Source organism: Geodermatophilus sabuli (assembly GCF_900215145.1).
GTDB classification, from domain to species: Bacteria; Actinomycetota; Actinomycetes; order Mycobacteriales; family Geodermatophilaceae; genus Geodermatophilus; species Geodermatophilus sabuli.
The window spans coordinates 1-57,268 of the sequence record NZ_OBDO01000017.1; the positions used below are offsets into that span (position 1 = coordinate 1).

The window sequence follows — 57,268 nt, forward strand, 5'->3', positions numbered from 1 at the left end:
GTCGACGACGCCGGCGCCGCGATCCACGCCGCCCAGCAGGCCCTCGGTCATGCCCGGCGGCTGGTGCGCACCGCCCGCACCGCCGACGCCGCCGATGAGGCCGCCTGGGCGGCCAGCCCGGCCGGGCGGGTGGCCGCCGCTCCCGACGCGCTGGCCGCGCTGGCGGCCGCCGCCGACGCCCAGCGCGCCGAACTCGCCCGGCTGCTGGCCACGACCGGCGGTGGTGGGCTGGCCGACCGGCCCCGCCTCGCGCTCACAGACGCGCTCACCGGCGCCCTCGTGGCGCTCACCGACCTGCCCGGGCTGCGGCGCGCTGCGCACTGCGGCGCTCCCGCCTGCCGCCGCCGGCCCCAGACCTGCCCCCACGACCTGACCGGCCGCCCCGGCCTGAGCGCACCCGGGCCCACCGACGGCCACCGCCCCGGCGCCGCCCTGGACCGCTTCGTCCGCGCCCGCGACCGCCGCTGCCGCTTCCCCGGCTGCCGCCGCCGCATCCCCCGCGGCGGCGAACTGGACCACTCCCGGCCCTGGCCCGCCGGACCCACCAGCGCCACCAACCTCACCGGCTACTGCACCCCCGACCACCGCGGCAGACACCAGGCACCGGCCTGGCGACACACCCTCGCCCCCGACGGCACCCTCACCGTCACCACCCCCACCGGCCTGACCGCGACCACCACACCACCGCCGTACTGAGATCACGGCCGGACAGTCAGGCGTCGGCCAGTGCGCAGGGTCGGACCGCACCCGATGGTGCCGACGACGTCCTCGCCATCAGCGCCAGCAGTAGGAGTCGGAGGACGCGTCGCCGCTCTGCAGGCGCTCCTGGTGCGGCCGGGCCGCCGGCCAGGGGCGCGCCCGGGGCGCGGGGTGCGCGGTCCGCCGGATGATGTCGCCGAGGTGGACGGAGCCGACCTGTCGGTGACCAGCGGGGTCACCGCGGAGAAGGGCTCGAGCGGCGGCACGTCGTCGGGGTCGGCCCCGGCGCGGCGATCGCCTCGGCCGCGCTGCGGTAGAAGGTGGGGTCAGGGTCCGTCGGGGAGGCGCTCATCATCGGCCTCCGAGGTCGCGATGGGAGACCCGACGATCGCGCCGCCGCTCGCCCCGGGGGAGGGTATCCGGACCTCCCGACCCGGATGCGCCTGTCCCCGCCGCGCCAACGTCGGTAGCGTGCGCTCCCTGGTCCGGACGGCGCAGGGAGACGCACGTGCCCCAGACGACGATCCCCGGCGCGCAGAGCGCCCCCGAGCTGCGCGCGCACCTGGGGGTCCCGCCGGTGGGAGAGGGGCCGTGGCCCGGCGTCGTGGTCGTCCACGAGGCGTTCGGCCTGACCGACGACGTCCGCGCGCACGCCGACCGGCTCGCCGCCGCGGGATACCTCGCCGTCGCCCCGGACCTGTTCACCGCCGGCGGGCTGCGCTGCCTCAAGCGCACCTTCGGTGACCTCCTCCGGCAGGACGGCCCTGCGCTCGGCGACCTGGAGGCCACCCGCCGGTGGCTGGCGGAGCGTCCGGACTGCACCGGCCGCATCGGGGTCGTCGGCTTCTGCATGGGCGGTGGCTTCGCGCTGCTGGCCGCGACCCGCGGCTTCGACGTCGCCGCCCCGAACTACGGACTGCTGCCCAGGGGCGCCGAGCAGGTGCTGGCCGGCGCCTGCCCCGTGGTGGCCAGCTACGGGCGCCGCGACCGGGGGCTGCGCGGGGCCGCCGAGCGGCTGGAGGGGGTCCTCACCCGGCACGGCGTGCCGCACGACGTGCACGAGTACCCCGACGCCGGTCACTCGTTCATGAACCGGCACAACATCGGGCCGTTCGCCGTCCTCGAGCGGGTGGCCGGTCTGAGCTACCACCACCCGTCCGCGGAGGACGCCTGGGCGCGCATCCTGCGCTTCCTGCACCAGCACCTGCGCAGTTGACCTGCACGGCTGCGCCGCCCGGTCCGGCGACTCAGCCGCCCGCGGGGAGGAGGGCGGCCTGCCGCAGCCGGCGGTGGGCGGCCATCCGGACGGGCGCGTCGGTGGAGCCGTAGCCGTCGTAGCCGTCCAGTCGCTGCACCACCTCGAAGAACACCCGGTCGCCGAGCACCTCGGTGACCAGGTGCAGGTAGCTCCCGGACGCGTCCTCCTCGTACAGCAGCCCGTGCTCCCGGATCGCGGCGAGCAGCTCCGGGCCGAGGTCGAGGCGGGCGTCGAGGTCGTCGGCGTAGTTGGCCGGCACGGGCAGCAGGGGAGCGCCGGCCGCCCGCAGCGCCCGCGCCGTGGTGACGATGTCGTCGGTGGCGAAGGCGACGTACTGCGGCTCGGGGACGCCGGGGGCCCAGCCACCGCGTCGCAGGGTCGAGGCGCTCAGGGCCAGCCGCACCGCGCGATCCGCCCCGGTCACCGCCCGGGTGCGCACCAGGCCGAAGGGCGCGGCCAGCTCGGTGACCTCCTGCGGCTCCAGGCCCAGCACCGCCCGGTAGAACAGGCCGGCCTCGTCGAAGGCGTCGAAGGGCTGGGCCAGCCCCACGTGGTCCACCCGCGTGATCCCCCTGCCCGTGTCGGCGGTCGTGCCGGTCGGCAGGAAGTCGGCCGGCCAGCCGTCGGGGACGGTCCGGGTGAAGAAGACCTGCGTGCCGTCCGGGGCGGCCACCGCCGACAGCTCGGCTTCGGCCGCGCCTCGGGTCCGGGGGAGCACCGGGGCGCTCATGGCCTCGGCCCGTGCCGCCGAGCGGCCCGGGTCGGCGCTCTCCAGGCCCAGGGCCGCGACGGCGGCGACGCCCGTGGCGCCGGGCCGCACGACCGAGGCGTTGACCAGGACCCGCGCCCGGCCCTGCTCCCACAGCTGCACGGGCTTGGAGCGGTGCTGGCCGGTGTGGGTGAATCCCAGCGCGCCGAGCACCCCGGCGACCCGCGGACCGGAGACGCCGTCGACCTCCAGCTCGGTGAACGACCAGCCGGACAGCGCCGGCGCGGACGGGGCCGTGGGCAGGGGGGCGGGGAGACCGATCGCGGGACGGCGCAGCGCCAGCGCCTCCTCCAGCCACTGCAGCGAGCGCATCGCGTCGACCGCCGTCCGGGAGGGGTCGGACTGCCGGTAGACGTCGTTGAAGACCTCGAGGGACAGCGGGCCGGTGTAGCCGGCGGCCAGCACCGCGTCCAGGAAGCCCGGCAGGTCGAAGGCGCCCTGGCCGGGGAAGAGCCGGTGGTGGCGACTCCACTGCAGGACGTCCATGCGCAGGGCGGGCGCGTCGGCCAGCTGCAGGAAGAACAGCTTGTCGCCGGGCACCTGCGCGAAACCGGCCGGGTCCCCGCCGCGGGAGAGGACGTGGAAGCTGTCCAGGCACAGCCCGAGCGCGGGGGAGTCCGCGCGGCGGACGGCGTCCCAGGACCGCTCCCATGTGGAGACGTGGGTGCCCCAGGCCAGCGCCTCGTACGCGATGCGCAGACCGCGCTCGCCGGCGCGGGCGGCCGCGGTGGCCAGCTGCTCGGCGAGCCGGTCGGTGTCGTCGACCGCGTCGGGGGCCACCGACGAGCAGACCAGCACGGTGTCGACGCCGAGGGCGGCCATGACGTCGAACTTGCGCTCGGCGCGGCGCAGGTTGCGGGCGAAGCGCGCCGGGTCGGTGGAGTCCAGGTCGCGGAAGGGCTGGTACAGGTCGATCGACAGGCCGAGGTCGGCGCAGCGGGTGGCGAGCTCGGCCGGCGACCAGGGGGCGGCGACCAGGTCGGGCTCGAAGACCTCGACGCCGTCGAAGCCGGCGGCCGCCGCCGCGGTGAGCTTGTCCTCGAGGGTGCCTGACAGGCAGACCGTGGCGATCGCCCGCCGGCCCCGCTCCGAGCGGCGCGGAGGGCGGGGCCCGCCGTCAGCTGATGCGGACATCGGGACCCGGTCCGGCGACCAGCTCGGTGAAGTGGGCCAGCATGCGCTCGGCGTCCGGCTCCACCCCGGTGAACAGCCGGAAGGCGTCGACGGCCTGGAAGACCGCCATGCCGCCGCCGTCGAGCACGCGGCAGCCGAGGCGGCGGGCGGTGCGGACCAGCTCGGTCTCCAGGGGGCGGTAGACGATGTCGGCGACCCACAGGTCCGGGCGCAGCAGCGCGGCGTCGACCGGCAGGCCGGGGTGCGCGGCCATCCCGGTGGGGGTGGCGTGGACGAGTCCGTCGGCCTCGCGGAGCGTCGCGTCGAGGGTCGCCGGGGCGGCGCCGGTGGCGCGGTCGGCGCCGAAGCGGTCGCCCAGGGCGCCGGCGAGCTCGCCGGCCCGCGCGGCGTCGACGTCGACGATGGTGAGCCGGCGGGTGCCCAGGGTCAGCAGCGCGTGCGCCACCGCTGCGCCGGCGCCGCCCGCCCCGAGCAGCACGACCCGGTCGAGCGCGGCGTCGGGCAGGCCACGGTCGAAGGCCCGGGCGAAGCCCGACCAGTCGGTGTTGTGCCCGACCGCCCGGCCGTCCCGGAAGACGACGGTGTTGACCGCGCCCAGCGCCTCGGCGTCGGGGGAGAGCTCGTCCAGGTGTGGCAGGACCAGCTGCTTGCACGGGTGGGTGACGTTGAGACCGTCGTAGCCGACCAGCCGGGCCGCGGCGAGGACGTCCCCGACGGCGGTGGCCGGCTGCCCCATGACGTCGAGGTCCAGGCGCCGGTAGAGGTACCGGAGACCGAGCTCGTCGGCCTCCCGCTCGTGCATCGGCGGGGTCAGCGAGGGGCCGATGCCGGTGCCGACCAGTCCGACGAGGACGCCGGGACGGTCGGCGGGGACGGGGAGCGCGTTCTCGGTCAGGGGGTGCCTCCCGGCGTTCGAGCTCGGAGGGACAGCGCTGGACGGGTGTGACCCGGTGCACCATCCCCGTGCCAGTCTGAAACACTCTGCAACCGGTGTCAACGGACGTGCTCCACCGAAGTCCTGCGTGGGCGCGAGCGCGTTGACAGTCGGATGACACCGGTTGCATAGTCGGCTTCCCGTCCGCCGGCCGTACCCGCGCCGGTGCCCCACCCCAGGGCCCCGCAACAGCCTCCAGGAGTCCCCGTGCCCGAGCCCGCCGACCTGCTCGACGTCGCCCGACCCGAGCCGGGTCCGCTCTCCGACGGCACGGCCGCCTTCCCGTTCGCGCCGCCCGTGCGCGGCGGCGACGGCGAGCTGCGCTGGGAGGCCCTCGTCTACGCCGTCGAGCCGGGCTACCGGCCGCTGATGCTGGACCTGTGGGTCCCCGAGGAGCGGCCGGCCGAGGGCGCCCCGGTGGTCGTGTGGGTGCACGGCGGCGGCTGGGTGCACGGCTCGCGCCGGCGCCGGGCGCCTCACCTGCACCAGAACCGCGTGGTCGAGCGGATCGTGGCCGCGGGCTTCGCCGTCGCACTGGTGGACTACCGGCTGGCCGCCGAGGCGCCGTTCCCGGCCGGGGTGCTCGACGTGCAGGCCGCCGTCCGGTGGCTGCGCGCCCAGGCCGACGTGTTCGGCCTCGACGGCTCCCGCGTCGCGCTCTGGGGCGAGTCGGCCGGCGCGCACCTGTCCCTCCTGGCCGGGTTGTGCCGCCGCCTGGAGGCCGAGCCGCCGGTCGGTGAGGCGACCGACGTCTCCGCCGAGGTGCAGGCCGTCGTCGACTGGTACGGCCCGTCCGACTTCGCCGCGATGTCCTCGCCGGTGGACGCCGAGTCGGAGGAGCTGGGGGAGGGGGATCCGTTCGCGATCCTGCTGCGCGACACCACCTGGTCCCGCGACGAGCTCTCGCCCGTCCGGTACGTCCGTCCCGACGGCCCGGCGGTGTTCGTCGCGCACGGCGAGGACGACCAGCTGGTCCCGGTCGAGCAGAGCCGCCTGCTGGCCGAGGCGCTGGTCGAGGCCCGTGTCGACACCGAGTACCTGGAGACCGCCGGGGACCACGTGTTCGTCGGCGCGACGGTCGTCCCCGAGGTCACCGACCGCTCGATCGCCTTCCTGTGCCGGGTGCTCGCCGGGCGCCGGCTCGGCGACCCGCGGCCGCTGGACCCGCACACCGCCGACCTGGAGGAGCGGATGGCCGCCACCGGCATGTGGCCGCTGCTGGACGCCCCGGCCCCGGTCGCCCGCGAGCGCGGGGTGGTCATGCGGCGCGACTTCTACCCGCCGCGGCCCTTCCCCGTGGCGTCGGTGACCGACGGCGTCCTCCCGGGGCCGGCCGGCGACGTCCGCATCCGCGTACAGCGGCCGGAGCAGCCGACCGACGTCACGGTGCTCTACGTCCACGGCGGCGGGTGGGTGATCGGCGACCTCGCCTCCCACCAGGGCAGCGCGGCGCGCCTGGCGGCGACCGCCGGGGCCGTCGTCGTCCAGGTGGACTACCGGCTCGCGCCCGAGGACCCGTACCCGGCCGGCCTGGACGACTGCCGCGCCGCCGCCGCGTGGGTGCTCGAGCACATCGACGAGTTCGGCGGGGACCCCGCTCGCCTCGTGATCGCCGGCGACAGCGCCGGCGGCAACCTGGCCGCGGTGCTCACCCAGGAGCTCGTCGACCGGGGCACCCCGGTGGCTGCGCTGTTCCTCATATACCCGGGCACAGACCTGCGTGGGGAGGCCAGCGCCGACGTCCGCCTGCAGTACCTGGGACCGGATGCCGACGGGTTGGCCGGTGATCCGCGGGTCTCGCCCGTCCTCGCCCCGACCCTGGCCGCCCTGCCGCCGACCGTCATCGGCATCGGCGCCCACGACTTCCTGTACGCCGACACAGTCGAGTACGCCGCTGCACTGCGCGCCGCCGGTGTCGCGGTCGTCCTGCGGGAGTTCCCGACGTTGAACCACGGGTTCTTCAGCTACGGCTCGGTCTCCCCGGCCGCGGAGGCCGCCGCGGACCTCATGTGCCGCGACCTGCACCGGTTGCTGCACCGCGCCACGGCATGATCGGTGTCGCGGCGCCGCCCGGCGCCGGCGGCGGACGGGAGCAGGCGTGACGAACATCCGGACGGTCGCGGCCCGTGCGGGGGTCTCGCCCTCGACGGTGTCGCGGGCCTTCGCCCGCCCCGAGGTGGTCGCGGAGGAGGCCCGCCGGCGGGTGTTCGCCGCCGCGGCCGAACTCGGCTACCAGCCCAACCCCGTCGCCCGCAGCCTGGCCATGGGTCGCACCGGCAACCTCGGCGTGATCGTCCCCGACATCGCCAACCCGTTCTTCACCCCGCTCATCAAGGAGGTGCAGCGGGAGGCGCGGCGGCGGGAGCGGTCGCTGTTCGTCGCCGACTCCGACGAGCACGTGCGCCAGGAGCTCGAGGTCGCCCTCGCCATGGCCCGCCAGGTGGACGGGCTGGTGCTCGCCTCCTCCCGGCTGCCCGAGGAGGACATCCGGGCCGTCGCCGCGCTGACCCCGGTGGTCACGGTCAGCCGCGTGCTGGACGGCGTCCCCGCGGTCGCGACCCCCAGCGACCGGGGCATCGGCCAGGCCGTCGAGCACCTGCTCGCGCTGGGGCACCGGCGGCTGGCCTACCTCGGCGGGCCGGAGGAGTCCTACGTGACCCCCGAACGGCACGGTGCGCTGCACGACGCCGCAGCCCGCGGTGGCCTGGAGGTCGTCGACCTCGGCCACTTCCAGCCCCGGTACGAGCCGGGCGTCCGGGCGGCGGACCTGGTGCTGGCCGAGGACGTCACCGCGGTGCTGGCCTACAACGACCAGATCGCCCTCGGGGTGGTCAACCGGCTCACCGAGCGCGGCGTGCGCGTCCCCGAGGAGATCAGCGTGGTCGGCGTGGACGACACCTGGATCGCCGGGCTCACCCGGCCGGCGCTGACCTCGGTGCGCGTTCCGGTCGGCCGGGCCGGGGCGGTCGCCGTCCGTATGCTCGCCGACCCGGCGCCCGGCGATGGGCACGCGGCCCGGGAGAGCCTGGCCACGGAGCTCATCGTCCGCGCGTCCACCGGACCCGCCCCGCGCTGACCCGGGAGTCGACGGTCCGCCGCCCCGGAGGGGGTGGCGGAGCGTTCGCGTGTGCGGCCGTGGACGACGGAGCGGGCGCCCCCGGGTGCACCGGGGACGCCCGCTCCGCGGGGTGGGGATCAGGCGGTGGTGGCGACTCCCGGGGTCTCCCGGGCCGAGGTCCTGCCCAGTTCGTGCATCGGCACCCGGTGGGTCTCCCGCATGGTCAGCACGGAGATCGTGGCGACGACCGCCGCGGCGCAGCCGAAGACCGCGACGGGGACCCAGTTCTCCAGGTCCGGGCCGGCCAGCGCGGCGGCGATCGTCGGGGCGAACCCCCCGAGAGCGAAGCCGAACTGGGTGCCGACGGCGACACCGGACATGCGCACCTTGGTGTCGAACTGCTCGCTCCACAGCGCGTACCCGACGCCGCCGTAGGCGCTGTAGGCGATGCCGCCGAGGGTGATGCCGAAGAGGAACACCAGCGGCAGGTTGGCCTGGCTGACCGACCAGATGAACGGCCAGATCAGCACCGCCGGGCCGAGCGCCCCGATGGCGAAGACCGGCTTGCGACCGATCCGGTCACCGATCATGCCCCACAGCGGGATCGCGCCGAGCGCGACGATGTTGGACAGGATCAGCATCCACAGCAGGCTGGTCCGGGGCAGGCCGATCGTGTTCACGCCGTAGGTCAGGCTGTAGATCGACAGGATCGTGCTGATGGTCGAGACCAGGGCGGCGATCATGACCTTGAGGACGTCGGGCGTGTAGTGCTTGAACAGCACCTTGAGCGGCGTCTTCGGAACGGCCTGCTTCTCCTGCTCCTCCTCGAACGCCGGGGTCTCGTGCAGCGTCCGCCGGATCCACCAGGCGACCAGCATGACCACGGCGCTGAGCAGGAACGGGATCCGCCAGCCCCACGAGAGCAGCGCGTCGGTGGGCAGCGCCGCGATCGGGATGAAGACGGCGGTGGCCAGGATGAGGCCGAACTGGGTGCCGGCCAGGGTGAAGCTGGTGAAGAACGCCCGCCGGTGGGGCGGGGCGTGCTCCAGCGACATGGAACTGGCGCTGGACTGCTCACCGGCGACGGCCAGGCCCTGGCAGACGCGCAGGACCAGCAGCAGGATCGGCGCGGCATAGCCGATCTGGCCGTAGGTGGGCAGCACGCCGATTAGGAACGTCGCGATGCCCATGCCGAAGAGGGTGATCAGCAGGACGTTCTTGCGGCCGAGCGTGTCGCCAACGTGGCCGAGGATGAACGAGCCGACGGGGCGGGCCACGTAGGCGACGCCGAAGGTGGCCAGCGAGGCGATCGTGGCGGCGGCCGGGTCGCCCTCGGGGAAGAAGATCTGTGGGAAGACCAGCGCCGCGGCCGTCCCGTAGATGAAGAAGTCGTAGTACTCCAGCGCGCTGCCGATCCACGCGCTGATCGCGGCCTTCTTCGGGGTCCTGCGGCCGTGCGGTTCGTGGGCGCCGGGCTCAACCGAGACGTCGTGCACGGGTCCTCCTCGAGGCTGGGACGTCGGTGACGGGTGCGCCGGCGGGCCTGCGGGGGGAGCGGCAGGGGACCGGGATCCGGCTGGAGTGTTGCTGCAACCGGTTGCAGAACCGGTCCGCTAGATGGTGCTGGCCGTCACAGTGGCTTGTCAAGAGCCCGGCGGGAGTTCGGCGGGCCCGACCGACGTGCGACACCGCTGCGCCACTCGGCACCCCGGGTGGAGAGCGAGTGACGCGCGGCGATCAGTGCAGGTGGGCCCGCCAGTCGGCGGGCACGCGGCCGCGAGGGCCCGGTGCGGGCTGGTCGGCCGGGTGGGCCAGCGGCGGGGCGAGGTCCGGGCCGGGGACCGCCCGCTCGCGGGAGAAGTCCCAGAACCAGGCCTCGCCGGGCTCGAAGCTGCGGACGACGGGGTGCCCGGACGTGGCGGCGTGCTCGCGCGCGTGCCGGGACGGTGAGGAGTCGCAGCAGCCGACGTGGCCGCACTGGGCGCACCGGCGGAGGTGGAACCACCAGCCCCCGGTGGCGTCGCACTCCACGCACCCGGTCCCGCTGGGCGGCACCGACGGGTCGATGGCTGTGGGAGCGCTCATGGCGGACCCCTCCGGTCGTGGGTGGGCGGGCGGCCCACGGTAGGGACGGCGGGCCCTCCCCGGAAGCCGTCCCGCGCCCGCGGGACGTCCCCGCTCCCGGTCACCGCGGCCGGATGGTCACGCGCGGGGCGGTCAGCATGGCCTTCAGCGCGCCGAGCAGGCCCAGCACCGGGACGGCGACGGCGCACCACGTGCCGACGGCCAGCCGGGCCGGGTCCCAGCCGGCGTCGGCCAGCAGCACGAGGACACCGGTGGCCGGGGCGACCGACACGAGCAGCGCCAGCACCCCGACGACCCGGTGCGTGCGGGCGCGACGGAACAGCAGCAGCCCGAGGAAGAACAGCACCGCGCCGCCCAGCACCACCGCGAGCGGCTGCCACAGTCCGCTGCGGCTCAGCTCCCCGGAACCGGACGCCAGGGCGTCGACCCCTCGCCAGGCCAGCGCGAGGCCGGTGGTGTCCAGGCCCTGCCCCCAGGGCAGCCAGAGGCACGCGTTCGCGGCCAGGCCGGCGAGCAGCAGGGCGACGGCGCCGACCGGCTCGGGACGCCGCAGGACCACCAGCCGCCCGGGGGAGGCGGGTTCCTCCGGAAGCCGCTCCGCCAGCGCCACGGACTGCTGTTCCCCGCCGGCCGCGGCCCCGCCCTCGCCGGTGTCGGGGGGAGCGTCGGCGACGGGTCTCTCCGGCAGCCGGCCGGTCCCCTCGTCCTCCGGGGACTCGAGGGGGAACCCGAGGATCGTCGGCTCGACGTCCCCGGTGCCGTCCGGCCGGGCCGGGACGGCCGGCTCGCGCCGGTCGTCGACGGCCGGGGGGAGCGGGGCCTCCGCGCGCGGTGCCCGCGCGCGGGGACGGTCGGGGTGCGGCTGCGACTCGGTCACCGGTTCCTCCGACGGCACGGGCGGCGAGGAGTCGCCCGACGCCGCGAGGGTAGGACGACCCGGGCCGCCGCAGCAGGTGGAACGGGACGGCCGCCCTCGGGGTCTCCGCGTGTCGCGGCGACGCGCCGGGCGGCAGGCTCGCGCCGCGTGCCCCTCCACGGGCCGGCGAGGGTGTTGCCGCGGCGGTCCCGGACGCTAGCGTGGTCGCGCTCGCGCCGCCGGGGTCCCGCACGTCGGCGACGCCGCCGCACCCCCATCCCCGCATCCGGCAGGGCCGGTCAGGAGGCCGTCGTGGGCAAACCGGTCCTGCTCAGCGTGGACGACGACCCCGGGGTCTCCCGCGCCGTCGCCCGCGACCTGCGCCGGCGCTACGGGGAGGAGTTCCGGGTCCTGCGCGCCGCCTCGGCCGACGAGGGCCTGTCGGCGCTGCGCGAGCTCAAGCTGCGCGGGGACCCGGTCGCGGTCCTGCTCGCCGACTACCGGATGCCGGAGATGAACGGCATCGAGTTCCTCGAGCAGGCGATGGACCTCTTCCCGCACGCGCGCCGGGCCCTGCTCACCGCCTACGCCGACACCGACGCCGCCATCGCCGCGATCAACGTCGTCGACGTCGACTCCTACCTGCTCAAGCCGTGGGACCCGCCCGAGGAGAAGCTCTACCCGGTCGTCGACGCCATGATCGAGGCCTGGCGGGCGAGCGCGGACGGCGGGTTCGAGGGCGTCAAGCTGGTCGGTCACCGCTGGTCGGCGCCGTCCTTCCAGGCCCGGGACTTCCTCGCCCGCAACGCCGTCCCCTACCGCTGGTACAGCGTCGACGAGCCGGAGGGGCAGCGGATCCTCGCCGCCGCGGGCGCCGGCCCGGACGACGTCCCGGTGGTGGTGACGTCGGACGCGCAGGTGCTGCGCCACCCGAGCGAGGCCGAGCTCGCCGCCGTGGCCGGGTTGGGCGTGGAGCCGCAGGCGGACTTCTACGACCTCGTGGTCGTCGGCGGCGGACCGGCGGGGCTGGGTGCGGCGGTGTACGGCGCCTCGGAGGGGTTGCGCACCGTGCTCGTCGAGCGGCAGGCCACCGGGGGCCAGGCCGGGCAGAGCAGCCGGATCGAGAACTACCTCGGCTTCCCCGACGGCGTCTCCGGAGGGCAGCTCGCCGACCGCGCCCGCCGGCAGGCGGTGAGGTTCGGCGCGGAGCTGCTGCTCGCCCGCGACGTGGTGGGCCTGGAGGAGCACGGGCCCAAACGGGTGCTGCACCTCGACGACGGCCGCCGCATCGGCGCGCACGCGGTGGTCCTGGCCACCGGGGTCTCCTACCGCAGCCTCGGCGTGGCCGGGGTCGACGACCTGACCGGGCGCGGGGTGTTCTACGGGTCGGCCATGACCGAGGCCGCCGAGTGCGCCGACCGGGACGTCTTCATCGTCGGCGGCGCCAACTCCGCCGGCCAGGCGGCGGTCTTCTTCTCCCGGTACGCGCGTTCGGTGTGCCTGCTGGTGCGCGGCGCGTCGCTGGAGGCGTCGATGTCGTCGTACCTCATCGAGCAGGTCGCCGGCATCCCGTCGATCAGCGTGCGCACCTGCACCACCGTGGCCGCCGCGCACGGCGACGGGCACCTGGAGGCGATCACCGTCGAGGACGCCCGCAGCGGGGAGCGGTCGACCCTGCCGGCCAGCCACCTGTTCGTCTTCATCGGGGGCGCGCCGCGGACGGCCTGGCTCGACGGCGCCGTCCTGCGGGACGAGCGCGGGTTCATCCCCACCGGGCCGGCGCTGCTGCGCGACGGCTGCCGGCCGCCGGGGTGGACGCTGGACCGCGACCCGTACTTCCTGGAGGCCAGCCTGCCCGGCGTCTTCGTGGCCGGCGACGTCCGGTCGGAGTCGGTGAAACGGGTCGCCTCCGCGGTCGGAGAGGGTGCCATGGCCGTCACGCTCGTGCACCGGTACCTGGAGAGCCGATGACCACGGCCGCGAGCCGGGTGACGCCGGCCGAGCTCCGCGGGCTGTTCCTCTTCGCCGACCTCGACGGCGCGCAGCTGCAGTGGGTGGCCGACAACGCCGACGTCGTCGTCTCCCCGGCCGGGACCACCGTCTCGACGGAGGGCGAGCCGGCCGAGTGCTTCTTCGTCCTGCTCGACGGGACGATGAGCATGGTGCGGCTCGTCGGGGGCAGCGAGGTCGAGACCGTGCGGACGTCGCAGCGCGGCGTCTACTCCGGCGCCGTGCAGTTTTACATCGGCGACCGCATCCCCCAGGTCTACCCGGGCACGGTGCGGGCGGTGACCGACTGCCGCTTCCTGGCGCTGCCGGCCGCGGAGTTCGAGGCGGTCTTCCGGCGCTGGTACCCGATGGCGGTGCACCTGCTGGAGGGGCTGTTCTTCGGGCAGCGCGACATCGCCGAGCTGGTCAGCCAGCGGGAGCGGCTGCTGGCCCTGGGCAAGCTCACCGCGGGCCTCACCCACGAGCTCAACAACCCCGCCGCCGCGGCGTCCCGGGCGGCCGCCGCGCTGCGGGAGCGGTTCGCGGGCATGCGGCACAAGCTGGCCCTGCTCGCCGCCGGGAAGATCGACGGGTCGGTCCTGCGCTCCCTCACCGGGCTGCAGGAGGACCTCGTCGCCCGGATCGGCGTCGCGGGGGAGCTCACCGCGCTGGAGCGCTCCGACCGGGAGGACGAGCTGGGCGACTGGTTCGACGAGCACGGCATCGGCGGCGCCTGGGAGCTCGCCGCCGTGTTCGTCCCGGCGGGTCTGGGGCCCGAGGACCTCGAGTGCGTCGTCGACGCCGTCGAGCCCGGCGCCCTGGAGGCGGCCCTGCGCTGGCTGGCCTACACGGTGGAGACCGAGACGCTGCTGTCCGAGATCGGCGAGAGCACCGCCCGCATCTCCGGTCTGGTGGACGCCGCGCGGCAGTACTCCCAGCTGGACCGGGCCCCGCACCAGCCCACCGACCTGCACGACGGGCTGGACGCCACCCTCGTCGTCCTCGGCGCCAAGATCCGGCCGGGGATCACCGTGGTGAAGGACTACGACCGCTCCCTGCCCAAGGTGCCGGCCTACGCCGGGGAGCTCAACCAGGTGTGGACCAACCTCATCCACAACGCGCTGGACGCCATGGCGGGGGAGGGCACGCTCACCCTGCGCACCGCCCGGGACGGCGACTGCGCACTGGTGGAGGTGGCCGACACCGGGCCGGGCATCCCGGCCGAGCTGCGCCGGCGGGTGTTCGAGCCCTTCTTCACCACCAAGCCGGTCGGTCAGGGCACCGGCCTAGGCCTCGACGTCTCCTGGCGGATCGTGGTCAACCGGCACGGCGGGGACCTGCGCGTGCAGTCCCGCCCGGGCGACACCCGGTTCCAGGTGCTGCTGCCCCTGTCCGAGGGCCCGCGGGGCTGAGGCCCCCGTCCGCGCGGTCGCCACCCGCGGCGGAGAATGGTCCGCGGGCGGGCACCCGGCCGCCTCCCTGAGCTCCCCGGAGGCGCCCGCGTGTCCCAGCCCGCCGTCCGCACGACGTCCGCCGACCCGGACAGCCCGGCGCCCTCGGGCGAGAGCGGCTACGAACCGGACCCGCGGCGGTGGCGGGCCCTGTGGGTGACCCTCGTCGCCGGCTTCATGAGCCTGCTCGACGTCAGCATCGTGTCGGTGGCCCTGCCGTCGCTGCAGCGGGATCTCGGCGCGTCACCGGCCACGGTGCAGTGGGTGGTCTCCGGTTACGCGCTGACCTTCGCGCTGATGCTGGTGCCCGCGGGACGGCTGGGGGACGCGCTGGGCCGGCGCCGGATGTTCCTGATCGGGCTGGCCCTGTTCGTGGCCTGCAGCGCCGCGGCCGGCGCGGCGCCCTCGGTGGAGCTGCTGATCGCGGCCCGGCTGGCGCAGGGGCTGGCCGCCGGCTGCCTGGCCCCGCAGAACTCCGGGCTGATCCAGCAGCTGTTCCGCGGCGGTGAGCGGGGGCGGGCCTTCGGGTTGTTCGGGGCCACGGTCGGCGTCTCCACCGCGGTGGGGCCGATCGTCGGCGGGCTGATCCTGGCGCTGGCCGACGGCTCCGGCGGGTGGCGGTGGATCTTCTACGTCAACGTCCCGATCGGCGTGGTCGCGATCGCCCTCGCCTGGCGGCTGCTGCCCCGGGGCGGCACCGGGCAGCGGGGCAGCATCGACGTCGGCGGGGTGCTGCTGCTCGGGATCGGCGCGCTGGCCGTCCTGCTGCCGCTGGTGCAGGCGGAGTCCGGCGGGCTGGCCCGGCTGTGGTGGCTGTTCCCCGTCGGCGTGCTGGTGCTGACGGCGTTCGTCGCCTGGGAGCGGCGCGTGGTCGGCCGCGGCGGTCAGCCGGTGTTCGACCCCCGGCTGGTGACGCAGACGCGCGGCTACGGGATCGGCGCCGCGCTGGCGACCCTGTACTTCGTCGGGTTCAGCGGCATCTGGATCGTCCTCGCCCTGCTGTTCCAGAACGGCCTGGGCTACACCCCGCTGCAGTCGGGGCTGGCGGTGACCCCGTTCGCGGTCGGGGCGGCGGTCTCCGCGGTGGTGGCCGGGCGGCTGGTCGAGCGCTTCGGCCGGGCGATCACCGTCGTGGGGCTGGTCCTGGTGCTGGCCGGCCTGGGCACCGTGGCGGTCCTGCTGCTCGTCGTCCCGGCGTCGGCGGTCGGCTGGGCGGTCGGGCCGGCCCTGCTCGTGGGCGGGATCGGCGGCGGCTGCGTCATCTCGCCCAACGTCACGATGACCCTGCGCGACGTGCCGGTACGGATGGCCGGCGCGGCCGGTGGCGGGCTGCAGACCGCGCAGCGTTTCGGCGCCGCGATCGGCAGCGCGGCCCTGCCGGGGCTGTTCTACGTCGTGCTCGCCGCCACGGGGGAGGACTTCCCGACGGCGGCGGCCGCGGGGCTCGGGGTCGCGGTGGCCGGGGTGCTCGGCGCGCTGGCCCTGGCCGTCGTCGACCTGCGCCGCAGCCGGGCACGGGACGCCGCCGAGGCCGCCGCGGAGGCCGAGCGCGACGACGCGGAGCGCCACGGCCACGCCCACCCGTGAGTCAGCGGAGGGCGGCGGCCACCCTCGCGGCGGCGGCGGTCACGGCCCGGCCGATGCGCTCGACGTCGGCGGTGTCGTCGACGTAGACCACGGCAATCGCGGCGCGGGCGCCCCCGTCGGGGCCGGGGACCGGCGCGGCGACGGACCGCATGCCGGGGATGACCTCGCCGTGGGACGTCGCCCAGCCGGTCTCCCGCGCCGCTCGCAGCTCCGGCCGGTCGCCGGGGGACGGCGGCTCGGGGACGAGCAGCGCCAGGCCGGGCGCTCCGCGGCCGACGGGGTGACGGGTGCCGGGGCGGTAGACGACGTGCGCGGTCGTGTCGTGCGGCTCGACGCTGGTCACGGTCACCGCGTCGTCGCCGGCCCGGACGACCAGGAACGCCGTCATCCCCAGCTCGGCGACCAGGTCGTCGAGACGGGGGAGGGCCGCGGCCTGCAGGCCTGCGCGGACGCCGCGGGAGAGCGCGACCAGACCCAGGCCGAGCGAGAAGTGACCGGCCCGGTCGCGCTCGACGAGCTGGTGGTCCTCCAGCGTGCGCAGGAGCCGGTAGGTGATCGACCGGTGCAGGCCGACGCCCTGGGCGATCTCCATGACCGGCTGCGGCGTCCCCACCGCGGCGAGGTGCTCGAGGATGCGCAGGCCGCGGTCGAGGGTCTGCGACTGCGGCGCCGGGCCCGCGCTCACCGGCGGTCTCTCACCGGGCCGGTCCCCGGCCCGACCAGGACCAGGCGTACTGCCCGTCGTCGGCGGCGACGCCGGCCTCGCCGAGGTCCAGCGGACGGAAGGTGTCGACCATGACGGCGGTCTCGTCGAAGTACTCCACCCCGAGGGACCGTTCGACGGCGCCGGGCTGCGGGCCGTGGGAGTGCCCGCCGGGGTGCACGGAGATCGAGCCCTTGCCGATGCCCGAGCCCTTGCGCGCCTCGTAGTCGCCGTCGACGTAGAACATGATCTCGTCGGAGTCGACGTTGGAGTGGTAGTAGGGCACCGGCACCGCCAGCGGGTGGTAGTCGACCTTGCGCGGCACGAAGTTGCAGATCACGAAGTTGGTGCCCTCGAAGACTTGGTGCACCGGCGGGGGCTGGTGCACCCGGCCGGTGATCGGCTCGAAGTCGCGGATGTTGAACGCGTACGGGTACAGGTGCCCGTCCCAGCCGACCACGTCGAAGGGGTGCTCGGGCACGACGTGGACGGTGCCGGCCAGCCCGCCGGGCCCGCTGCCGCGGTGCTTGACGTACACCTCTGTGTCGCTGTCGCTGTCGGTGCCTTCCACCACCAGCGGCTCGGTGGGGCCGCGCAGGTCCCGCTCGCAGTAGGGCGCGTGCTCGAGGAACTGCCCGTACCTGCTCAGGTAGCGCTTGGGCGGGGCGATGTGGGAGTTGGCCTCGATGGCGTAGGTGCGCAGCGGCTCGCTCCCGGTGGGGATCCACCGGTGCGTGGTGGTCCGCGGGATGACGACGTAGTCGCCCTGCGCCACCTCCAGGACGCCGAACACCGTCTCGACGGTGGCCGCGCCGCGCTCGACGTAGACGCACTCGTCCCCGGTCGCGTTGCGGTAGTAGGGGCTGGGCAGGCTGGACACCGCGTAGGAGATGCGGACGTCGGCGTTGCCGAGCACCAGCCGCCGCCCGGTGACCGGGTCGACGGCCTTGTGCTCCTCGCCGGGGAACAGGTCGTGCAGCTTCAGGTGACGGGGCACCAGCGGCGCGTTCGGGGTGAGCGACTGGTCGGGCAGCTGCCACGGGCGGGCGTCGACGATCGCCGACGGCACGCCGCGGTGGTACAGCAGCGAGGAGTCCGACGAGAAGCCCTCCTCACCGACCAGCTCCTCGTAGTAGAGACCGCCGTCGGGGCGGCGGTGCTGGGTGTGCCGCTTCGGCGGGACGCTGCCCACCTGCCGGTAGAACGCCATGGGAATGCCTCCTGCGGGGAGGGGCAGAAATGGCCATTTCTGCCCCTGGGTCGGTCAGGCGGGGACGGGGCTGGGGATCGCGCGGGTGAGCAGCCGGGCCACCGCCGGGGCGACGTCGGCGGCGCGGGTCAGGACGGCGGCGACGTGCGCGTCAGGGCGCAGCACCCAGAGCTCGTCCGTGCGGGTGCCGAGCGCCTCCCGCAGCACCGGCCCGGGGTCGAGGTCGCGGATGCGGTGCACCGCCACGGGCAGGTCGCCGAGAGCCGGGAGCACGGGGAGCTCCGCATCGTCCCCGACCAGCACGGTGACCCCCTCCCGAGCCAGCTGGCGCAGCCGGACGACGTCCGGACGGCCGGGCACGCTGACCGGGCAGTCGGGCACCAGGACGCCGGGCGCGGGGACGGGGACGTCGCCGCGGGCGGGCCGGCCCGGGAACGGACGGCGCTCGTCGCGGGTGGTCAGCGGCGAGTCGACGTACCAGAACGGTTCGGCCAGCCGGCCGGAGTCGACCTGCGCCCGCGCGGCCGGATCGGTCACCGCCCGCTCGAGGACGTCGCGACGGTGCCGGGCCTCGGCCTCGGTGCCCGGCACCAGGAACCGCATGGTGGCCCCGGTGACCTCGATGTTCTCCAGGGCAGCGGCGTGCCGCTCGTCGTGGTAGCTGTCCAGCAGCGACTCCGGCGCCCACCCGCGCCGGACGAAGGCGATCTTCCAGGCCGCGTTCTCGGCGTCGAGCACCCCGGAGTTCAGCCCGCGGGCGCCGAAGGGGGACACCAGGTGCGCGGCGTCACCGGCGACGAGCACCTTCCCGACCCGCATGCGGTCGACGACCCGGGAGTGGAAGCGGTAGACCGACTTCCACACGACCTCGTAGGGCCGGTCGCCGATGACCTGGCGGATCCGGCGGTCCAGCCCGCCCGAGGCCTCCTCGGCGGCGAGGTCGAACTCCGGCGGTACCTGCCAGTCGATGCGGAAGGTGGAGTCCGGGCAGGGGTGGATGAGCACCTGTCGGCCCGGGTTCCACTCGGGGTCGAAGTAGAACCGGCGCTCGGTCTCCCACCCGGGCAGGTCGGTGCGGATGTCGCAGATGAGGAAGTGGTCGTCGAAGGTCTCGCCCTCGAAGCGCAGCCCCAGGGCCGACCGCAGGTCGTCGCAGCGCGGCCCGGAACAGGCCACCGCATAGCACCCCTGCACCTCGACGTCGCCGTCCCCGGTCGCGCAGGTCACGGTGACGCCTGCCTCGTCCTGGGCCAGGCCGGTGACCCGGGAGCCCCAGCGGACCTCGATCAGCGGCTGAGCGGCGATCGCGGCGTCCAGCAGCCGCTCGGTCTCGCACTGCGAGATGTTCACGAACGGCGGGAACGGCGAGCGGCCCCGGTCGGCGAACCGGAAGCTGAACAGCTCGCGGTCGCGGTGGAAGGTGCGCGCCGTCGTCCAGGTGACGCCGCGGCGGGCGACCTCGGCGCCGACGCCGACGGCGTCCCAGACGTCGAGGACGTCGCGCTGCTGGCAGATCGCCTTGCTGCCGACCGCGTCCCGTTCGGGGCGGCCGTCGAGGATGACCACGGGCAGGCCCCAGCGGGCCAGCAGCAGCGCGGTGGTCTGGCCGACCGGGCCGGCGCCCAGAACCAGCACGGGTGTGGTCCCGGAGACGCTCATCCCTGCAGCTCGTCCCAGACCTGGCGGTCACGCTCGGCGGTCCAGATGACAGGGCGCTCGATGCCGGAGAGCTCGTCCCAGAGCCGCTGGACGTCGAAGGGCAGGCAGTGCTCGAAGATCGGCCACGAACCGTACTCCGGAGCCAGCGCGGCGTGCGTGGCCTCGAAAGCCTGCTTGAGGGTGCCGCCGGAGCGGTGCACGTCGCCGACGGTGCGCTGCATGGTGAGCAGGAAGTCGCGGGTCTGCTCGATCGCGGCGTCCACCTCGTCGCGGCCGCGGGCGATCCTGCCGCGGCCGCCGACCAGCTGGCTGGCGCGCAGGGCCTTGATCCGGTCGAGCGTGCCGGCGGCCCAGTCGAAGTGGAACGCGTCGCCGGTGTAGAGGGCCGCCTGCGACTCGACGAGGTCGCCGGCGAAGACGATCTCCTGTTTGGGCAGCCAGGCGACGATGTCGCCCTCGGTGTGGCCGCGGCCGAGGAACTCCAGGACCAGCTCGCCGCGGTCCCCGCCCAGCTCGATGGTCAGCTTGTCGCGGAAGGTCATCGTCGGCCAGGTGAGCCCGGGGATGGACTCCGGCTCCTCGAACAGCCGCGGCATCCGCCCGTACTCGCTCTCCCAGTCCTGCTGGCCGCGCTCCTCGATGAGGTGCCTGGTCTGCTCGGAGCTGACGATCACCTCGGCGTCGAAGGCGCTGGCGCCCAGCACGCGGACGGCGTGGTAGTGGCTGAGCACCAGGTACCGGACCGGCTTGTCGGTGTGCTCGCGCAGCTTGGCCAGCCAGCGGCGGGCGGCGACCGGGGTGGCCAGCGCCTCGAAGCAGACGAGGAAGTCCTCGCCCTCGATGGCGCCCAGGTTCGGGTCGCCCTCCGCGGTCAGCGCGTACACGCCGTCGGCGAGCACCTCGAGGGTCTGCTCCTTGACGCCGAGGTCGGCGGAGGAGGCGAAGGGCTTGGCTGCCATGAGGGTCTCCCGGGCTGCGATGGTGTCCGATAAGAGAACTCGACGTTCGCTCAGCGACATCGACGGTACGGGGAGTGTGGTGGCGGACACAACCCTCGGGCGATGTCCCGCGGCGGGGGCGGCGGCCCGTCATGGACGGGGGGCCGAGGCGTCTGCACTGGTGTGACCACGACACCGATCCCGGACCCGAGGCCGGCCGGACCCGCGGGCGAGGCACCGATGATCCGGATCCTGCTCGCCGACGACCATCCCGTGCTGCGCCACGTGCTGGTGCCCCTCATCGCCGAGGCCGGTGACATGGCGGTCGTCGCCGAGTGCGAGTCCGGCGACGAGCTGCTCCACGAGGGGCTCCGGGTCCGCCCGGACGTGGTGCTGGTCGATCCGGAGTTGCCGGGGATGGACCCGCTGCAGGCGTCGTGCGAGCTGCACGAGCAGCTCCCGCGGGTGCGCGTCCTCGTGCACGCACGCTGCTTCAGCCTGGTCACGTTCTCCCGTGCGCAGCGCCTCGGTGCCGTGGGCTACCTGCTCAAGAGCGACGGCCTCGACGACCTGCCCCGGCGCATCCGGGCGGTGGTGGGCGGGGCCACCGCGTGGACCCCTGGCGCCCCGGCGCGCTGACCGGCCGGCGGCCTCACCCCATCAGCACGACGACCAGCGTGCGGGGGCCGTGCACACCCTCGACCCGGGACAGCTCGATGTCGCTGGTCGCCGACGGGCCGCTCACCATGGTCAGGGGCGCGGTGGCGTCCAGCCGGGCCAGTGCCTCCGGCACGCCGCCCACCACCTGACCGGTCTCCACCACGCAGACCAGGCAGTCGGGCAGCAGCGACAGCGCCCGCCGCCCCGACCGCGCCCCGCCGTCGAGGACCAGCGTCCCGGTCTCGGCGACCGCGACGGCCACCCCCGTCACCGTGGCGGCGAACGCGGTGAGGCCGACCGCCGGGCGGCCGTCGTCCTCGCTGACGCCGTCGGGACGCCAGGCGGCGGGCAGCCCGGGCGCGACGACCACGCCGGCCGGCGCCCAGCCGACGCCGAGCCCGGCGTCCAGGGCCGCGGCGACCGTCGCGCCGACCGCCTCGGGGGAGCAGCGCAGGACGGTGGCCGCGTAGTCCTCGAGCCGGTCGGTGAGGACGTCGAGCAGCTCGGCGACCGGCCGCCCGTCGGACCTCCGGTAGTGCCGGTGCACCTCCGGCGCCGGACGGCGGTCCGGCCCGAGCGCCGTCCGGATCCGGCCGAGCACCTCGTCGCGGGCGCCGGTCATCGTCCGTGCTCCCGCGCCCAGGCCTGCGTGAACGTCTCGCGGGGCGGCGTGGGCAGGTCGCGGCTGCGGGTCCACGCCGACGCCGGGGGCGGGAGCGCCACCGGCAGCGTGGGGCCTCCCCGGGAGAGGAACCGGCCGAGGCCCGCGGCCCGCTGGGCCAGCCGCCACAGCCACGGGGAGGACATCGCCCGGGACAGTGCGCGGAACGCCGCCGCCTCGGGCGTCGTCCGCTGCTGCGCCTCGACGTGCTCGGCGCGCAGGTGCACCAGGATCGACGGGATGTCGATGGCGACCGGGCAGGCGTCGTAGCAGGCGCCGCACAGCGACGAGGCGTACGGCAGCGATGCGTTGTCCTCCACCCCGGTCAGTTGTGGGGAGAGGACCGCGCCGATCGGTCCGGGGTACACCGACCCGTAGGCGTGCCCGCCGGCGCGCTCGTAGACCGGGCAGACGTTGAGGCACGCCGAGCAGCGGATGCAGTGCAGCGCCTCGCGGCCCACCTCGTCGGCGAGCACCGCCGTCCGCCCGTTGTCCAGCAGCACGAGGTGGAACTCCTGCGGGCCGTCGCCGGGCGTGACCCCCGTCCACAGCGAGGTGTAGGGGTTCATCCGCTCGCCCGTGGAGGAGCGGGGGAGCAGCTGCAGGAACACCTCGAGGTCCTGCCAGGTCGGCACCAGCTTCTCGATGCCCATCACCGTGATCAGCGTCTGCGGGAGGGTGAGGCACATCCGCCCGTTCCCCTCGGACTCCACCACGGCGAGCGTCCCGGTCTCCGCGACGGCGAAGTTCGCCCCGCTGACCGCCACCCGCGCCCGCAGGAACCGCTCCCGCAGGTGCGCGCGGGCCGCCATGGCCAGCCGCCGCGGCTCGTCGGTGAGCTCGGCGGCGGCGCCGGGCTCGGCGAACTGCGGCATGGTGCGCAGGAAGATCTCCCGGATCTCGGCCCGGTTCTTGTGGATCGCCGGCACCAGGATGTGACTCGGCTCGTCCTCCCCGAGCTGGACGATGAGCTCCGCCAGGTCGGTCTCGTGCGCGGCGATGCCGGCCGCCTCCAGCGCCTCGTTGAGGCCGATCTCCTGGGTGGCCATCGACTTGACCTTGACGACCTCGTCGGCGCCGGTCGCCCGGACCAGCCGGGTGACGATCTCGTTGGCCTCGGTGGCGTCCCGGGCCCAGTGCACGGTGCCGCCGCGCGCGGTGACCTGCTCCTCCAGCTGGACCAGCAGCTCGTCGAGGCGCGCCATCGTCGCCTGCTTGAGCGCCTTGCCGGCCTGCCGCAGCTCCTCCCAGTCGGGCACCTCGCCGACGACGGCGGCCCGCTTGGCGCGGATGGTCGACGTCGCGTGCCCGAGGTTGGCCCGCAGCTGACCGTCGCGCAGCGCGTCACGGGCGGCGTCGGGGAACGACCGGTCGCCGCGCAGGTGGCCCACTCCCCGGGGAGCCGTGGGGAGGCTGGGTCGTTGCGCCGTCGGGAGGCCGAGGAACGTCGGTGGGCGGGACGTGGCGGTCATGCCGGCACCGCCGGGCGGGTGGCCTGGTGCGGGGTCACGGCCTGCTCCGTCGAGGCGAGGATCTCGGCCAGGTGCACGGTGCGGGTGCCCGAGCGCAGCCGGGAGAGGCCGCCGCCGATGTGCATCAGGCAGGACGCGTCCCCGGCGGTGCACACCTCGGCGTGCGTGGACAGCACGTTGGCCATCTTGTCGGTGAGCATCGCGGTCGAGGTGTCGGCGTTCTTGACCGCGAACGTGCCGCCGAAGCCGCAGCACTGGTCGGCACCGGGCAGCTCCACGAGCTCCAGCCCGCGGACGGCGCGCAGCAGCCGCAGTGGGCGGTCACCGACCCGCAGCAGGCGCAGCGAGTGGCAGGTCGGGTGGTAGGTGACCCGGTGCGGGTAGTAGGCGCCGACGTCGGTGACGCCGAGGACGTCGACCAGGAACTGCGACAGCTCGTACGTGCGCCCGGCCAGGGCCTCGGCGTCGGAGGCCAGCCCGTGCTCCCCGGCCCGCCGCAGCACCATGGCCTGCTGGTGGTGGATCGACGCCACGCAGGAGCCGGACGGCGCCACGACCGCCTCCGCACCGGCGAAGGCCCGCACGTGGTTGGCCACGACCGGCACCGCCTCGCGCCGGTAGCCGGTGTTGACGTGCATCTGCCCGCAGCAGGCCTGCCCCGGCGGGACGACGACCTCGTGGCCCAGCCGCTGCAGCAGCGTCGCCGTCGCGTGCGCGACCTGCGGCACCATCGTGTCGACCAGGCACGTCGCGAAGAGCGCGACCCTCATCTGTCCTCCCCGTCCCCGCCACCCGGGCGGCTGGTCCTGCTCGACTCGCGGACGACCAGGACCGGCTCGAACAGCGGCTGCTGGTGGTGGTGGCCCGCCCGGCTCTCGTCGAGCAGCAGCTCCGCGGCCCGCCGGCCGATCTCCTGACGCGGCTTGCGCACCGACGTCAGCGGGACGGCGGCGGCCGCGGCGAAGTCGATGTCGTCGTAGCCCACGATGGCGAACTCGCCGGGCACCCGGACGCCGCAGCGCACCATCTCCTGAAGCACGCCGAGCGCGATCAGGTCGTTCGCGCAGATCGCGGCCGTGGGACGCCGCGCCGCCGGGACCCCGAGGACCTGCGCGGCCGCCTCGCGCCCGCCGGCGACGGTGAGCTCCGCCGGGGACAGCACCGTCAGCTCGGCGTCCGGGGCCGCCCGGACCACCGCCTCGACGCCGGCGCGCCGCTCCTGGATCTGCGGCAGCCCCGACACGCCACCGACGAAGGCCAGCCGGCGGTGCCCCTCGGCCAGCAGGTGCTCGGCGGCCACGCGGCCACCCAGGACGTCGTCGGTCGCGACCGCGCACTGGTCGGCGTCCGGGGCCCGCCGGTCGACCAGCACCACCGGCACACCACGGGCGCGCAGCGCGTCCAGGCCGGGGCCGAGCTCGGCGGTGGGCGTGATGAGGACGCCCTGCACCCGCTGCTCGGCGAGCACGGCGAGATACGCGGATTCCTTCTCCGGGCGGTCGTCGGAGTTGCACAGGATGAGTGCCAGCCCGGCGGCGTTGACGACGTCCTCCACCCCGCGGGCGACGTCGGTGAAGAACGGGTTGGCGATGTCGAGGACCACCAGCCCGACCGTGCGGCTGGAGCCGGCACGCAGCTGGCGGGCCGACTCGTTGCGCACGAAGCCGAGCTCGGCGATCGCGTCGAGCACCCGCGTGCGGGTGGCGGAGCTGACCAGCTCCGGCCGGTTGAGGACGTTGCTGACCGTGCCCACCGACACACCCGCCCGCCCGGCGACGTCCCGGATGCTGGCGGTCAGCGGTCCTCCTCGGGCGCGGCGGACGGGCGCTGGTCGACGCGCGGTACGCGTCCGTCCCGCCGGCTGCGGAGCAGCCAGGACCCGTCCTTGACGCATTCCTACCCCACGCCCTATGGTGAGCGCCACACCCGGATGAAACGTTTCATCCACTCCGGGAGGTCTCGTGCCACCTGCCTGTCCCACCTTCCGGCTCCGCCCCGATCGGCTGGCCGAGTACTCCGAGCGGCATCCCGCCGTCCGGCCGGACGTGCTGACCGACGACCTCGCCGCGGCGCAGGCGGCCGGCGAGGCCACCGGCATGAGCGCGCGCTGGGAGGCGGAGGCGGCGCCGTTCTCCGCGACCGGCGCCGGCCCGGGCGAGACCACGCTCGACTGCGTGTCCGACGTAGACACCCAGCTCGCCGCGGCCGGCGAGTCCACCTGCGTACAGATCGGAGACCGACCGTGACCGACCTCCGTGCCGGGGCCCTCGAGGCCCTGGCCCAGCAGACCATCGAGCTGCCCTCGTGGGCGTTCGGCAACTCGGGCACGCGGTTCAAGGTGTTCGGGCAGCCGGGGGTGGCGCGCGACCCCTTCGAGAAGCTCGAGGACGCCGCCCAGGTGCACGCGCACACCGGCGTCGCGCCCCGGGTGTCGCTGCACATCCCGTGGGACCGGGTCGAGGACTACGGCACGCTCGCCAAGCACGCCGCCGACCTGGGGCTGCGGCTCGGCGCGATCAACTCCAACCTGTTCCAGGACGACGACTACCGGCTGGGCTCCCTGACCCACCCGGACGCCGCCGTCCGCCGCAAGGCGATCGCGCACCACGCCGAGTGCGTCGACGTCATGCGGGCCACCGGGTCCACCGACCTCAAGCTGTGGTTGCCCGACGGCACCAACTACGCCGGCCAGGACGACCTGCGCGCCCGGCAGGACCGGCTGGCCGAGTCGCTGCAGGAGATCTACGCGCTGCTCGACCCGGGCATGCGGCTGCTGGTGGAGTACAAGTTCTTCGAGCCGTACTTCTACGCGACCGACATCCCCGACTGGGGCACCTCGCTGCTGCACTGCCTGGCCCTCGGCGAGCAGGCGCAGGTCGTGCTCGACACCGGCCACCACGCGCCGGGCACCAACATCGAGTTCATCGTCATGCAGCTGCTGCGCGCCGGGCGGCTGGGCGCGTTCGACTTCAACTCGCGCAACTACGCCGACGACGACCTCATCGTCGGCTCGGCCGACCCGTTCCAGCTGTTCCGGATCATGAACGAGATCGTGCAGAACGGCGCCCTGCTCGACGCCGGCGTGAACTTCATGCTCGACCAGTGCCACAACATCGAGCCGAAGATCCCCGGCCAGATCCGCTCGGTCATGAACGTGCAGGAGGCCACCGCCAAGGCGCTGCTGGTCGACCGCGACGCGCTGCGGGAGGCTCAGACCGCCGGGGACGTGCTGGGCGCCAACGCCGTCCTGATGGACGCCTACGGCACCGACGTCCGCCCGCTGCTGGCCGAGCTGCGCGAGGGCCGGGGTCTGGACGCCGACCCGTACGCGGCCTACGCGCGGTCGGGGTACCAGGAGCGCATCGCCCGCGAACGCGTCGGCGGCCGGCAGGCCGGCTGGGGCGCCTGAAGACTTCCCCAGGAGGGCCAAAATGGCCATTTTGGCCCTTCCGACCCTCCCGGAAGGAACCAAGCCATGACGAACCCCGTGGTCAATGACCTGATCGCGCGCAGCAACCGGCTGGGCGCCGACCCGCGCAACACCAACTACGCCGGCGGCAACACCTCGGCCAAGGGCAGCGAGACCGACCCGGTCACCGGGCAGCCGGTCGAGCTGCTGTGGGTCAAGGGCTCCGGCGGCGACCTCGGCACGCTGCGGGAGGCCGGCCTCGCCGTCCTCCGGCTGGACCGGCTGCGCTCGCTGGTCGACGTCTACCCCGGCGTCGAGCGCGAGGACGAGATGGTCGCCGCCTTCGACTACTGCCTGCACGGCCGGGGGGGTGCCGCGCCCTCGATCGACACCGCGATGCACGGGCTGGTCCGCAGCGCCCACGTCGACCACCTGCACCCCGACTCCGGCATCGCCCTGGCCACCGCGGCCGACGGGGAGGCCCTGACCCGCGAGTGCTTCGGCGACCGAGTCGTCTGGGTGCCGTGGCGCCGTCCCGGCTTCCAGCTCGGCCTGGACATCGCCGCCATCGCGGAGGCCGACCCGCAGGCGATCGGCTGCATCCTCGGCGGGCACGGGATCACCGCCTGGGGCGAGACCGGCGAGCAGTGCGAGGCCAACAGCCTGGAGATCATCCGGACGGCGGAGCGGTTCCTCGCCGAGCGCGGCAAGCCCGAGCCCTTCGGCCCCGCCCTGCCCGGATACGAGGCGCTGCCGGAGACCGAGCGCCGGCACCGTGCCGCCGCCCTCGCGCCGGTCATCCGGGGCCTGGCGTCGACGGACAAGCCGCAGGTCGGTCACTTCACCGACGCCGACGTCGTGCTGGAGTTCCTCGCCGGGACCGAGCACCCGCGGCTGGCCGCGCTGGGCACCTCCTGCCCGGACCACTTCCTGCGCACCAAGGTGCGCCCGCTGGTGGTCGACCTGCCGGGGACCGCGCCGGTGCAGGACGTCGTCGCGCGGCTGCGGGAGCTGCACGAGGAGTACCGCGCCGAGTACGCCGCCTACTACTCCCGGCACGCCACCCCGGACTCCCCGCCGATGCGCGGCGCCGACCCGGCGATCGTGCTGGTACCGGGGGTGGGCATGTTCAGCTTCGGCAAGGACAAGCAGACCGCCCGGGTCGCCGGTGAGTTCTACGTCAACGCGATCAACGTGATGCGCGGTGCCGAGGCGGTCTCCACCTACGCGCCGATCGACGAGGCCGAGAAGTTCCGCATCGAGTACTGGGCGCTGGAGGAGGCGAAGCTCCGGCGGATGCCGGAGCCCCAGCCACTGGCCACCCGCGTCGCGCTGGTGACCGGTGCGGCGTCGGGCATCGGCAAGGCGATCGCCCACCGGCTGGCCCGCGAGGGCGCCTGCGTCGTCGTCGCCGACCTCGACCTGCAGAAGGCCACCGACGCCGCCGCGGAGCTCGGCTCCACCGACGTGGCCGTCGGCGTGGCCGCCGACGTGTCCGACGGCGAGGCGGTGGCCGAGGCGTTCCGCACGGCGGTGCTCGCCTTCGGCGGGGTCGACCTGGTCGTGAACAACGCCGGCCTGTCGATCTCCAAACCGCTGCTGGAGACCACCGAGCAGGACTGGGACCTCCAGCACGACGTCATGGCCAAGGGCAGCTTCCTCGTCTCGCGCGAGGCGGCCCGCATCATGGTCGAGCAGGGGATGGGCGGCGACGTCGTCTACATCTCGTCCAAGAACTCGCTGTTCGCCGGGCCGAACAACATCGCCTACGGCGCCACCAAGGCCGACCAGGCGCACCAGGTCCGGCTGCTGGCCGCCGAGCTCGGCCCGCACCAGATCCGGGTCAACGGCATCAACCCCGACGGCGTCGTCCGCGGGTCGGGCATCTTCGCCGGCGGCTGGGGCGCGTCGCGGGCCGCCGTCTACGGCGTGAAGGAGGAGGACCTCGGCGAGTTCTACGCCCAGCGGACCCTGCTCAAGCGCGAGGTGCTGCCCGACCACGTCGCCGACGCCGTCTTCGCGCTCACCGGCGGCGACCTGACCCGCACGACGGGCCTGCACGTGCCGGTCGACTCCGGCGTGGCCGCCGCCTTCCTGCGATGACGACGGGCGAGCGAGCATCGCGGCGAGCGCCAGTGAGCGAGGAGCGGAACGAGCCCGGAGTCGAGCCATGGGCACTGCGGTGAGCTCGACCTTCGCGGCCGTGGACCTGGGGGCATCGAGCGGCCGGGTGATCGCCGCGCGGGTCGGCCCCGGTCGGCTCGAGCTGACCGAGGCGTACCGGTTCCCCAACCGGCCGGTGCGCACCGGAGGCACGCTGCACTGGGACGTGCTGGGCCTGTACGCCGGCGTGCTCGACGGGCTGCGCGCCGCCGGCCGGGCGGCCGGGCGGCTGGCCGGCGTCGGCATCGACAGCTGGGCGGTGGACGTCGGCCTGCTGGACGCCGACGGTGCGCTGCTGGGCAACCCCCTGCACTACCGGGACGCCCGGCACGCCACCGCGGTCCCGGCCGTGCACGCCGTCGTCCCGCCCGAGCAGCTGTACCGGACCACCGGGCTGCAGCACCTGCCGTTCAACACCGTCTTCCAGCTCGCGGCGGCGCGGGGCACCGCGCAGCTGGCGGCGGCCCGGACGGCGCTGCTCGTGCCCGACCTGCTCGCGTACTGGCTCACCGGCAGCGTCGGGGCGGAGGTCACCAACGCCTCCACCACCGGCCTGCTCGACGCCACGAGCCGCGAGTGGGCCGGCGAGCTGATCGACCGGCTCGGCTTCGACCGGGGCCTGTTCCCGCCGCTGCGGTGGCCGGGGGACCGGGTGGGCGAGCTGACCGCCGACGTGCTGGCCGAGACCGGGCTGACCGGGCCGGTGCCGGTCACGGCGGTCGGGTCGCACGACACCGCCTCCGCCGTCGTCGGGGTGCCGGCGACCTCCGACCGGTTCGCCTACGTCTCCTGCGGCACCTGGTCCCTGGTCGGCGTCGAGCTGGACCGGCCGGTGCTCAGCGACGCCAGCCGCGCCGCGGGGTTCACCAACGAGCTCGGCGTCGACGGGACGGTCCGCTACCTGCGTAACGTCATGGGGCTGTGGCTGCTGCAGGAGTCGCTGCGGACGTGGGCCGCGCACGGTCTCCCGGCCGAGCTGCCGGAGGTGCTGGCCGCCGCCGCGCGGGTGCCGGCGTTCACCGCGCTCGTCGACCCCGACGACCCCCGGTTCCTCCCGCCCGGTGACATGCCGGCCCGCATCGCGGCGGTCTGCGCGGAGACCGGCCAGACGCCGCCGAAGGACCAGGCGGAGACCGTGCGCTGCATCCTCGACAGCCTGGCGCTGGCCTACCGCCGCAGCGTCCGGCGGGCCGTGCAGCTCGCCGGCCGCGACGTCGAGGTCGTCCACCTCGTCGGCGGGGGAGCGCGCAACGCCCTGCTGTGCCAGCTGACCGCGGATGCCTGCGGGCTGCCGGTCGTCGCCGGCCCGGTCGAGGCGGCTGCGCTGGGCAACGCGCTGGTCCAGGCCCGCGCGGCCGGGGTGCTGGACGGGGGGTTGCCCGGGCTGCGGGCGCTGCTGCGGGAGACGTCGGAGCTGCACACCTACACGCCGTCCGGCTCGGGGCGGGCGTGGGACGCCGCCGAGGCCCGGCTCGACCGCCGGCACTGAGCCGGGCGCTACCGCGGGGGAGCCTGGTCCAGTTCGCGGGCAGCGGCGGCCAGCACGGCGGCGCGGACGCGGTCCAGGGTGGGGGAGCGCAGCCGCCACTGCTGCCAGTACAGGACGACGTCCACCGCGCCGGCCGGGTCGAGCTCGACCAGGTCCGCTGTCACGCCCCGCGCCTGCTGGTCCGGGACCATGCCCCAGCCCAGGCCGAGCGTGACGGCGGCGACGAAGTCCGCCGAGGCCGGCACGTGGTGCACCGGGGGGTGGACGTCGGCGCCGGCCCGGGCGGACAGGTAGCGGTGCTGCAGGTCGTCGTCGCGGTCGAAGACGACGACCGGGGCCCGGGCGAGGGCCTCGGCGGTGGCGCCGGCGGGGAACCAGCGGTGAGCGAATCCGGGTGCGGCCATCGGCCGGTAGTGCATGCCGCCCAGGCGGGTGGAGGTGCAGCCGGGCACCGGCTCGGCGTCCGCGGTCACGGCCGCCATGACCGTGCCGGTGCGCAGCAGCGCGCTGGTGTGGTGCTGGTCCGCCCGGTGCAGGTCGAAGCAGGCGTCGCCGGACAGCGGCGTCAGCGCGGGCAGCACCCAGGTCGCCATCGAGTCGGCGTTGACCGCGATCGCCAGCGTCGGCACCGCCTCGGGCGCCTCGTCGTCGAGCTCCCGGGTGACGTCGGCGGTGAGCAGCTGCACCTGCCGGGCCAGGCGCAGCACCGCCTGCCCGGACTCGGTGACCTGCACCGGCTTGGTGCGCACCAGCAGGATCCGGCCGGTCGCCGTCTCCAGCGCGCGCAATCGCTGGCTGATCGCCGACGGCGTGACGTGCAGCGCCCGGGCGGCGGCCTCCAGCGTGCCTGCGCGGACGGTCGCGTCCAGTGCCCGCAGCTGGGCCAGGTCGAGGTCCATGAACAGCGATGCTAATGATGCTGAAGAATCCTGAGCTGGACCGGCCGTCGGTCCGCTCCTTACCGTCGTCGGCGTGCTGACTCCTCCTGCGCTGCTCGCCGTCGCCTCCGGGCTCGCGCTGGGGCTGGGGCTGATCGTCGCCATCGGCGCCCAGAACGCCTTCGTCCTGCGGCAGGGGCTGCGCCTGGAGCACGTGGCCGCGGTCGTGGCGGTGTGCGCCCTCTCCGACCTCGCGCTGATCGGCGCCGGGGTGCTGGGGGCCGGCGCGGCGCTGTCGCGGGTGCCGTGGCTGATCCCGGTGGTGTGCCTCGCCGGGGCGGCGTTCCTGCTCGGCTACGGCGTGCTGGCCGCGCGACGCGCGCTGCGTCCCGCCGCGCTGCTGCCGGACGCCGCCGGAGCCCGCGCCGGTCTGGCGGTCACCGTCGGCACCTGCCTGGCCCTGACCTGGCTGAACCCGCACGTGTACCTGGACACGGTGGTGCTGCTCGGCTCGATGGCCTCGACGTACGGCGAGCACCGGTGGCAGTTCGCCGCCGGTGCCGGTCTCGGCAGCCTGCTCTGGTTCGTCGGCCTCGGCTACGGCGCCCGGCTGCTCCGCCCGGTGTTCGCCCGCCCCGCGGCGTGGCGGGTCCTCGACGGAGGCATCGCCGTCGTCATGACCGCCCTCGCCGTCTCCCTGGCCGTCCGCGGCGCCGGCGGCGCGTGAGGCCGGACCTGCAGCCGGCAGGGCGGCGGAGGACGTCGGGTGGATCCGCTCCGGTCAGGCGCGCCCGCCCGCCGCGGCCAGGCCCTCCTTGACGAAGGCGAGCGCGTCGCGGGCCAGCGCGTCGTTGTCGGTCCAGAGATTCCGCCAGATCGCCAGGTCGTTGCTGAGCGTGCGGTGCACGACCTCGGAGGAGAACGACTCGAAGGTCACGATGCCCTCGTAGCCGACCTCGGTGAGGGCGCCGAAGAACTCCGTCCACGGGATCGACCCGGTGCCCAGCGCCCCGCGGTGGGACTCGCCGACGTGCACGTAGCCCAGCCGCCCGGCGGCGGCTGCCGCCCGCACCGCCTCGCGGAACGAGTGCTCCTCGATGTTCATGTGGTACGTGTCGAGGTGCGCCATGACGTTGGGCCGGTCGACGGCGGCGATGAAGTCCAGTGTCTCCTGCGTCGTGTTGATGACGTTGGTCTCGTAGCGGTTGCAGAACTCCAGGGCCAGCGTGATGCCCGAGGCCGCCGCCTCGTCGGCGAGCCAGGCGATCGCCTCCTGCGAGTTGGCCCGGCCGCGCTCGGTCGCCGGGCCCGAGTACTTGCCGAGCTTGGAGTAGAGGACGCCGCACAGCGTCGTCCCCCCGCTGTCCCGGAGCACGCGCAGCGCCTGGCCGAGCCGCTCCCGGCCGCGGGCCACCACCTCCGGGTCCTCGCTCGAGACGTCGGTGTCGGCGCTGAGCCCGAGCGAGGCGCTGACCTGCAGGCCGTGCTCCTGCAGCAGGCGGGCGGTCATGCCGGCGTCGAAGCCGGTGGGGTCGATCGGCGCGATCTCGATCAGGTCGTAGCCGGCCTCGGCGGTGGCCGAGACGGCCCGGCGGGCCTCGTCGGGGCTCCAGCCCCCGGTCCAGACCAGCGCGTGGACGCCGTGGGTGATCGGCATGGGGCTCTCCTGTCGTGGGTGGGACGGGTCAGGTCTCGTCGTCGAGCCAGCCGCGCCGGCGCAACTCGCCGGCCAGCCGCCGGTAGCCCTCCTCGAGGGGGCCGACCTGGGCGGGGTCGGGGTCGACCACCGCGGCGCGACGCACCATCGCGTCCGCGGCGTCCACCGGCGGGGTGCCGGTCACCGCGGCGGCGGCCAGGACAGCGGCGCCGAACGCGCTCGACGGCTCCGCGGGGCGGCTCACCGGACGGTTCAGGGCGCTGGCCCGGATCGTCGTCCACACCGCCGATCGGGTGCCGCCGCCCACGACCCGGTGGTCGGCGGAGGCGATCCCGAGGGCGGCCAGCCGCTCCAGGCCGAGCCGCTCGACGAGGGCGACGCCGTCCAGCCGGGCGCGGTGCAGCTCCGCCGGGGACGGCGAGCCCCCGCCCACCAGGAAGCCGGTCGCGTCCGGCCGGGCGAACGGGAAGCGCTCGCCGGTGCCGGGCAGCGGGTAGACGGTCCACGGCGAGGGGCCGAGCCGGGCGGCGTCGGCGTCCGCGGCGGCGAGGTCCGGCGGCCCGCCGTCCCCGGTGAGGACGCCGGCGCCGGCGTTCGAGGCGCCGCCGGGCCACCACCGGCCGTCGGGGGCGAGGTGGGAGTAGACGGCTCCGCCGAACCCGGTGACCTCGGCGTCGGCCACCCCTTTGAGCACCAGCGTCGTGCCCAGCACCCCGGCGGTCCGTCCCGGCGCGACCGCCCCTGCGGCCAGCTGCGCCGTGCAGCCGTCCGTCATGCCGGCCACCACCCGCACGCCCGGGGGCAGGCCGAGGTCCGCGGCGACCGCCGGGCGCACCTCGCCGACCACCGTGCCGGGGTGCACCAGCTCCGGCAGCGCGGCGACCGGCACGCCCGCGGCGGCCAGCTGGGCCGCCGGCCAGCGAGCGGCGACCGGGTCGATCCCGGCCTTCAGCGCGTGCGAGGTGTCGGTGACCAGCCGCCCGGTCAGGTCCGCGACCACCACGTCGGGGACGTGCAGGTACCGCCGCCCCCCGGCGCCCCCGCCGCCCGCGTCCTGCGCGGCCAGCCAGGCCAGCCGCAGCAGGGTGGACGCCGCGCCGACCGGGCGGCCCGTCGCCGCCGCGACCCGCTCGGCGGCCGCCGCGCCCCGCCGGTCGGCGTACAGCAGCGCGGCGCCCACGGGCGTCCCGTCGGGGCCGGTGGGGACGACGCTGCCCGAGGTGGCCGTCACCGCCAGCGCGCCGACCGCGGCCGCGCGCGGGCCGAGGTCGGCGGTCACCGCTCGGACGGCCGCGCGCACGACGTCGGCGTGGACCGGCGGCTGCTCCTGCTCCCCGGGGCGCGGCGACGCGGGCGCCGGCAGCGGGGCCTGTGCGGTCGCGACGACGTCCCCGGTGCCGACGGCGACGGCCAGCACCCGCACGGCGGCGGTCGCGACGTCGACGCCGAGCACCAGGCCGTCCCCGGTCACGGGCGCCCGGCTCGCGGCGCGGTGCGCGGCAGCAGCGCCCCGGCCAGCCCGGTGAGGTCCGGCACGGCGAGGTCCGGCTCGGCGAGCTGCTCCGGCGTCGGCTCGTCCGGGGCCTCCCCGCGCAGCACCCACACCGTCCCCAGGCCCAGCGCGGCGGCCGGCCGGACGTCGGTGTCGAGCCGGTTGCCCACGTGCACCGCCTGCGCGGGACCGCACCCGGCCCGCTGCAGGCACCAGGTGAACAGCTCCGGGCTCGGCTTCTCGTGCCCGACCAGCGCCGAGACGCCCCAGACGTCGACGAACGGGGCGACGCCGTCGCGGGTCAGCGCGTCGACGACGGTCGCCTCCTGGTTGGCCAGCACGCCGATGCGGACCCGACCGGACAACGCCCGCAGCAGCGGCAGCACGTCGGGGTACAGGGTCCCGGGCGGGTGCGTCCAGTGCCGCCGGGTGCGCTCGTGCAGCCGCCCGCGCAGCCCGGCGTCGCCGAGCAGCTCGGTGGCCAGCGCGGTGCGCAGCGAGCCGCCCTGGCGGGCCCGGACGCCGTCGTAGACCCGCTGCACCGCCGCGCGGTCGACCGGACCGCGGCCCTGCTCGGCGCGCAGCTCGTCGAGCGCGGTGACCACGGCGGCGAGGAAGTTCGCGTCGTCGTAGACCGGTCCGCCGACGTCGAGGAAGACCGCGCGGAGCTCCACCGGCAGCGTCATGCCCCGGTGCCGCCCAGCCGGGCGCGGCGCTCGATGACGTCCTCCCGGGCGAAGAACTCCTCGACCTTGGCGGTGTCCAGGGGCGCCACGCCGCCGGCGGCGTAGGCGGCCACCCGCACCCGCGCGCCCTTGACCGCCATCTCCGACGCGGCCTCGATGCCGGCGGGGCTCGGCGCGTTGACGACGATGCCGTGGTTGCCGAGCAGGACGAGTGTGGGCAGCTCGCCGTGGATGTCCACGTGCCGGCGCAGTGCCTCCAGGTAGACCCGGCCCAGGTCGATGCCCGGGGTCGCGTACGGCACGAACAGCGGGCGGCCGATCACCACCGCCTCGTCGGAGTAGACGTGCCGCTCCCAGGCGGTGGCGGCGTGCACGCTGGCCAGCAGCCCCACGACGTCGGTCGGGTGGGTGTGGCCGACGTACGCGGTCGGCGCGAAGGCCCGCGCGGCCACGTGCACGAGCGTCTCGATGGAGGCCCGCCGGCGCCGGCCGCCGTGCTCGCCGGCGTCGAGCGCCGCGGTGAGGTCGGCCTGCGTCGCGGTGGGCCCGGCCATCAGCTCCACGAGCGGGTCGACGTCGACGACGACGAAGTCCTCCGCGGTGGCCGTGCGCATGTTCGACCCCGAGGCCTTGACCACCACCCGCCCGTCGGGCAGCAGCTGGGAGGTGTTGCCCTCCGCGAGGACGACGAGGTCCCGGGAACGCTCGCCCAGGGAGCGGGTGAGCGCGACGAGCTCCGCGCTCACCAGCCCCGGGTCCCAGACGGCGGTCACCCGGTTCTCCCGTACCTGCGGCTGGCGTAGCCGTTGAGCAGCGCGGCGAAGACCAGCACGATCCCCAGGGCGGCCAGCTGCCACTGGGAGCCGGCGTTGCCCGGCACGGCCAGCAGGATGCCGGCGTTGAGCCAGACGATCAGCAGCGTCGCGAGGACGACGCCGGCCACCCGGCCGATGCCGCCGGTGATCGCCACGCCGCCGAGGACGGCGATGGTGATGGCCGGCAGCGCCATGCCGCTGCCCGCGACCCCGGCGTCGGGCCGCGCGGAGGCGAACTGTGCCACGGTCACGACCGCGACCAGCCCGGAGATCACCCCGGCGGTGAAGTAGGCGGTGAACCGGGTGCGCCGCACGTCGATGCCGGTCCACTCCGCGGCCACGTCGTTGGTGCCGATGGCGTAGAGCCGCCGTCCGTACGTGGTGCGGTTGAGCAGCAGCCAGATGACCACGGCGGTCGGCAGCAGGAAGGTGAGGATGCCCAGCGGCACCTGCAGCGGGTCCTCGCCCCCGCCGATCGGAACCGAGCGGGCGGCGGAGAAGAAGGCCTGGATCGGGTCGGTGCTGATCGGCTGCTGGTCGTTGATGACGATCGCGATCGAGGAGAACGCGTAGTAGGTCGCCAGCGTGGTGATCAGCGCCGGGTAGCCGATGTAGGCGATCAGGAACCCGTTGAGCGCGCCGCACAGGCCGCCGAACGCCGCGGCCAGCACGATCGACCCCCACAGCGGCCAGCCCCACTCCCCGTAGGCGAAGCCGAACACCATGCTGGTCAGGGACACGATGGCGCCGACCGACAGGTCGATCCCGCCGCGGCCGGAGGTGATCACCAGCAGCTCGGCCAGCCCGAGCATGACCAGCGGGACGGCGCTGATCAGCGTCGCCGACAGGTAGGACGCGTCGTACGGCGCGGTCAGGTAGTTGCGTGCCGACAGGGTCAGGAACGTGACGACGACGGCGACGAGCAGGACCAGCAGCAGCACGATCCGCTGGGTGAGCAGCGCCCGGAGCAGCAGCTCGGGCAGCTGCCGGGCGCGGGACTGCCGGGCGCCGTTCTCGTCGTCCGGGCGCGGGGCCGGCGCCGGGGCCTCGGGGGAGACCGTGGTGCTCACGTCGTCCTCCTCGCCCGCTGCCGGAGCAGGTCGGCCCCGACGGCGATCAGGATGAAGATGCCGATGAACAGGCTGGACAGCTGCGAGCGCCAGCCCAGCTGCGTCACCCCGGAGGTGACCGTCTGCACGAGCAGGGCCCCGAGGACGGTGCCCAGCACCGAGCCGCGGCCGCCCATGATCGAGGTGCCGCCGATGACCACCGCGGCGATCGCGGCCAGCTCCATGCCGGCGCCCACGTTCGGCGCCAGCGTGGAGGTGCCGCGGGCGATGACGAAGCAGGCGGCCAGCCCGGTGAGCAGCCCGGTGAGGACGTAGGCCGACATCACCCGCCGCTGCACCTTCACCCCGGCCAGCCGGGCGGCGTCGGCGTCCCCGCCGATCGCGTACAGGTGCCGCCCGCCGGGGGTGTGCCGCAGGTAGTACCAGGCCGCCGCCGCGATGAGCAGCATGACCAGGAAGCTGTGCGGGACGCCGAGGGTGCGGCCGGCCTCGCCCCGGCCGAAGAAGGCCAGCGTGCCGGGGATGTTGTCGACCGTGGTGCCGCCGAACAGCTGCAGTCCGAGGAACTTGAACAGGTTCGCGGTGCCGAAGGTGATGATGATCGCGTGCACCCGCCCGTAGGCGATGAGCACGCCGTTGACCAGCCCCAGCAGGCCGCCGATCACGACCGAGAGCGCGACGGCGACCGGCAGGGAGGCCCCCGAGTCGACCATCGCCTTGGCCACGACGACCGCGCAGACCATGACGATGCCGGCCACCGAGACGTCGATGCCGCCGGTGATGATGATGACCGTCATCCCGATGCCGATGAGCGCGACCGGCGCCATGGCCACGAACAGCGGCACGATCGAGCCCTCGGTCAGGAAGGCCGGGGTGGCCAGGGCCAGCGCCACCCAGAGGGCGACGATGACCACGATCAGCACGATCTCCTGACCGGTGATCGGGAACGGTAGGACCCGGCCCCGCTCCTTCGCGGTGTGGGCCTGCTGCCCGGCCGGGGCGCCGCCGGGGGGCGTGAGGGTGGACGAGCTCATGCCGCCTCCTCCTGGTCGACCGCGCCGGCGGCGGCGGCCAGGACGTCGGCCTGGCTCGCCCCGGGGCCGAACTCGACCGTCGTGGTCCCGGCCCGGACGACCTGCAGCCGGTCGGAGATGCGGATGGCCTCGGGCAGGTCCGAGGTGACGATGAGGACGGCGGTGCCCTCCTCGGCGAGGGAGCGGACGATCCGGTGGATCTCCTCCTTGGCGCCGACGTCGACGCCCTGGGTGGGCTCGGCGAGCACCAGCACCTTCGGCCGCTCCACCAGCTGGCGGGCGAGGACGACCTTCTGCGCGTTGCCGCCGGACATGGCCGACACCGGCTGCCGCTCGTGCGGCGTCTTGACCGACAGCCGCGCGATGAAGTCCCGCGCCACCTGCCGCTCGCGCCGCCGGTCCATCCAGGTGCCGAGCTTGGACAGCATCGGCAGGTGCCCGGCGGAGATGTTGAAGGCGATGGACTGGAAGCTGAACAGGCCCTGCAGCTTCCGGTTGGCCGGCAGCAGGGCGATCCCGAGCCTCTTGGCCGCGCGGGGGGAGTGCGGGGCGATCGGCTTGCCGTCGAGCAGGATCCGGCCGGAGGTGGCCCGGCGCATGCCGTACACGGTCTCGGCGATCTCCGCGGCCCCCGAGCCGATCAGGCCGTAGAGGGTGACGATCTCGCCCGGGCGGACGGCGACGTCGACGTCGGAGTACTCGCCCTCGCAGGACAGGCCCTCCAGGACCAGGCGCGGCGGGGCGTCGGGGACGGTGTGCTCGGGCGGGGTGTCCTCGAGGATCCCGCCGACCATCAGCTCGACGACCCGCCGGACCGAGAGCTCCTCGATGGGCCAGGTGCCCAGGGTCTGGCCGTCGCGCATGACGGTGACCTCGTCGGCGATGACGAACAGCTCGTCGAGCCGGTGGGAGATGTAGATGATCGCGACGCCGGTGGAGGCCAGCCGACGGACGACGCCGAAGAGCACCTCGATCTCGGCGTCGGTCAGGATCGCCGAGGGCTCGTCGAGGATCAGCACCTTCGCGTTGCCGACCAGCGCCTTGGCGATGGACACCTGCTGCTGCTCGGCGATGGACAGCTCGCTGACCGGGACGGTGGCGTAGCGGGCGGGCAGCCCGATCAGCTCCAGCAGCTCCACCACGCGGGCGTTCTGCGCCGCCCAGTCCACCCGGCCGCGGCGGGTGATCTCCCGGCCGGTGAAGACGTTCTCGGCGACGGTGAGGTCGGGGAACAGCTGCGGTTCCTGGTAGACGGTCGCGATGCCCAGGGCGATGGCGTCCGCGGTGCTGGAGATGTTCACCGGTCGTCCCTCGAAGGTGATCCGGCCGGTGTCGGCGGTCGCCGCCCCCGAGAGGATCTTGATCAGGGTGGACTTGCCGGCGCCGTTCTCGCCGACCAGGGCGTGCACGCTGCCCGCCCGCACGGTCATGTCCGCGTTGCGGATCGCCCGCACGGCCCCGTACCGCTTGGACACGCCTGTCACGGACAGCCGCTCGGCGCCGGGGTCGGGCGGTGGGGAGGGCGCCGGCTCGGTCGTTCGGGTCTCGCTCATCGTCTCCTCGCTGCGGCCGGGAGGCCGGGGAGGGCCGGCGGGCGCCGGCCCTCCCCGGGCGGATCAGTAGTCGAACTGGCCGGCGTTGTCCTTGGTGATGCGCAGCGGCGGTCCGAGCAGCAGCACCTTGGTGCTCTCGTCGAACGTCACCTCGGGCATGTCCGGGCTCACGTCGTTCGTCGCCTGCAGCTCCTCGCCGTTGGCCAGCTGGACGCCGGTCCACGCGGTCAGGTAGCCGAGGTTCTCGACGTCCCAGAGGATGCTGGCGCTCGACGAGCCGTCCTCGAGGTAGGGCAGCATCGACTGCGGCGTCCCCAGGCCGACGGTGAAGACCTGGCCGATCTTCCCGGCGTCCCGGACGGCCTGGGCCACGCCCGGCGCCGACGAGGTGCACTCGCCGACCAGCCCGGTGAGGTCCGGGTGGGCGTTCATGAGGTCGGTCGCCATCTGGGTGGCCGCCGCCTGGTCCTCACCGGCGTAGACGATGTCGACGATCTCGGCGTCCGGGTACTGCTCGGCGGTGTAGGCCTCCTGCACCTCGATCCAGGCGTTGAGGTTCTCCGCCGTCTGGCCGCAGGAGACGATGGCGTACCGCCCGGAGCCGCCCATGGCCTCCAGGAGCGCGTCGGTGAGCGCCTGCCCGATGCCCTCGGTCGAGGCCTGGCTGACGAACACCTCGCGCACCGAGTTCGGCGCGTCGGTGTCGGAGGTGGCCACCGCGATGCCGGCGTCGGCGGCCTGCTGCAGCAGCGGGGCCATGGAGTCGGGGTCGTTGGGCGCCACGATGAGCGCGTCCACGCCCTGCTGGATGTAGGAGCGGACGATGTCGGCCTGCGCGGCCGGGTCGGCCTCGACCGGACCCTGGTAGAGCCACTCGCAGCCCAGCTCCTCGCAGGCCGCCTGTCCGCCGGTGTTCATCGCCTCGAAGTACGGGATGCCCTGCAGCTTCGGGACGAAGGCCACCGTGACCCCGCCGCCGCCCTCGGAGCCGCCGCCCCCGCCGCCGCCTCCGCCGTCAGAGGCGGATCCACCGCTGCCCTCGCCGCAGGCGGCCAGCGTCAGGGTCGCGGCCAGGCCCAGGACGGCAGCCGCACTCGTCTTCGTCGTCATCCTCATCGGTCACCTCATCGGAGTGGGGGTGTGGTTGCCCCGTGGTGCCGTCCAGCTCGGCGAGCCGGCGGTCCCAGGTCGTCGGCTCATCAGGTCGGGATGAGCCCCCGCTGGCGGTCGTCGTCCTGAGTTCTCTCCCGCAGCAGCGCTGCGGCCTGCTCCCAGCGCGCATCCGGGCGCGGGGAGCACGTGTGGAGGTCGGCGGTCCGGGCGACGACCGCGCGGGTGTCCGTGACGCCGCCCAGCTCGCCGAGGGCCACCAGCTGGGCGGCGGCGTTGCCCAGGGAGGTCGCCTCGACCGGGCCGCAGTGCACGGGCAGCCCGGTCGCGTCGGCGGTGGCCTGGGCGAGCAGCGCGCTGCGGGCGCCGCCGCCGGTCACGCAAACCGCGGTGGGCGCGGTGCCGGTGACCGCGGCGATGTCCTCGGCGGTCACCCGGTAGGAGACGGCCAGGGAGTCCACGACGCACCGCGCGATCGCCCCCGGGCTCTCGGGGACGGGCTGCCCGGTGCGCCGGCAGTACTCCTGCACCCGGGCCGGCATGTCGCCGCGGGCGAGGAAGTCGCGGGCGTTGGGGTTGACCAGGCAGCGCAGCGCCGGCTCCCGGCCGGCGAGCTCGGTCAGCTCGGCGTAGCTGAACTCCCGCCCCTGCGCGGCCCAGGCGCGGCGGCACTCCTGCAGCAGCCACAGCCCCATCACGTTGCGCAGCAGGCGGGTGGTGCCGGCGTACCCGCCCTCGTTGGTGAGGTTGGCCGCCAGCGAGGCCGGGGTCACGACCGGCCGGGGCAGCTCGACACCCACCAGCGACCAGGTGCCGGAGGAGATGAACAGCGCACCCGGCTCGGGGAACGGGGTCGCGACCACGGCGCTGGCGGTGTCGTGCCCGGCCGGCGCGATCACCCGGGTGCCGGCCAGCGGGCCGTCGCCGAGCGGGCCGAGGAGCGGCCCGAGGTCGGTGCCCGGGGGCACGACCTCGGGCAGCAGGCGGGTCGGGATGCCGAGGTCGTCGGCGAGCTCGGTCACCCAGCGCCCGGCGGCGACGTCGTAGAGCCCGGAGGTGGACGCGGCGGTGGCCTCGGTGACCCGCGAACCGGCGAGGAGGGAGTGGACGACGTCGGGCAGCATCAGCAGGGTGGCCGCCCGGTCCAGCCGGGTCGTCGTCCGCGCGTCCGACATCAGCGCGAACACGGTGTTGATCTCGTTGAGCTGGACGCCGGTGGCCCGGTACAACCGCTCACGGCCGACCATGGCCAGCGCCTCGTCCATCGCCGCGAGCTGACGCGGGTCGCGGTAGCACGTCGGGAGGTCCACCAGGGTCCCGTCGGCGGCCAGGAGCCCGTAGTCCACGCCCCACGCGTCGACCCCCACGGAGGCGACGGGCGATCCCTCGGCGGCGAGCGTGCCCAGCCCGTCGGTGATCGCCCGGGTGAGGAGGTCGAGGTCCCAGCGCAGGATGCCGTCGACGACGAAGGGCGTGTGCGGGAAGCGGCTGACCTCCCGGACGGCGAGGCGCTCGCCGTCGAAGTCGGCCCGCACGACCCGGCCGCTCTCCGCGCCGAGGTCGACCGCGGCCACGGTCGCGACGGCGCTCACCGGTGCTCCTCGGCGACGTCGACCCGGTGCACGCGGGTGCCGGCCTGCTCCAGCTCGGCCACGACGGCGGGGTCGGCGGCGCTGTCGGTGTAGAGGGCGGTGATCTGCGAGACCGGGGTCGCGGTGTGCAGGGAGAAGTTGCCGAACTTGCTGGAGTCGACCAGCCCGAAGAGCTGGGCGCAGTGGGCGGCGAGGTACTGCTTGGCCTGCGCCTCCTCCAGGGTCATGTCCAGCAGGCCGCGCTCGGCCGAGACGGAGTGGGCTCCGATGAAGCCCTTGCCGATGCGCCCGCGACCGGCCAGGACGTCGCCGAGCAGGCCCACGACCGACCGCGCGGACCGCCGCACGATGCCCCCGGGCACCAGGACGGTGGCCTCCGATCGCTCCGAGAACAGCGTGGCGGTCGGCATGCTGTTGGTGATCACGACCAGGGACCGGCGGTCCAGCAGCTCCCGCGCCAGGAAGTGGCAGCTGGTGGAGGAGTCCAGGGCGATGACGTCACCGTCGCCGACCAGCGGCGCGACGGCGCGGGCGATGGCGGTCTTCTCCGCCCGGCGCACCTGCAGCCGGGTCTCGAAGGAGCCCTCGTCGACGACGGGGGCGGCGACCGCGCCACCCCGGACCCGGCGCAGCACGGCCCGCTGCTCCAGTGCGTCGAGGTCCTTGCGGATGGTGACGGTGGAGACCTCGAGCCGCTGGGCGAGGTCGTTGACCTCCACGCGGCCGGTCGCCCCGAGCTCGGAGAGGATGACCTGCGACCGCGCGTGCTCGTCGAGTGACGGCACGGGGACCACCCCCCTCGCGGACTCCACCGGGGTGTGACGGTCGCCACACCGAAGGCGTGCGCGGGCGAACGTAGGGCCGCGCGAAAGCCAGCGTCAAGGAGTCGGAGCCGGACGAAAGCGGACTGCCTCCGAATGGAGGCGACCGGCTTTCGAACGGTGTGCGGGGCGACCGGTGACGGTCAGGCGGGCAGGCGGCCCCCGCCCGCAGGCGGGCGGGGAGCCGGGCCGGCGAGCACCGCCCCGGCCCGCCGGCTCGGGTCCGTCAGGCGTCGCGTTCCCGCCACTGCCGCACCCAGGCGCGGCCGTAGTCGTTGCCGTGCGGCGTGCGCAGCACGGTGTGGATGTGGAAGGTCTTGGGGGTGTCGTAGTCGAGGAAGACCCCGCAGTGGTGGTCCAGCTCGGCGATCAGGACGGGGGACTGCACCCGGTAGTAGAAGACGTCGCCCGGCTCGTGCCCGCCGATCCAGGCGAACCACGTCCCGTCCAGGTGCTCCTCGACCTCGCGCAGGCGGGCGGCGCGCGGGCCCTCGGGCAGCAGGCCCACGAAGGTGGCGACGACGTCGAGGACCCGTTGCCGGGCCGTGGCGCCCAGGTCGGCCAGCCGGACCCCCTCGAACGGGATCACCCGGTTGTCCTGGAACGCGCCGGCCAGGTGCCGTTCGTCGCCGGGGTGCACGCGGCCGGGCGGCATGGCCGGGTCGACCATCTGGGCGTAGACGGTGGCCTGCGCACGCTGCCGCTCGGTGAGCTCCGCCATGACGGCCAGGCCGGCGTCGATGCGGTCGGCGAACAGGCCGGAGATCCCGGCGTGCGGGCCCTCGTCGATCTCGTCGGGCTCGGCGCCCAGGAAGACCGGCGAGACCACCATGCGGCCCTCGACCACCAGGCAGTTGACCGCGCAGTGGTGGCCGTAGAGCTGCCAGCCCCAGGGGGCGCGCAGGTCCGGGGTGCCGTAGAGGGCGATGTTGTAGCTCCACTCGCCGAGCACGGTCGGCAGGTCGACGACCTCGCCCAGGAAGCCGTTGACCAGCATCATCGCGTGCACGGCGGCGGCCCCCTCCGGGGAGAGGGAGGCCCGCACGAGCCCGAGCGCCTTCTCCCGGACCTCCGGGCGCTGGAACTCCAGGCGCAGGCCGGTGTCGAACTGCATGAACTCCGGGTTGGCCCAGGTCTGCCACTCGACGGCGTCGACGGCGAAGGAGATCCGCTCCCGGCCCTCGTCGTCCAGGGCCGCCAGGAGGTCATGCGCCGCGGCGACCATCGCGGGGACCGGCGCCTCCTCGCCCGGGCGGGCCGGCTCCAGCGGGTACAGGCCCTCCCGCAGGACGCCGTCCTCGGTGACGCCCCGGAACTCGCTGCGGTACAGCGGCGTCCAGCCCTCCACCAGGCCGCCGGTGAAGGTGCCCGGCGTCCGGGCGTGCTCGCGGTAGGCGTAGGGGTCCATGCCCCGGACCCCGGCCAGGCGCGGGTGCTCGTGCGGGAACAGGTACTGGCGGAACTCGCCGGCCACGCTCAGACCTCCTTGCGGCGGATGTCGTTTCCCACCACCGGGTTGCGCAGGACGCCGAGGCGCTCGACCTCGACCTCGACGACGTCGCCGGGCTGCAGCAGCCACGGGGGCGTCCGGGCGTAGCCGACACCGGACGGCGTGCCGGTGGCCAGCAGGTCGCCCGGCCGCAGCGTGAACGTGTGCGAGATCAGCGACAGCGTGTCGCCGACGGTGTAGACCATCTCGTCGGTCCGCCCGTCCTGGACCACCTCGCCGTTGACCCGGGTCCGTACCCGCAGGCCGTCGCGCAGGTCGCCGACCTCGGCGGCGGGGACCATCGGACCGAGCGGGCCGGACCGGTCGCCGTTCTTGCCGAGGATCCACTGGCTGGTGAGCTTCTGCGCCCGCCGCGAGGTGAGGTCGTTGAAGGTGGAGTAGCCGACGACGGCGGCCAGCGCCTCGTCCGGGGTGGCGTCGACCAGCGTCGCGCCGACGTAGGCCACCACCTCGCCCTCCCAGTCCAGGCCGTCCTCGTTGGACGGCACCGGCACCTCGGCGCCGTCCACGGTCAGGGACTGCGTCCAGCGGGCGAACAGGGTGGGGTGCGGCGGGAGCTCCTGGTCGCGGAAGCTGCCCTCGGCCACGTGCTTGAGGTAGTTCAGCCCGATGCAGACCACCCGCGCGCCGGGCAGGACCGGCGGCACCCGCTCCACCTCGGCGGCGGGCAGCGTCGGGCCGGCCGGCTCCGCGGCCAGGTGACCGGCGGGGTCGGCCCAGAAGCCCTCGAGCGGGGCCACCACGGTGACCTCGGTGCCGTCGTCGGACAGCGACGCCACCTCGACGTCGCCGCCGGTGCGGCGGATGCCCACGATCCTCATGCGTGCAGTCCTCTCGTTCGGGTCGGTGCTCGGTGCGCGTCCTCGGGCCACCCGCAGGCTCGCACCAGGGCGGCGCCCGCGGCGCACGGGTCCCCGCCGCGCCAGGCGACGTGCTGGTCCGGGCGCACCAGGAGCAGCGGGGCCCCCCAGGACCCCTCCAGCGGGGCGCTCCCCGCCGGGACGTCGTCGTCCCCCAGGCGGACCACCGACAGCGGGATGCCGCGGTCGGCGGCCGCCTGCTGGACCGGCGCCGCGTCGGCGTCCCCGAGGACCAGCAGGGTGAAGCCGCGGCCCAGGAGGTCGTAGACGGAGCGGTCCGCCGTCAGCCAGCGGTGCGGCAGCAGGCAGCCGGGACGGGCCGACGGCGTGTAGTGCACGGGGTCGTCGGCCGGCCGGTCGCTGCCGTCGTCGGAGACGATCGGTGACCCGGCGTACTGGTACCCCAGGACCAGGCCGAGCGAGTGGAACTCGCTCTCCTTGACCTGCAGTGCCTCCGCGGTCTGCTTGCGCAGGACCTCGGCCTCCGGGCCGTCCTCGCCCAGCAGCGGATCGGCGAAGTGGTGCGCCAGGGCGCGGTCGTTGGCGCCGGCGTCGGCGATGGTGCGCGCGGCGACCGGCCGGCGCTCGGCCTCGTAACTGGCGAGCAGGCCGGGCCCGCCCCAGCCCTGCAGGACGGCGGCGGCCTTCCACCCGGCGTTGACGGCGTCGCCGACGCAGGTGTTGAAGCCGTGCCCGCCCCACGGCGGGTTGAGGTGCGCGGCGTCGCCGACGAGCAGGACGCGGCCGGTCCCGTAGGAGTCGGCCAGCAGCATCCGGGCCACCCAGGGGTCGGTGGCGATCACCTCGACGTCGACCGGCTCGCCGACGAGGGCCTGCACCAGCGCCACCGGGTCGACGTCGCCGGCGGTGCGGACGTCGACGCCCTGGACGATCGCCCACCAGGTGTCGTCGAGGTCGAGCCGGCCGACGATGCCGGCGGCGCCGGGGGCCATCACCCAGGAGTGGACGGCGCCGTCGTGGGGCACCCGCCCGGCCAGGCCGGGCGCGCGGAACAGGATGCTGAGGTTCGGCTTCTCCCCGGAGGAGCCCTCGTAGGCGGCGCCGACCGCGCCGCGCACCACGCTCCCGCCGCCGTCCGCGCCGAGCACGAGGTCGGCGCGGACCGTGCGGGTGCGGCCGTCCGCGGTGGCGACGGTGACGTCGGCCCCGTCGTCGTCCTGCCGGATGCCGGTGACCCGCGAACCGGTCTCCAGCCGGGCGTGCGCCGAGCCGGTCACCGCCTCGCGCAGGACCTCCTCGATCACCGGCTGGGGCACCTGCTGGCCCACCTCGGGGGACCACTCCTGGGGCTCGCCGTAGAGCTGGAAGGCGTGCTCGAAGCGGCGCACCTCGTGGCCGAGCAGGGTGGAGCAGAAGACGACGTCCTGGGCCCAGTCCACGGGCAGGGGGGCGGCGGCCCGCAGCCGGTCGGCCAGCCCCCACCGCCGCAGGTGGGTCATGGTGCGGGCGTTGGTCGTCTTCGCCCGGGGACGGAGCGGGTCGACCGTGACGCGGGGCTCGACGACGAGGCTGGGGACGCCGTGGGCGTCGAGTTCGAGCGCGGCGGCGAGGCCGGCGGGGCCGCCGCCGACCACGACGACGGGCACGTGCTCGACGGTTGCCGGGTCGCGCGGGGTCTGCGGGGCGGTCATGCGGCACCTTCCAGCTGTGCGGGGGTCGGCGTGGCCTGCGGCGCGCTGCCGGGGGTGGTGGCGCGGTCGCGGCGGGGGAGCGGGGCCATGACCAGGGCGCCCAGGAGGGCCGGGCCCGCGAACGCCAGGCAGCCGGCCGCCACGGCGCTCCCGGCACCCACGAAGGCGGCGCCGTAGGTGGGGCCGGCGATCGCCCCGAGCCGGCCGATGCCCAGCGCCCAGCCCAGCCCCGTCGCGCGGGCGGCCGCGGGGTAGTAGCCGGACACGTGGTCGTTGAGCATGTTCTGGGTGCCGAGACCCCCGAAGCCGGCGAGGGCGACCAGTGCCATCGCCAGACCGGTGGGCGGCGTGGTCGCGATGGCGAGCAGGGCCGCCGCCGCGGCGGCGAAACCGGTGAGCACCATCGCCTTGGCGCCGATCCGCTCGGCCAGCGTGGCGGCGATCAGGGTGCCCACCACGGCACCGGCGCTGTAGAGCAGGAGGAACCCGATCGCGGAACTGACGCCGTAGCCGGCGGTGCGCATGATCTGCGGCAGCCAGGTGCTGACGCCGAAGACGGTGAGCAGGCTGCACACGTTGACCAGCCAGATGCCGACGGTCACCGGACCGCGGCCGCCGGCGAACAGGGCGCCGACGGGGGAGTGGCGGCCCACCGTTCCGACAGCGGCCGGGGCGGGCAGCCCGAACCGCGCGGCGATGCGGTCGGCCTCCTCGGTCCGCCCGCGGGCGCGCAGGAACGCCGGGGACTCGGGGAGCAGCCACAGCGCGACGGGCACGAGGAGGAGGGGCAGCACGCCCAGCCCGTAGACCCAGCGGAACCCGCCGTCGGCCACGGTGGCGACCGCGACACCGGAGGCCAGCAGGCCGCCCAGCGGCGGCCCGGTGAGGACCGCGCCGAGGATCCGCGAGCGCCGTCCCGGCGCGGCGAACTCGCTGGTCAGCGCCACGGCGGTCGGCAGCAGGCCGCCGATGCCCAGGCCGGCGACGAACCGGCAGACGGCGAAGGTGCCGAACGACGGGGCCAGCGCGCAGGCGAGCATGGCCAGGGAGAAGACCGCGATCGACGTCACGAACAGCCGGCGCCGGCCGAGCAGGTCGGTGAGGGTGCCGGCGACCAGGGAGCCGCACAGCACGCCGACCAGGGCCAGGCTGGCGACCGCGCCGGCGCTGCCCGGCGTCACGCCCCAGGACGGCTCGGCGAGCAGTCCGGGGACGGTCGCGCCGTAGGAGAACAGGTCGTAACCGTCGGCGATCAGCGCGAGCCAGCACAACACTGGGACGAGGAGCGCGGCGCGCGAGGCGGGGCGCGCGGGGGCGGGATGGTCCATGCGGGTCTCCGGATCTGGTGGGGCCGGGATCAGGGCGGGCGGCGGCCCGGTGCGGGCGGTGTCCCGGGGCTCGGTCGGCCTCCTCCAGCGTGGGTGACCCCCGTCACGCCGTCCGAGGGCCTTGCCGCTCAATGGCAGAGAACCGGCGGGAACTCCCGGGATCGGGCCGGCTCACGCGGCCAGGCGCGCCCGGAGGAAGGCGGTGGTCCGGGTGAGCGCGTCCGCCGCGGCCCCCGGGGCGCCGAGCCACATGTGGTTGGCGTCCGCGTAGGTGTGCAGGGTGGCCTCCGCCCCGGCGGCGGTCAGCGCCGCGGCCAGCCGCTCGCTCTGCACGCACGGGACGAACCGGTCGGCCACCCCGTGCAGGAGCAGGGCCGGCGGCGCGGCGGGGGAGACGTGGGTGAGCGGGCTGGCCTGCGCGGCGCGGTCGGGCACCGTGGCGACCGGGGCGCCCAGCAGCTGCGCCTCGCGGGTGTCCGGGTCGGCCGGGTCGGCGCCGGTGTCGGCCGCCACCGTGGCGATGTCGCTGGGCGCGTACCAGGCGGCGACGGCGATGACCGCGCTCGACGGCCCGGTCACCCCGACGTCCCCCTCGAGCGACGGGTCGTCACCCGTCAGGCCGAGCAGCGCGGCGAGGTGACCGCCGGCCGACTCGCCCCAGGCGGCGGTGCGGGCGGCGTCGACGCCGAGCTCGCCGGCGCGGGCGCGCAGCCAGCGGACGGCGGCCTTGGCGTCGTGCAGCTGGGCGGGCCAGGCCGCCTCGCCGGAGAGCCGGTAGTCGATGCTGGCGACGGCGATCCCGGCCTGCGCCACCGCCTCGAACGCGCTGCTGCCCGGGTAGGCCGGGCCCGCGGAACGGCGGCTGCCCAGGCGCCAGCCGCCGCCGTGCAGGAAGACGGCGACCGGCGCCGGGCCGTCCCCGGCCGGCAGGTACAGGTCCAGCTCCAGGGGACGCACGCCGGGGACGGCGGCGTACGGGAGGCCGAGCAGCACGCGGGTGCCGCCGGGACCCGGCCGGGGCGGCGGCAGCGGAGCGGCGTGCGCGGGCGGCGGCAGCGGCAGGGCGGGAGTGGGCACGGATCTCCTCGACGACGGGCCGGGCGGCGGGGACCGACCGACCCGGCGGGGAGTGGAGCTCCGGGAGCTCTGCCCTCGGCTCAGGGGCGGCGACGTGGGCTGAGCTCCCTGTACCTCGGGACGGCTCAGGCGCCGTGCGCGTCGTCCCACCGGTGGTCGGGCAGGAACTGCATGTCGTGGCGCTGGGCCGCGGCCTGCATGCGCGGGACGGCGGGGACGAACGGCGGCTGCTGCGCGGTCGCGTGGTCGGTCTCGGCACCCATGTGCTGGAAGAACCGCTCGAACCCGCCGCTGAGCGTGCCCATCATCCGGGCGTCCTCGACGATCTGGTACGCGTGGGCGAAGCCGGCCGGCACGAACCCGAAGTCGCCCGGGGTGAGCAGCCGCGACTGCTTCTGCCCCTCGGTGTCCTGGAAGAACAGCCGCACCCTGCCCTCGATGACGTAGAAGGTCTCGTGGGTCCGGTTGTGCGAGTGCGTGGGGATCACGTCGCCGGCGGGGGACTCGCTGACGACGACGCCGAACTGCCCCTCGGTCTCGTCGCCGGACAGCAGCACGGTGAACAGGTCGGTGAAGAGCATCGAGTGCTCGCCCTCGCCGCGCTCGAGCACGTAGGGCTGGGGCCTGCCCGGGAGCACGCCCTTCCACTGCGGGCCCTCGGCGGGGTCGATCAGGTACTCGAAGCTCATGCGGACTCCCGGGTCGGTTCGGCGGTGACCTCCCGAGGATGCGTGGCGCCGGTTCCCGCGCCGAAGGACCGTGCCATTGAGCGGCAACGATCCTGGCCGCGCATCGGGGGCAGGATGGGACCATGCCCGCTCTCTTCTCCGGCGTCGGTGTCGCCCTGGTGACGCTCTTCCGTCCCGACGGCGCCCTCGACGCGCCGTCCACCGCCGAGCTCGCCGCCCGGCTGGTCGATCGGGGCGTGCGCGCCGTCCTCGTGGCGGGGACCACGGGGGAGGCGGCCACGCTGGCCGCCGAGGAACGTGACCTGCTGGTGGGCGCGGTCCGCGCGGCGGTGCCCGCCGGGGTGCCGGTGCTCGCCGGCACCGGGGCACCCACCGGGCGCCAGGCCGCCGAGCTCACCGAGCGCGCGTTCGGCGCGGGCGCCGACGCGGTGCTGGCGCTCTCCCCGTCGGGGGTCGCCGACCCGCGGCGGTACTACGACCGGGTCGCCGCGGCCGCCGCGGGGCCGCTGCTGGCCTACCACTTCCCGGCGGCGTCGGGCCCCGGCATCCCCGTGCACCTGCTGCCCGAGCTGCCGGTGTCCGGGCTCAAGGACTCCTCGGGGGACGCCGGCCGGCTGCTGCACGAGGTCGAGGTGTTCGACGGCGACCTGTACACCGGCTCGCCCGCCCTGCTGAGCCTGTGCGGGACGACCGGCGCGGCCGGCGCGCTGCTCGCGGTGGCCAACGTCGTCCCCGAGGAGTGCATCGCGGCCCTCGCCGGCGACGGCGCCGCCCAGGTGCGCCTCGCGGCCGTGGAGCGCGCCGCGTCGGCCGACTTCCCGGCCGGCGTCAAGCGGCTGGTCGCCGAGCGCCACGGGGTCTCCGCCATGACCCGGGTCGGCAGCTGACTGCGCCAGGGGTGCGCCGGCGCGCGGGTCACGGAGCGGACGGCCCGGCCGGCTGGCCGATGGATCGCCGTGCACCGAGACCACGGGAGATCGAGCGTGCCGCCGTGCGCACCGCGGGGCCGAGCAGTCGCGGCTCGGCGTTCTCCTGGGGCACCACGACGGAGAGCGCCGCGGCGACCCGGTCGTCGGCACCGAAGACCGGTGCGGCCACGCTGACCAGGGGCTGCGGCGTCCGGCGGTCGATCGTGGCCATCCCCTCCCGGCGGATCCCCGCGAGCGTCCGGCGGAGGGCGGCCGGGGACAGCGGGACGTTCTCGGGCTGGTGCACCAGCGGCTGGGCGAGCACCTCCTCCTGGAACTCCGGCTCCGCGAACGCCAGCAGCACCAGGCCCACGCCGGTCGAGTGCAGCGGCAGCCGCCCCCCGACGCGGTAGAGCACCTCCATCGACTGGTGGGCCGACAGCCGCTCGACCAGCAGGCCGTCGAAGCCGTCCCGGACGGCGAGCAGCACGTGCTGGCGGGTGACCTCCGCCAGGTCGCCCATGAACGGCAGCGCCACCTGCTTGAGCCCCTGCCCTCGCGGCGCGAGGGAGGCCACCTCCCACAGCCGCAGCCCGACGGTGAAGCGACCGTCCTCCCCGCGCTCGAGCGCGCCCCAGGCGAGCAGCCGGCCGGCCAGGCGCAGCGTGGAACTGGTCGGGATGCCGCTGCGCCGGCTCAGCTCGCCGAGGGTCAGCGAGCGGTGCCCGGCGTCGAACGCGGCCAGCAGGGACAGCGCCCGGTCGACGACCGGGTCGCCCTGCGGGGGCCGGTGCCCACGGGCGCGGGACGGAGGGGGAGGGGCGTCGGTCACCAGGAGCACGTCCGTTCGGGACGGTGGAGGCGCGGGACGGACTCGTCTGCCATCGAGCGGCATCCTGCCCGACGGCGCCGCCGGCGGCCGGTGGTCAGGGCGGACCACGCCCCCCGGCCGCCCCAAGATGGTCAGATCCGGTCATGCGCCGGCGGGCCCCGTGGCCGCACCCTCGGTCCATGAACTCCGCAGTCGACCGCGTTCGGTCGTCTCAGCAGGCGGCGGCCGGCCCGCACGAGCCGGATGAGGGGATCCGGCCGGGGACCCGGCTGCTGCTGCGCGCCTTCGTGTGCCTCACCCTGCTCGCCGTCGGCCAGCTGCTGCTGCGCCCCGGGCAGACGCGGGAGGCCTTCGCGTGGCACATCCACGCCGAGGTCACCGCGGCCTTCATCGGCGCGGCCTACGCGGCGGGGGCGGTGCTCTCCCTGGTGGCCCTGCGGCAGCGGGTGTGGAGCCGGGTGCGCATCCCCGTCCTCACCGTCGGCGTCTTCACCACGCTGACCCTCGGCGCGACCATGCTGCACACGCACAAGCTGCAGCTGACCGACGGCGTCCCGACGGCGCGCGGAGCCGCCTGGTTGTGGCTGGTCGTCTACCTGGTGGTCCCCTTCGCCTGCTTCGCCGTCGTGGGCCGGCAGGGGTGGCGCCGTCGTCCGGCGCCGGGCGCGCGCCGGCCGATGCCGGGCTGGCTGGCCGTGCTGGTCGGTGTCCAGGGTGCGGTGCTGACGGCGGCGGGTGTGCTGCTCTACCTGGGCGGCGTCGCGGTGCACCACCACGCGGACGCCATCACCCGCTTCTGGCCGTGGGATCTGATGCCCCTCAGTGCCCAGGTGGTCGGCGCCTGGCTGATCGCCTTCGGGGTCGCCGCCGCGCTGGTGATCCGGGAGGGCGACCTGGCGCGCCTGGTCGGGCCGTCGCTCGCCTACGCCGTCTTCGGGGGCCTGCAGCTGCTGGTGCTCCTCCGGTACCGGGAGTCGGTCAGCACCGGCGACCCGTGGGTGTGGGCCTACGTGGGGTTGCTGCTGAGCGTCGTCCTGGCCGGCGGCCACGGCTGGTGGACGGCCCGGCGGGACGCCGCGGTCGCCGTCCCGTCCCCGGCGGAAGCGCGGCGCAGCACCGGGGAGCGCGTCGCGGAACCCGTCGGCTGAGCACCGCCGAACCACCGGCCGGGGAACCGTGCCGCGGGTCGGCTGCCCCCGCGCGCGACTCGCGTCCCGTGGGCATGCTCGCGGGCGTGACGGACACCCACCCCCTCCCCGCCGGGCTCTCCCTCGAGCAGCGCGCCTCCCTGCTGTCCGGGCAGGACTTCTGGACGACGACGGCGCTGGACGAGGCCGGGCTGCCGGCGGTGGTGCTCACCGACGGGCCGCACGGCGTCCGCCGGCAGGAGGGCCCCTTCGACACGATCGGCATCCACCGCAACGTCCCGGCCACCTGCTTCCCGCCGGCGGTGGCGGTGGGGAGCAGCTGGGATCCGTCGGTCGCCGAGCGCATCGGGACGGCGATCGGCCGGGAGGCCCGGGCGCTGGGGGTGCACGTCGTCCTCGGGCCGGGCGTGAACATGAAGCGGTCCCCGCTGTGCGGGCGCAACTTCGAGTACTACGCGGAGGACCCGCTGCTGGCCGGGGTGCTCGGCGCGGCCCACGTGCGGGGTCAGCAGGCCGAGGGGGTCGGCGCGTCGGTGAAGCACTTCGCGGCCAACAACCAGGAGACCGACCGGATGCGGGTCAGCGCCGACGTCGACGAGCGCACCCTCCGCGAGGTCTACCTGCCGGCCTTCGAGCGGGTCGTCACCGAGGCGCGGCCGGCCACGGTCATGTGCGCCTACAACAAGGTCAACGGCGTCTACGCCTCGCAGCACCGCTGGCTGCTCACCGAGGTGCTCCGCGACGAGTGGGGCTTCGACGGGGTCGTCGTCTCCGACTGGGGTGCCGTCGACGACCGCGTCGCCGCCCTCGCTGCCGGGCTGGACCTGCAGATGCCCGGGAACCGCGGCGTCGGTGACCGCCGCGTGGTGGCGGCCGTCCGTGCCGGGGAGCTGGACGAGGCGTTCGTCGACGTCAGCGCCGCCCGGGTCGCGGGACTGGCCAGGTTCGTCGGCGCGGCGGCCGGGTCGTCCGGTGTGGCAGGCGGGTTCGACGTCGACGCGCACCACGCGCTGGCCCGCGAGCTGGCCGCGCAGTGCGCCGTCCTGCTGCGCAACGAGCGCGGCACGCTGCCCCTGCTGCGCGACGCGCGGGTCGTCGTCGTCGGCGAGTTCGCCCGGACGCCGCGCTTCCAGGGCGGCGGCAGCTCCAACGTCCACGCCACCCGGGTCGAGTCGGCGCTCGACGCGGTGCGGGCGCTGGCCGCGGCCGACGTGCCGTTCACCCCCGGGTTCCCCCTCGACGGGGCGGGGGACGCCGCCGCGCTGCGGGAGGAGGCGGTCGCGCTGGCGCGGTCGGCCCAGGTGGCGGTGGTCTTCGCCGGGCAGGGGGAGGCCGAGGAGTCCGAGGGCTCCGACCGGGAGACGCTGGACCTGCCCGCCGTCCAGGTGGAGCTCATCCGCGCCGTCGCCGCGGTTGCGCCGCGCACGGTCGTGGTGCTCTCGAACGGCGGGATGGTCTCGCTGGAGGGGTGGCACGACGAGGTCGACGCCGTCCTGGAGGGCTTCCTGCTCGGTCAGGCCGGCGGCGGTGCCCTCGCCGACCTGCTGTACGGGGTCGCCAACCCGTCGGGTCACCTCGCCGAGACGATCCCGCTGCGGCTGGGCGACGTCCCCAGCTCGGTGGACTTCCCCGGGGAGCAGGGGCACGTCCGCTACGGGGAGGGCGTGCTGATGGGCTACCGCGGGTTCACCACCCTCGACCGCCCGGTGCGGTACGCCTTCGGGCACGGCCTGAGCTACACGACGTTCACGACGTCGGACCTGCAGGTCGTGGCCACCGGTGAGGACACCGCCCGGCTGTCGGTGACCGTGGCCAACACCGGCGACCGCGCCGGCAAGCACGTGGTGCAGGTGTACGTGGCGACGTCGGCCGGGCCGGTCCGCCGTCCGGCGCGTGAGCTCCGCGCGTTCACCCCGGTGGTCCTGGAGCCCGGCGAGCGGCGCACGGTGACCGTCGACCTGGACCGGCGGGCCTTCGCGTACTGGGACGTCCGCGAGGGCGGCTGGGTCGTGCCGCCCGGTTCGTACACGGTGCAGATCGGGGCCAGCGCCGTGGACGTCGTCGCCTCGGCGACGGTGACCCTGGTCGGTGACGACCTGCTGCCCGCGCTGACGCTCGACTCGTCGGTCGAGGACTGGCTCGGCCATCCGGTCGTCGGCCCGGACCTGCTGGAGGGGTTCGCCGGGTGGCTGCCGGACCTGCCGCCGCCCACGACCGCCGAGGGGCTCGGGATGCTCCGGATGGTCGGGTCGATGCCGATGCGCCGCTTCGTCGCCGACATGGGGGCCTCCGTCCCGGCCGACGAGCTGGATCGGATGGTGGCGCGGGCGGCCACGGCGCGCGCCGAGCGGGTGGCCCGGCCGTGACCCGGTACCTCGCGCCGTACCACCCCGACGCCGCCGGGATGCGCGCCGTCGTGGACGCCGTGGTCGAGCACCTGCGTCGCCCCTGACTCCGGTCCGGCTGCCCCGGCGGTGCTCGGTGGGGCGCCGGGCACGGTCACGAGGTCGCGATGGCCTCGGCGTCGCGCGTGGACTCCCCGGGCCGACCGCCGTACTCGTCGTGGCGGCGCAACCAGTGCATCAGAGGCCCGTCGGAGCGCCCGGGCGGCTCCTCCCAGTCCTCCTGGCGGCCGAGCACCGTCAGGTCCAGCCAGTTGTAGGTGCTGACCATGGCGTCCAGACCGCGGGCGTAGGTCGAGTACGTGTGGAACACCCGGTCCCCGTCGCGCAGGAACGTGCTGGCGCCGGGCAGGTCACCGGCCCAGTCCCGCCACGCCTCGCCCTCGGTCTCCAGGAGCTGCTGCTCGTCGCGGAAGTTGTACTCGACCGGTGCGACGGATGGGTCCACGGTGACGTGGAAGTCGTAGTTGAACGACGTCCCTGCCGACGAGTACCACGGCACCGTCCAGCCCATCCGCGCGCGGTAGGCGGCGAGCTGGGCGTAGGGCGCCCGGGAGACGAGCGCGAGCGTGGTGTCGCGGGCGTGCAGGTGCGCCAGGTGCCCCGTGCTGTCGACGACGAAGGAGCACGAGGGACAGCCGGCCTCCCACTCCGGCTGGAACATGAAGTGGTAGACGACGAGCTGCCGGCGGCCCTCGAAGACGTCGATCAGCGAGACCTCGCCGTCCGGGCCGGTGAACCGGTAGTCCGCCGTCACCTCTCGCATCGGCAGCTGTCGCCGGGCGGCGCTCACCGCATCCCGCTGGCGGGTGAACTCCTTCTCACGGGCCAGGAGTTCGACGCGGGCGGCGCGCCACTCCTCGTCGGACACCACGGGCGGTAGGGACGTCGAGCGAGACACGGTCTTCTCCTCTCGCTGTGCACAGCTCCTGGGAGTGGTGACGCCTCGGCTGCACCGAAGTCATCGGCCGACGCGTACTCCTGCGGGTCCACCGGCTGTGCGGATGGGTGCTCGGCGGCGAGACGGACCTGGAGGAACGCGACACTGGCAGGGTGACGGGATGACCGTCACGCCGCCGCCGCTGGACCACGTGCTGCACCTCGAGGTCACCGTCGGCCCGCCGACCGAGATCGGGCCGACCCCGGCCGGGCAGCGGCGGGTCATCCCGATCACCGGCGGGACGGTGTCCGGCCCGCTGTGCACCGGGCGGGTGCTGCCGGGCGGCGCGGACTTCCAGCTGATCCGCACCGAGACCCAGACGGTCGCCGAGGCCCGCTACGTCATCGAGACCGACGAGGGCGAGCGGGTCTACGTCGAGAACATCGGCCTGCGCACCGGCTCGGCCGAGGACATCGCCCGCCTCCGTCAGGACCTGCCCGTCGACCCGTCCCGGATCTACTTCCGCTCCACCCCGCGGTTCGAGACGACGGCGCCGCGGCTGGCGACGCTCACCTCGCACGTCTTCGTCGGCTCCGGCGTGCGGCGTCCGGCAGCGGTGGTGTTCGACTTCTTCCGCGTCGGTTGAGGCCGCACCGCGGCTGCCGGGGCCGGGCAGCTGCGGTGGCCGCGGCGGCGGGGGCGGGGAACTCAGCGCGGCAGCGACGTGGGGGCGTAGGCCAGCAGCTGCCACCGGCCCCCGGCCCGGGTCCACACGGCCAGCGCGAGGTTGTCGATGGTCTTCGGCACGCCGTCGACGTCGACGTCGGCGGTCATCCGCCCCACGACGATCGCGGCGTCGCCGGTGACCTCCACCCGCTCGACCGGGTGCTCGGCGCGCCGGTAGACGTAGTAGCGGGACCGCAGCTTGGCGAGGTACTCGTCCTTGGTGTCCCGGACCCCGCTGGAGTGCGCGTAGCTGGCCCCGGGTGCGAGCAGCTCGTCCAGCGCGGCGAGGTCGCCGTCCAGCATCGCCCGGTAGCGGCGGTCCTCCGCCGCGAGCACCGCCTGCACGTCGTCGTCCCGGCTCGTC

Annotated in this window: 50 protein-coding genes (1 of these 50 cut by a window edge); 17 read left to right on the plus strand and 33 right to left on the minus strand. The window is 75.2% G+C overall.

Annotated features, from left to right (window positions below; genetic code table 11):
* Positions 1-696: HNH endonuclease signature motif containing protein (locus tag CRP39_RS27110; RefSeq protein WP_172442629.1), on the plus strand; the 696-nt coding region annotated here is incomplete at its 5' end.
* Positions 697-1,207: 511 nt separating this feature from the next.
* Positions 1,208-1,915: a dienelactone hydrolase family protein gene (locus CRP39_RS25450; RefSeq protein WP_097209201.1), complete on the plus strand. Its 708-nt coding sequence runs from the start codon at positions 1,208-1,210 to the stop codon at positions 1,913-1,915.
* A 31-nt stretch (positions 1,916-1,946) separates the two neighbouring features.
* Here the strand turns inward: CRP39_RS25450 and CRP39_RS25455 are convergent, their stop codons facing one another.
* Positions 1,947-3,860 (minus strand): bifunctional sugar phosphate isomerase/epimerase/4-hydroxyphenylpyruvate dioxygenase family protein, encoded by a 1,914-nt coding sequence (locus CRP39_RS25455; protein WP_097209202.1) that lies wholly within the window; start codon positions 3,858-3,860, stop codon positions 1,947-1,949.
* Complete coding sequence (locus tag CRP39_RS25460) at positions 3,844-4,755, minus strand: shikimate dehydrogenase (protein ID WP_097209250.1); 912 nt, start codon at positions 4,753-4,755, stop codon at positions 3,844-3,846. Before CRP39_RS25460 ends, CRP39_RS25455 begins: the two co-directional genes overlap by 17 nt.
* Before the next feature lie 246 nt (positions 4,756-5,001).
* Between CRP39_RS25460 and CRP39_RS25465 the strand changes: the two genes are divergently transcribed.
* Positions 5,002-6,846 carry an alpha/beta hydrolase fold domain-containing protein gene (locus tag CRP39_RS25465; protein WP_097209203.1) on the plus strand — a complete coding sequence of 615 codons (1,845 nt, stop codon included), beginning with the start codon at positions 5,002-5,004 and terminating at the stop codon, positions 6,844-6,846.
* A gap of 46 nt (positions 6,847-6,892) precedes the next feature.
* The gene (locus CRP39_RS25470) at positions 6,893-7,870 is read left to right on the plus strand and encodes a LacI family DNA-binding transcriptional regulator (protein ID WP_216359927.1); all 978 of its coding nucleotides are present in this window, start codon (positions 6,893-6,895) and stop codon (positions 7,868-7,870) included.
* Between the two features lie 119 nt (positions 7,871-7,989).
* Here the strand turns inward: CRP39_RS25470 and CRP39_RS25475 are convergent, their stop codons facing one another.
* The 3 genes from CRP39_RS25475 to CRP39_RS25485 all read right to left on the minus strand — a co-directional run bounded on the left by CRP39_RS25475 (position 7,990) and on the right by CRP39_RS25485 (position 10,814).
* Positions 7,990-9,348 carry an MFS transporter gene (locus CRP39_RS25475; protein ID WP_097209204.1) on the minus strand — a complete coding sequence of 453 codons (1,359 nt, stop codon included), beginning with the start codon at positions 9,346-9,348 and terminating at the stop codon, positions 7,990-7,992.
* A 241-nt stretch (positions 9,349-9,589) separates the two neighbouring features.
* Positions 9,590-9,937, minus strand: a complete 348-nt coding sequence (locus tag CRP39_RS25480) for a UBP-type zinc finger domain-containing protein (protein ID WP_097209205.1) — start codon at positions 9,935-9,937, stop codon at positions 9,590-9,592.
* Positions 9,938-10,037: 100 nt separating this feature from the next.
* Complete coding sequence (locus tag CRP39_RS25485; protein WP_097209206.1) at positions 10,038-10,814, minus strand: hypothetical protein; 777 nt, start codon at positions 10,812-10,814, stop codon at positions 10,038-10,040.
* Between the two features lie 291 nt (positions 10,815-11,105).
* Between CRP39_RS25485 and CRP39_RS25490 the strand changes: the two genes are divergently transcribed.
* The 3 genes from CRP39_RS25490 to CRP39_RS25500 all read left to right on the plus strand — a co-directional run bounded on the left by CRP39_RS25490 (position 11,106) and on the right by CRP39_RS25500 (position 15,820).
* Positions 11,106-12,764, plus strand: coding sequence for an FAD-dependent oxidoreductase (locus CRP39_RS25490; RefSeq protein ID WP_097209207.1), 1,659 nt, complete (start codon positions 11,106-11,108; stop codon positions 12,762-12,764).
* Positions 12,761-14,194, plus strand: coding sequence for an ATP-binding protein (locus CRP39_RS25495; RefSeq protein WP_097209208.1), 1,434 nt, complete (start codon positions 12,761-12,763; stop codon positions 14,192-14,194). The genes CRP39_RS25490 and CRP39_RS25495 overlap by 4 nt, the downstream gene beginning before the upstream one ends.
* Positions 14,195-14,284: 90 nt before the next feature.
* Entirely contained in the window at positions 14,285-15,820 is a 1,536-nt protein-coding gene (locus CRP39_RS25500; protein WP_245854114.1) for an MFS transporter, read from the plus strand.
* A gap of 1 nt (position 15,821) precedes the next feature.
* Here the strand turns inward: CRP39_RS25500 and CRP39_RS25505 are convergent, their stop codons facing one another.
* The 4 genes from CRP39_RS25505 to CRP39_RS25520 are packed head-to-tail and all read right to left on the minus strand — an operon-like array spanning position 15,822 to position 20,351.
* Positions 15,822-16,505, minus strand: a complete 684-nt coding sequence (locus tag CRP39_RS25505; RefSeq protein ID WP_097209210.1) for an IclR family transcriptional regulator — start codon at positions 16,503-16,505, stop codon at positions 15,822-15,824.
* Positions 16,506-16,515: 10 nt separating this feature from the next.
* Positions 16,516-17,733 (minus strand): homogentisate 1,2-dioxygenase, encoded by a 1,218-nt coding sequence (locus CRP39_RS25510; RefSeq protein WP_097209211.1) that lies wholly within the window; start codon positions 17,731-17,733, stop codon positions 16,516-16,518.
* Between the two features lie 54 nt (positions 17,734-17,787).
* Positions 17,788-19,392 (minus strand): FAD-dependent monooxygenase, encoded by a 1,605-nt coding sequence (locus tag CRP39_RS25515; protein WP_097209212.1) that lies wholly within the window; start codon positions 19,390-19,392, stop codon positions 17,788-17,790.
* Entirely contained in the window at positions 19,389-20,351 is a 963-nt protein-coding gene (locus CRP39_RS25520; RefSeq protein WP_097209213.1) for an MBL fold metallo-hydrolase, read from the minus strand. Before CRP39_RS25520 ends, CRP39_RS25515 begins: the two co-directional genes overlap by 4 nt.
* A 219-nt stretch (positions 20,352-20,570) precedes the next feature.
* Here CRP39_RS25520 and CRP39_RS25525 point away from each other — a divergent pair, with 219 nt between their 5' ends.
* Positions 20,571-20,969: a response regulator gene (locus CRP39_RS25525; RefSeq protein WP_172442638.1), complete on the plus strand. Its 399-nt coding sequence runs from the start codon at positions 20,571-20,573 to the stop codon at positions 20,967-20,969.
* Between the two features lie 13 nt (positions 20,970-20,982).
* Here the strand turns inward: CRP39_RS25525 and CRP39_RS25530 are convergent, their stop codons facing one another.
* From CRP39_RS25530 to CRP39_RS25545, 4 genes are read right to left on the minus strand one after another with little or no spacing between them, the layout of a single operon-like run.
* A complete protein-coding gene (locus CRP39_RS25530) occupies positions 20,983-21,612 on the minus strand; it encodes a LutC/YkgG family protein (protein ID WP_097209215.1) in 630 nt (209 codons plus the stop codon).
* Positions 21,609-23,123 (minus strand): LutB/LldF family L-lactate oxidation iron-sulfur protein, encoded by a 1,515-nt coding sequence (locus tag CRP39_RS25535; protein ID WP_097209216.1) that lies wholly within the window; start codon positions 23,121-23,123, stop codon positions 21,609-21,611. Before CRP39_RS25535 ends, CRP39_RS25530 begins: the two co-directional genes overlap by 4 nt.
* Entirely contained in the window at positions 23,120-23,893 is a 774-nt protein-coding gene (locus CRP39_RS25540; protein ID WP_097209217.1) for a (Fe-S)-binding protein, read from the minus strand. The genes CRP39_RS25535 and CRP39_RS25540 overlap by 4 nt, the downstream gene beginning before the upstream one ends.
* Positions 23,890-24,921, minus strand: a complete 1,032-nt coding sequence (locus CRP39_RS25545) for a LacI family DNA-binding transcriptional regulator (RefSeq protein WP_260180115.1) — start codon at positions 24,919-24,921, stop codon at positions 23,890-23,892. Before CRP39_RS25545 ends, CRP39_RS25540 begins: the two co-directional genes overlap by 4 nt.
* Positions 24,922-25,084: 163 nt before the next feature.
* Here CRP39_RS25545 and CRP39_RS25550 point away from each other — a divergent pair, with 163 nt between their 5' ends.
* The 4 genes from CRP39_RS25550 (at position 25,085) to CRP39_RS25565 (ending at position 30,184) form a co-directional block, all read left to right on the plus strand.
* Positions 25,085-25,369 (plus strand): L-rhamnose mutarotase, encoded by a 285-nt coding sequence (locus CRP39_RS25550; RefSeq protein WP_097209219.1) that lies wholly within the window; start codon positions 25,085-25,087, stop codon positions 25,367-25,369.
* Positions 25,366-26,532 carry an L-rhamnose isomerase gene (gene rhaI / locus CRP39_RS25555; protein ID WP_097209220.1) on the plus strand — a complete coding sequence of 389 codons (1,167 nt, stop codon included), beginning with the start codon at positions 25,366-25,368 and terminating at the stop codon, positions 26,530-26,532. The genes CRP39_RS25550 and rhaI overlap by 4 nt, the downstream gene beginning before the upstream one ends.
* A gap of 66 nt (positions 26,533-26,598) precedes the next feature.
* A complete protein-coding gene (locus CRP39_RS25560) occupies positions 26,599-28,635 on the plus strand; it encodes a bifunctional aldolase/short-chain dehydrogenase (protein WP_097209221.1) in 2,037 nt (678 codons plus the stop codon).
* A 67-nt stretch (positions 28,636-28,702) separates the two neighbouring features.
* Positions 28,703-30,184 carry a rhamnulokinase gene (locus CRP39_RS25565; protein WP_097209222.1) on the plus strand — a complete coding sequence of 494 codons (1,482 nt, stop codon included), beginning with the start codon at positions 28,703-28,705 and terminating at the stop codon, positions 30,182-30,184.
* An 8-nt stretch (positions 30,185-30,192) separates the two neighbouring features.
* Here CRP39_RS25565 and CRP39_RS25570 read toward each other — a convergent pair whose 3' ends face one another.
* Complete coding sequence (locus tag CRP39_RS25570; RefSeq protein WP_097209223.1) at positions 30,193-31,083, minus strand: LysR family transcriptional regulator ArgP; 891 nt, start codon at positions 31,081-31,083, stop codon at positions 30,193-30,195.
* A gap of 73 nt (positions 31,084-31,156) precedes the next feature.
* Between CRP39_RS25570 and CRP39_RS25575 the strand changes: the two genes are divergently transcribed.
* Positions 31,157-31,789 carry a LysE/ArgO family amino acid transporter gene (locus tag CRP39_RS25575; protein ID WP_097209224.1) on the plus strand — a complete coding sequence of 211 codons (633 nt, stop codon included), beginning with the start codon at positions 31,157-31,159 and terminating at the stop codon, positions 31,787-31,789.
* A 54-nt stretch (positions 31,790-31,843) separates the two neighbouring features.
* Here the strand turns inward: CRP39_RS25575 and CRP39_RS25580 are convergent, their stop codons facing one another.
* The 16 genes from CRP39_RS25580 to CRP39_RS25655 form a co-directional block, all read right to left on the minus strand.
* On the minus strand, positions 31,844-32,719 hold the full coding sequence (locus tag CRP39_RS25580) for a sugar phosphate isomerase/epimerase family protein (protein WP_097209225.1): 876 nt from the start codon (positions 32,717-32,719) through the stop codon (positions 31,844-31,846).
* 28 nt (positions 32,720-32,747) lie between these two features.
* Positions 32,748-34,190 carry an FGGY-family carbohydrate kinase gene (locus CRP39_RS25585; protein WP_216359928.1) on the minus strand — a complete coding sequence of 481 codons (1,443 nt, stop codon included), beginning with the start codon at positions 34,188-34,190 and terminating at the stop codon, positions 32,748-32,750.
* Positions 34,187-34,897, minus strand: coding sequence for an HAD family hydrolase (locus CRP39_RS25590; RefSeq protein ID WP_097209226.1), 711 nt, complete (start codon positions 34,895-34,897; stop codon positions 34,187-34,189). The genes CRP39_RS25585 and CRP39_RS25590 overlap by 4 nt, the downstream gene beginning before the upstream one ends.
* Complete coding sequence (locus tag CRP39_RS25595; RefSeq protein WP_097209227.1) at positions 34,894-35,670, minus strand: class II aldolase/adducin family protein; 777 nt, start codon at positions 35,668-35,670, stop codon at positions 34,894-34,896. The genes CRP39_RS25590 and CRP39_RS25595 overlap by 4 nt, the downstream gene beginning before the upstream one ends.
* A complete protein-coding gene (locus CRP39_RS25600; protein WP_097209228.1) occupies positions 35,667-36,782 on the minus strand; it encodes an ABC transporter permease in 1,116 nt (371 codons plus the stop codon). Before CRP39_RS25600 ends, CRP39_RS25595 begins: the two co-directional genes overlap by 4 nt.
* Complete coding sequence (locus CRP39_RS25605) at positions 36,779-37,816, minus strand: ABC transporter permease (protein WP_097209229.1); 1,038 nt, start codon at positions 37,814-37,816, stop codon at positions 36,779-36,781. The genes CRP39_RS25600 and CRP39_RS25605 overlap by 4 nt, the downstream gene beginning before the upstream one ends.
* A complete protein-coding gene (locus CRP39_RS25610) occupies positions 37,813-39,369 on the minus strand; it encodes a sugar ABC transporter ATP-binding protein (RefSeq protein ID WP_097209230.1) in 1,557 nt (518 codons plus the stop codon). The genes CRP39_RS25605 and CRP39_RS25610 overlap by 4 nt, the downstream gene beginning before the upstream one ends.
* Before the next feature lie 63 nt (positions 39,370-39,432).
* Positions 39,433-40,479: an autoinducer 2 ABC transporter substrate-binding protein gene (locus CRP39_RS25615; protein WP_245854116.1), complete on the minus strand. Its 1,047-nt coding sequence runs from the start codon at positions 40,477-40,479 to the stop codon at positions 39,433-39,435.
* Positions 40,480-40,568: 89 nt separating this feature from the next.
* The gene (locus tag CRP39_RS25620; protein ID WP_097209232.1) at positions 40,569-42,071 is read right to left on the minus strand and encodes a rhamnulokinase; all 1,503 of its coding nucleotides are present in this window, start codon (positions 42,069-42,071) and stop codon (positions 40,569-40,571) included.
* Positions 42,068-42,856, minus strand: a complete 789-nt coding sequence (locus CRP39_RS25625) for a DeoR/GlpR family DNA-binding transcription regulator (RefSeq protein ID WP_172442639.1) — start codon at positions 42,854-42,856, stop codon at positions 42,068-42,070. The genes CRP39_RS25620 and CRP39_RS25625 overlap by 4 nt, the downstream gene beginning before the upstream one ends.
* 262 nt (positions 42,857-43,118) lie before the next feature.
* On the minus strand, positions 43,119-44,366 hold the full coding sequence (locus tag CRP39_RS25630) for a DUF3500 domain-containing protein (protein WP_097209234.1): 1,248 nt from the start codon (positions 44,364-44,366) through the stop codon (positions 43,119-43,121).
* Between the two features lie 2 nt (positions 44,367-44,368).
* On the minus strand, positions 44,369-45,223 hold the full coding sequence (locus tag CRP39_RS25635) for a fumarylacetoacetate hydrolase family protein (RefSeq protein ID WP_097209235.1): 855 nt from the start codon (positions 45,221-45,223) through the stop codon (positions 44,369-44,371).
* Entirely contained in the window at positions 45,220-46,914 is a 1,695-nt protein-coding gene (locus CRP39_RS25640) for an FAD-dependent monooxygenase (protein ID WP_097209236.1), read from the minus strand. The genes CRP39_RS25635 and CRP39_RS25640 overlap by 4 nt, the downstream gene beginning before the upstream one ends.
* A complete protein-coding gene (locus CRP39_RS25645; RefSeq protein WP_097209237.1) occupies positions 46,911-48,242 on the minus strand; it encodes an MFS transporter in 1,332 nt (443 codons plus the stop codon). The genes CRP39_RS25640 and CRP39_RS25645 overlap by 4 nt, the downstream gene beginning before the upstream one ends.
* Before the next feature lie 171 nt (positions 48,243-48,413).
* Positions 48,414-49,319 (minus strand): alpha/beta hydrolase, encoded by a 906-nt coding sequence (locus CRP39_RS25650; protein ID WP_097209238.1) that lies wholly within the window; start codon positions 49,317-49,319, stop codon positions 48,414-48,416.
* A gap of 125 nt (positions 49,320-49,444) precedes the next feature.
* Positions 49,445-50,008, minus strand: coding sequence for a quercetin 2,3-dioxygenase (locus CRP39_RS25655; RefSeq protein ID WP_097209239.1), 564 nt, complete (start codon positions 50,006-50,008; stop codon positions 49,445-49,447).
* Positions 50,009-50,130: 122 nt separating this feature from the next.
* Here CRP39_RS25655 and CRP39_RS25660 point away from each other — a divergent pair, with 122 nt between their 5' ends.
* Positions 50,131-50,895, plus strand: a complete 765-nt coding sequence (locus CRP39_RS25660; protein WP_097209240.1) for a dihydrodipicolinate synthase family protein — start codon at positions 50,131-50,133, stop codon at positions 50,893-50,895.
* 28 nt (positions 50,896-50,923) lie between these two features.
* On the opposite strand, the gene CRP39_RS25665 is transcribed toward CRP39_RS25660, so the two are convergent.
* Positions 50,924-51,748: an IclR family transcriptional regulator gene (locus CRP39_RS25665; protein ID WP_245854117.1), complete on the minus strand. Its 825-nt coding sequence runs from the start codon at positions 51,746-51,748 to the stop codon at positions 50,924-50,926.
* A gap of 179 nt (positions 51,749-51,927) precedes the next feature.
* Between CRP39_RS25665 and CRP39_RS25670 the strand changes: the two genes are divergently transcribed.
* Together CRP39_RS25670 and CRP39_RS25675 are read left to right on the plus strand one after the other, a co-directional pair.
* Positions 51,928-52,896 carry a hypothetical protein gene (locus CRP39_RS25670; protein WP_097209242.1) on the plus strand — a complete coding sequence of 323 codons (969 nt, stop codon included), beginning with the start codon at positions 51,928-51,930 and terminating at the stop codon, positions 52,894-52,896.
* An 86-nt stretch (positions 52,897-52,982) separates the two neighbouring features.
* Positions 52,983-55,262, plus strand: coding sequence for a glycoside hydrolase family 3 C-terminal domain-containing protein (locus CRP39_RS25675; RefSeq protein WP_245854118.1), 2,280 nt, complete (start codon positions 52,983-52,985; stop codon positions 55,260-55,262).
* Positions 55,263-55,395: 133 nt separating this feature from the next.
* Here the strand turns inward: CRP39_RS25675 and CRP39_RS25680 are convergent, their stop codons facing one another.
* Positions 55,396-56,199, minus strand: a complete 804-nt coding sequence (locus tag CRP39_RS25680) for a DUF899 domain-containing protein (protein ID WP_097209243.1) — start codon at positions 56,197-56,199, stop codon at positions 55,396-55,398.
* A gap of 160 nt (positions 56,200-56,359) precedes the next feature.
* On the opposite strand from CRP39_RS25680, the gene CRP39_RS25685 reads away from it, so the two are divergent.
* Positions 56,360-56,824, plus strand: a complete 465-nt coding sequence (locus CRP39_RS25685) for a DUF3237 domain-containing protein (RefSeq protein ID WP_097209244.1) — start codon at positions 56,360-56,362, stop codon at positions 56,822-56,824.
* A gap of 62 nt (positions 56,825-56,886) precedes the next feature.
* Here the strand turns inward: CRP39_RS25685 and CRP39_RS25690 are convergent, their stop codons facing one another.
* Positions 56,887-57,268, minus strand: partial view of a nuclear transport factor 2 family protein gene (locus tag CRP39_RS25690; RefSeq protein WP_097209245.1) — the 3' portion only. The gene runs 2 nt beyond the window's last position; only the last 382 of its 384 coding nucleotides appear in the window; the start codon is cut by the window's right edge — 1 of its three bases falls inside, at position 57,268; its stop codon occupies positions 56,887-56,889.

Bases quoted from the DNA above. Each gene is read 5' to 3' on its own strand.
- CRP39_RS25455 (WP_097209202.1), bottom strand. From the start codon at position 3,860: ATGTCCGCATCAGCTGACGGCGGGCCCCGCCCTCCGCGCCGCTCGGAG.
- CRP39_RS25605 (WP_097209229.1), bottom strand. From the start codon at position 37,816: ATGAGCTCGTCCACCCTCACGCCCCCCGGCGGCGCCCCGGCCGGGCAG.
- CRP39_RS25670 (WP_097209242.1), top strand. From the start codon at position 51,928: ATGAACTCCGCAGTCGACCGCGTTCGGTCGTCTCAGCAGGCGGCGGCC.
- CRP39_RS25645 (WP_097209237.1), bottom strand. From the start codon at position 48,242: ATGGACCATCCCGCCCCCGCGCGCCCCGCCTCGCGCGCCGCGCTCCTC.
- CRP39_RS25655 (WP_097209239.1), bottom strand. From the start codon at position 50,008: ATGAGCTTCGAGTACCTGATCGACCCCGCCGAGGGCCCGCAGTGGAAG.
- CRP39_RS25520 (WP_097209213.1), bottom strand. From the start codon at position 20,351: ATGGCAGCCAAGCCCTTCGCCTCCTCCGCCGACCTCGGCGTCAAGGAG.
- CRP39_RS25535 (WP_097209216.1), bottom strand. From the start codon at position 23,123: ATGACCGCCACGTCCCGCCCACCGACGTTCCTCGGCCTCCCGACGGCG.
- CRP39_RS25615 (WP_245854116.1), bottom strand. From the start codon at position 40,479: ATGACGACGAAGACGAGTGCGGCTGCCGTCCTGGGCCTGGCCGCGACC.
- CRP39_RS25635 (WP_097209235.1), bottom strand. From the start codon at position 45,223: ATGAGGATCGTGGGCATCCGCCGCACCGGCGGCGACGTCGAGGTGGCG.
- CRP39_RS25590 (WP_097209226.1), bottom strand. From the start codon at position 34,897: ATGACGCTGCCGGTGGAGCTCCGCGCGGTCTTCCTCGACGTCGGCGGA.
- CRP39_RS25660 (WP_097209240.1), top strand. From the start codon at position 50,131: ATGCCCGCTCTCTTCTCCGGCGTCGGTGTCGCCCTGGTGACGCTCTTC.
- CRP39_RS25540 (WP_097209217.1), bottom strand. From the start codon at position 23,893: ATGAGGGTCGCGCTCTTCGCGACGTGCCTGGTCGACACGATGGTGCCG.
- CRP39_RS25610 (WP_097209230.1), bottom strand. From the start codon at position 39,369: ATGAGCGAGACCCGAACGACCGAGCCGGCGCCCTCCCCACCGCCCGAC.
- CRP39_RS25640 (WP_097209236.1), bottom strand. From the start codon at position 46,914: ATGACCGCCCCGCAGACCCCGCGCGACCCGGCAACCGTCGAGCACGTG.
- CRP39_RS25560 (WP_097209221.1), top strand. From the start codon at position 26,599: ATGACGAACCCCGTGGTCAATGACCTGATCGCGCGCAGCAACCGGCTG.
- CRP39_RS25565 (WP_097209222.1), top strand. From the start codon at position 28,703: ATGGGCACTGCGGTGAGCTCGACCTTCGCGGCCGTGGACCTGGGGGCA.
- CRP39_RS25480 (WP_097209205.1), bottom strand. From the start codon at position 9,937: ATGAGCGCTCCCACAGCCATCGACCCGTCGGTGCCGCCCAGCGGGACC.
- CRP39_RS25580 (WP_097209225.1), bottom strand. From the start codon at position 32,719: ATGCCGATCACCCACGGCGTCCACGCGCTGGTCTGGACCGGGGGCTGG.
- CRP39_RS25685 (WP_097209244.1), top strand. From the start codon at position 56,360: ATGACCGTCACGCCGCCGCCGCTGGACCACGTGCTGCACCTCGAGGTC.
- CRP39_RS25525 (WP_172442638.1), top strand. From the start codon at position 20,571: ATGATCCGGATCCTGCTCGCCGACGACCATCCCGTGCTGCGCCACGTG.
- CRP39_RS25570 (WP_097209223.1), bottom strand. From the start codon at position 31,083: ATGGACCTCGACCTGGCCCAGCTGCGGGCACTGGACGCGACCGTCCGC.
- CRP39_RS25495 (WP_097209208.1), top strand. From the start codon at position 12,761: ATGACCACGGCCGCGAGCCGGGTGACGCCGGCCGAGCTCCGCGGGCTG.
- CRP39_RS25510 (WP_097209211.1), bottom strand. From the start codon at position 17,733: ATGGCGTTCTACCGGCAGGTGGGCAGCGTCCCGCCGAAGCGGCACACC.
- CRP39_RS25515 (WP_097209212.1), bottom strand. From the start codon at position 19,392: ATGAGCGTCTCCGGGACCACACCCGTGCTGGTTCTGGGCGCCGGCCCG.
- CRP39_RS25530 (WP_097209215.1), bottom strand. From the start codon at position 21,612: ATGACCGGCGCCCGCGACGAGGTGCTCGGCCGGATCCGGACGGCGCTC.